Origin of the sequence: Enterobacter sp. BIDMC109 (assembly GCF_001037885.1) — a bacterium.
GTDB lineage: Bacteria > Pseudomonadota > Gammaproteobacteria > Enterobacterales > Enterobacteriaceae > Enterobacter > Enterobacter hormaechei_C.
On sequence record NZ_KQ090002.1, the window covers coordinates 3,082,778 to 3,140,448 of the forward strand.

The following is a 57,671-nucleotide window of genomic DNA, read 5'->3' on the forward strand; positions in this document are numbered from 1 at the left end:
TTTGCGCAGATGTTTACGCCGGAGGTAGGGAAAGTGATCATGGGACTGATGGTGATGTCCTGCTGCGGCTCGCTGCTGGGCTGGCAGTTCACCATCGCCCAGGTATTCAAATCTTCCGCTGACGAAGGTTATTTCCCGAAAATCTTCTCCCGCGTCACCAAAGCGGATGCGCCGGTGCAGGGTATGCTGGCGATTGTGATTTTCCAGAGCGGTTTGTCGCTGATGACCATCAGCCCGTCACTGAACAGCCAGTTTAACGTGCTGGTCAACCTGGCGGTGGTGACGAACATCATTCCGTACATTCTGTCGATGGCGGCGCTGGTGATTATTCAGAAGGTGGCGAAGGTGGATCCGCGCAAAGCCCGGGCGGCCAATATCGTGGCGCTGATTGGGGCGATTTACAGCTTCTATGCGCTCTACTCGTCCGGTCAGGAGGCGATGCTGTATGGGGCGATGGTGACCTTTATGGGCTGGACGCTGTACGGTCTGGTGTCGCCGAGATTTGAATTGAAGAACAAACATAGCTAAAAAAAGCCCGGTGGCGCTAACGCTTACCGGGCCTACGATCGCTGTTGTAGGCCGGGCAAACGCAGTGCCGCCCGGCACACAAACCGCACTTACGCGTTTTTCAGCACTTCGCTGACAATCTCTACCGCTTCTTTCTCAATCTGCTGACGGTGCTCAGCGCCGAGGAAACTTTCGCAATAGATTTTGTACGCATCTTCCGTACCGGATGGACGCGCGGCGAACCAGCCGTTTTCGGTCATCACTTTCAGGCCGCCGATGGATGCGCCGTTACCCGGCGCCGCCGTCAGACGCGCGGTGATCGGGTCACCTGCCAGGGTACTGGCACTGACCATCTCCGGAGAGAGTTTTGACAGAGCTGCTTTTTGCGCAGACGTGGCGCCAGCCTGAATACGGTTATAGCTTGGCGCACCAAAACGTTCCGCCAGCTCGTTGTAATGTTCCTGCGGGTTCTTACCGGTGACCGCGGTGATTTCCGCCGCCAGCAGGCACATGATGATGCCGTCTTTATCGGTTGACCATGGGGTGCCGTCGAAGCGCAGGAAGGATGCCCCCGCGCTCTCTTCACCGCCAAAGCCGAAGCTGCCGTCGTGCAGACCATCAACAAACCACTTAAAGCCCACCGGCACTTCCACCAGCTTGCGACCCAGCGCGTCGACCACACGGTCAATCATAGCGGAAGAGACCAGCGTTTTACCCACCGCGACCTCTTTGCCCCACTGCGGACGGTGCTGGAAGAGATAATTGATTGCAACAGCCAGGTAGTGGTTCGGGTTCATCAGCCCTGCCGGGGTGACGATACCGTGGCGGTCGTAGTCCGGGTCGTTGGCAAACGCCAGATCGAACTTGTCGCGCAGCGCCAGCAGGCCAGCCATTGCGCATCCGGAGGAGCAGTCCATACGGATCGCGCCGTCTTTGTCCAGGTGCATAAAGCGGAAGGTCTGATCGACGTGATCGTTCACGATGGTCAGATCCAGCTTGTAGTGCTCGGCAATGCGTTTCCAGTATTCAATACCGGAGCCGCCCAGTGGATCCACGCCCAGCTTCAGACCGGCTTTCTGGATAGCGGCCATATCGACGATATCCGCCAGCCCTTCCACGAACGGCTGCACCAGATCCTGCTCTTTCACGTGGCCGGAGGCCATGGCTTCATCCAGCGAGATGCGTTTTACACCGTTCAGACCGTTAGCAAGTAATGCGTTGGCACGATCTTCCACCACTTTCGTGACGTTGGTATCCGCCGGGCCACCGTTAGGTGGGTTGTACTTGATGCCGCCATCTTCCGGTGGGTTGTGGGACGGGGTGATCACAATGCCGTCAGCCTGCGCGCCACCTTTTTTGTTGTGTACCAGAATAGCGTTAGAAACCGCTGGCGTTGGCGTGAAACCGTTGTTCTCCTGAACAATCACGTCTACGCCGTTCGCCGCCAGCACTTCCAGCACGGAGATAAAAGCAGGTTCAGACAGGGCGTGGGTATCTTTCCCTACATAGCACGGACCGGTGACGCCATTTTTGGCGCGCTCTTCCGCGATGGCCTGAGCAATGGCCAGAATGTGCGGTTCGTTAAAGCTGTGGCGCGCCGCACTACCGCGGTGGCCAGATGTACCAAACTTCACTGCGTGTTCTGCGTTGCCCACCACCGGCTTCAGCACGTAGTACTGCGCGGTCAGTTGAGCGACGTTAATCAAATCGCTTTGTTGTGCAGGTAGTCCTGCACGGCTGTGATTTGCCATTGCCTGGTCCTTCTGATGCAAGGGTTAAATTGTACCGCAAACCTTTTCGATCAATTCCGCCGGGAACTGCATGGACTGCATGATATGTTCGATCATGCTGCACTTACGGCCCGTATTGGTGTTGGTGATCACCCAGTATGGTGTACCGGGAACGTGTTTGGGCTTGGTTTGGTTGCCATTTTGCAGCAGGGTCTGCTCGTCGCCTGCGAAGTAAACGCGCGTGCGACCGTGCAGCGACTCTGTCGCTTCTGCAAATGCGTTGTTATCCAGTGAGTAAAGTGTAGACAGCACCAGCATAAAGCGGTTAACCGCCTTTTTCTGCTCGGCATATTCATCGGACAGCAGCAGCTCGCGCATCGCGCGCACTTTGTCTTTTGCCGGCATGACAGCAGGTTTTACTTGTGCAACAACGCTCGGCTGAGACACGACATCTTTAGTGACAGGAGTGGGCTGTGAGGCGGCGGAAATTTTAAGCATGCGCCGTAAAATGTCGGACGCGCTCTCCCCAATATGCCGCGTCTGGCTGGCAATATACTGATAGAGTTCGTCATCAACTTCGATTGTTTTCATCTTAATCCAGTGCGATATCTTATCTGAATACAAGTCGTTGAGATTATAAGGTCAAATCCCAACAGCGGATAGCGTCAAACCAGGTTGGCGGCAAAAGTCAGATTAAACTGGATCCTTGCCCCCGGGCGGCAGAATGGTCAACATGATACCCTAACCTGACAAACCTAAAAAAAGAACTTTGCCATGAAATTGAATACCCGAGCGCAAACTGCACAATCGCCGAACAATAATTCTCCCATCGTACTGGTTCACGGCCTGTTTGGTAGCCTGGATAATCTGGGTGTGCTGGCGCGCGATTTAGTGACCGATCACGCGATCCTCCAGGTTGATATGCGCAATCACGGTCTTTCTGGGCGCTCGGAGGAGATGACCTACGCAGCCATGGCGCAGGATCTGCGGGACACCCTCGATGCGAATAATATCCAGAAAGCGACGCTTATCGGGCATTCAATGGGCGGCAAAGCGGTGATGGCGCTCACTGCGCTGGCCCCTGAGCGAATTTCCGGGCTGGTGGTCATCGACGTTGCGCCCGTCAATTACGACGTTCGCCGTCACGATGAGATTTTTGCCGCCATCAATGCGGTCACCGAAGCGGGTGTCGCAACCCGCCAACAGGCGGCTGCCGTTATGCGTGAGCATCTTGATGAGGAAGGCGTAGTTCAGTTCCTGCTGAAATCGTTTGTTGACGGACAATGGCGCTTTAACGTCCCGGTATTGTGGGATCAGTATTCGCATATTGTGGGCTGGGAAACCGTCCCCGCCTGGCCGCACCCTACCCTTTTTATTCGCGGCGGCAACTCCCCTTACGTCACTGATGCGTATCGTGACACGCTGCTGGCGCAATTCCCGCAGGCTCGCGCTCACGTTATTGCGGGTGCCGGGCACTGGGTACACGCGGAAAAACCGGATGCCGTCCTGCGCGCCATTCGCCGCTATCTTACTGATACAGCGAATTGATTAAAAAGCCAGCGTCCGGAAGACGACGGGCTTCCAGTCGTTGGCGTGTGGATTTGGGTGATGTATGATGGCGCGCTTATCGCCCGGGCATTAGCAGGGCGGCGTGTTTCCCCCGAAGTCTCAGAATCATGGCCAAAGAACAAACGGACCGTACGACACTAGATCTGTTCGCGAATGAGCGTCGACCGGGACGACCGAAAACGAATCCGCTTTCGCGCGATGAACAGCTGCGTATCAATAAACGCAACCAGCTTAAACGCGATAAAAATCGTGGGCTTAAGCGTGTCGAACTGAAGCTTAATGCCGATGCCGTCGATGCGCTTAACGAGTTAGCTGACGCGCGCAACATCAGCCGCAGCGAACTGATCGAAGAGATGCTGATCGCCCAGCTTGAGACGTTACGCGGCAAGGCGTGAGTCAGAAAATCCCCAATATTACCTTTTTCATGTAGCACAGAGTGCAGTCCTGCGTGATAGCTGTTTCCGCAGGGTTGCCTGTTCTGCTATTATTGCCCTTATCCGTGGACAATTTGCGCCACCATACCATTAAGTTTCAAGAGGTTATTTTACTCATGGCAATCATCGGCATTTTCTTTGGCAGTGATACCGGCAATACTGAAAATATCGCAAAAAACATTCAAAAACAGCTCGGTAAAGACGTTGCTGATGTGCATGACATCGCCAAGAGCAGCAAAGAAGATCTCGAGGGCTATGACATCCTGCTGCTGGGCATCCCGACCTGGTACTACGGTGAAGCACAGTGTGACTGGGACGATTTCTTCCCGACGCTGGAAGAAGTAGACTTCAACGGCAAGCTGGTTGCCCTGTTTGGCTGTGGCGATCAGGAAGACTATGCTGAGTATTTCTGTGATGCGCTGGGCACTATTCGCGACATCATTGAGCCACGCGGTGCGGCGATCGTCGGTCACTGGCCAACGGCGGGTTACCATTTCGAAGCGTCCAAAGGTCTGGCAGATGACGATCACTTCGTTGGCCTGGCCATTGATGAAGACCGTCAGCCAGAGCTGACCGCTGAGCGTGTAGAAAAATGGGTTAAGCAGGTTCGTGAAGAGCTGAACCTGGACGATATCCTTAACGCCTGATATCTCTGCGGCGCAACTCCGGTTGCGCCCGTTTTCCAGGTAAAACCGATTAAATTAATTGCTACAAACTTTTAACTTTTTCGCCCAGACCTGTACAATATCCCCCTGGTAAAAAGTGGGTGCCATCGAACAAGTTTGTTGGTGATACCACGTTTTTATAAGCATACTTTGCTTGAGACTTGCAGTTTTCATTTAGCCATGGCAGTTCTATAATGAGACGCATTATCCCAAGTGCATTTTCTGTCACTTCTTCTTTTGAAGTGAATCGTTTAGCAACAGGACAGATTCCGCATGACTGACAACAATACCGCATTAAAGAAAGCTGGCCTGAAAGTAACGCTTCCTCGGTTAAAAATCCTTGAAGTGCTTCAGGGGCCAGACAATCACCATGTCAGTGCGGAAGACCTTTATAAGCGTCTTATCGATATGGGTGAAGAAATTGGGCTGGCAACCGTCTATCGTGTGCTGAACCAGTTTGATGACGCGGGCATTGTTACTCGTCATAATTTCGAAGGCGGTAAATCCGTGTTCGAGCTGACTCAGCAGCATCACCATGATCACCTGATCTGCCTCGACTGTGGCAAGGTCATTGAATTTAGCGATGATTCCATTGAATCACGCCAGCGTGAAATCGCCGCCCGTCATGGCATCCGCCTGACCAACCACAGCCTGTACCTGTACGGTCACTGCGCTGAAGGCGATTGCCGCGAAGACGACCACGCGCACGACGCGAAATAATATCGTGTTCATACTCTGAGCCAGCCGTAAGGTTGGCTTTTTTTTGCCTGAAAAAAGTCCGGTGGCGCTGCGCTTACCGGGCCTACGGGCTGTGACACCGTTGTAGGCCCGGTAAGCGCAGCGCCACCGGGCGTAAAGCAACTTATTTATTGTTATTGCGAATCTCGTCCCAGATCTTATCGCAACGCTTCGCCACTTCCTGATCGTTACCGCTTTTCCGCGCCTGGATACAGGCCTGGTAATCCATCACGCGAACATTTTCCTGCGTCGCAAACTGCTCATGCGCTTTCTCTTTTTTCAGCACATTCAGCACGCTCTGGCAGGCTTCAATCTTCTCTGGCGATCCTTGTGCTGTATTGATGCAGGCGCTATACGCCTCCTTCAGACGGGAGTCTTCTTTCTGCGCCTGATCCTGCGCACACGCCACCAGCCCCGATGCCAGCAGCGCAACGATTACCATTTTTTTCATCATATGCAGTCTCCATGCAGGCGGGATTTCGCCCGCCAGCGTGTTCATCAGAAGATTGTGAATGGCGCAATGACCATGAATTTCACGTCACGTTCATCCTGGAAGATGTTGCCGTAACCGCCCGCGTAGCTCGGGATATCGGAGTGGTTGTCATACTGGGTGAAGTGCAGTTTGAACATCGTGCCTTTCGCACGGCCCTCCTGAAGGGTGTAAATCGCATCCAGGCTGTATGAAGACTCTTTCAGACGGTAGTTCGGATCGTAGTAGGCGTCTGGCGTAGCCATATCTGCTGGCTTCGCGTCCCAGGCGTACGCGTAGGACGCACCCACCGCCCAGCCAGGCAGGTTCCAGTTCTTCAGGTCATACATTGCGCCGAAGAAGACCGCCTTTTCGCCGTCGGCGTTAAAGTCAGAGCGGTTATCCCACCAGATATCCAGACGACCATTGGAAGAGGCGTAGGTTGGCGTCATACGTTGCAGGAAGTAGCCCTGCTGCCCTTCTGCCTTGACCCATGTTCCCTCCAGACGTAAATCAACCTGACCTACCTTGTAGCCGAAGGTCAGCGCCTGTAACCACGCGGTGCCGTCATAGATATCATTTACGCTGCCATCACTGACTTTGTCGCGCGTACCGTAGAACTGATAGCTGGTGCTCAGCGGGCTACCCGCGATATCAAATTTGTAGCTGGCTTTAGCAAAGTACTGATCGATATAGCCTTCAGCCTGACCAAAAGCAGCTTCCAGCACCAGATCGTTTTTGAAGTCGTACTTCGCCCCCAGCGAGTGGAGATAATCAACTTTGGTTTTTTTATCATTCTGATAGAACTTGTCCATCTCAATGTGCCACGGCGCTTTGTACTCGTTGGTCCACATATAGGAGAAGCTCAACGCCCCCGCATCGCCGTAGTCAAAATTAGCACCGGCTTCCGCACCCTGATAGGTACCTGGCATAAAGCTCCAGTGCGGTGCTAACAGCGTCTGACCGGTTGGCTGGATATAACCTCCACGCGCCCAGACCGGACCATATTTGAATTTTGCAGCCGCTTTATACAGGCTGATTCCGCTTTTATCGCCGGACCAGTCTTCGTCGTAGGCTTTATTGCTGGAGGAGAACGCAATTTCGTTCGGATGGCCGCTGTCGCCATTTTCGGCCATTTCAATTGCGGTGAACGCTGCAATATCGATCCCGAACATATCGGCGGCATATCCCGACTGAAAATCCAGGTTGGCGTTCCAGGTCGAGTGAGAAAGGTTGGTTTTGTATTTATCTTCAGTGACGTCTTTACGGTCACGCTCACGCTGCCAGTAATAAATACCGCCCGTGAGGGTGGAATCTTCAATGAAACCTGCTGCTTTTGCCTCTGGCGCAACCACCAGGCCCGACATTGCTGTCACACCGGCGATAGCCAGCGCCAGCGCACTACGTTTGCCACTGAACGTACGCATAGATTATTCCTCTTTGACTAATTAAAACGCCTTAAACGGCGAAAAACAGAAAAGACCAAGTGGTCAGGGGTAGTCAGAAATACCCTCGAATTAACTACCGTCTTTAGGTTATTTTTCGCGACGCGAATTATCAATGCTTTTAATCAGGCAAAAGTCAGGATTATGACGAAGAGCACATATTTCGTAGTGCTTTGTAACATTTACCGGGAAGCAAGTACTGGCGGGGGAATGCGCTAATTTTCAGTAAGTAACATTGATATTGTGAATATATTTTTCAGCGTTTCTCTTTTTGGAAAACAACAAACTTTTTTAAATAAAATAAGTAGCACCACATTGACCTGGAATGTTGGCTTTAATTCATCATCCCGATGCTTAACGACATGATCGTTAAATAAAAAAACGCCGCATTACGCGGCGTTTGTTTCTCATTGACCATGCCAGCGTTATTATTCGCCGATCTTAGTCCAGGTATCACGCAGACCGACGGTACGGTTAAATACCGGTTTTTCTGCCGTGCTGTAACGGCTGTCCAGGCAGAAGTAACCCTCACGTTCAAACTGGAACGCTTTACCGGCTTCAGCGGCTTTCAGAGACGGCTCGGCATAACCCTGCTTGATAATCAGCGACTCAGGGTTGATAACCGCCAGGAAGTCCTCCGCAGCGCCTGGGTTAGGTACGCTGAACAGACGATCGTAGAGACGGATCTCAACCGGCAGCGCATGCTGCGCACTCACCCAGTGGATCACACCTTTCACTTTACGGCCATCCGCCGGATCTTTACTCAGCGTCTCTGCGTCGTACGTACAGAAGATGGTCGTGATGTTACCTTCCGCATCTTTCTCTACGCGCTCGGCTTTGATCACATAGGCGTTACGAAGACGCACTTCTTTGCCCAGCACCAGACGCTTGTACTGCTTGTTCGCTTCTTCGCGGAAGTCGGCGCGATCGATCCAGATTTCACCGCTGAACGGCACGTCGCGGGTGCCCATTTCCGGTTTGTTCGGATGGTTAGGCATCGAGACCAGTTCGCTTCCGCCCTGCGGATAGTTTTCGATGACCAGTTTCACTGGATCGATCACTGCCATCGCGCGCGGCGCGTTTTCGTTCAGGTCTTCGCGAATGCAGGATTCCAGAGACGCCATTTCGATGGTGTTGTCCTGCTTGGTAACGCCAATACGTTTGCAGAACTCACGAATAGACGCCGAGGTATAGCCACGACGACGCAGGCCAGAGATGGTCGGCATACGCGGGTCGTCCCAGCCTTCAACGTGCTTGTCGGTGACCAGCAGGTTCAGCTTACGCTTGGACATCACGGTGTATTCCAGGTTCAGACGAGAGAACTCGTACTGACGCGGATGCACAGGAATGGTGATGTTATCCAGCACCCAGTCGTACAGACGACGGTTGTCCTGGAATTCTAGCGTGCACAGAGAGTGCGTAATGCCTTCCAGCGCATCGCTGATGCAGTGGGTGAAGTCGTACATCGGGTAGATGCACCACTTGTTACCGGTCTGGTGGTGTTCAGCGAACTTAATGCGGTACAGCACCGGATCGCGCATCACGATGAACGGAGACGCCATATCGATTTTGGCACGCAGACACGCTTTACCTTCTTCGAAGCCACCGGCACGCATTTTTTCAAACAGCGCCAGGTTCTCTTCCACGCTACGATCGCGGAACGGGCTGTTTTTACCAGGCTGAGTCAGCGTACCGCGGTATTCACGGATTTCGTCAGCAGACAATTCGTCGACGTATGCCAGACCTTTGTTAATCAGTTCAACCGCATAGGCATACAGCTGATCGAAGTAGTCTGAGGAGTAGCAGATATCGCCAGACCAGTTGAAGCCCAGCCATTGCACGTCGTTTTTAATCGACTCAACGTATTCGATGTCTTCTTTTACTGGGTTGGTGTCATCGAAACGCAGGTTGCACTGCCCCTGGTAATCTTGCGCAATACCAAAGTTCAGGCAGATCGATTTGGCGTGACCAATGTGCAGGTAGCCATTTGGCTCCGGCGGGAAACGCGTGTGGACTGTGGTGTGCTTACCACTGGCCAGATCTTCATCGATGATCTGACGAATAAAGTTACTCGGGCGGGCTTCTGCCTCACTCATCGTGGATTCCTCAAAGCGTAAACAACGTATAACGGCATATGATCTTATAAGCCGGACGTAGTGACAACCCTTAAAACGTCCCGGAAGAAAATAATGGGGGCAATTGCCGCAAAAAAAAGCGGCGGAGGATATCCCCGCCGCTAAAGGCATAACTCTACTCAGGAGCGATTACTTGCCTTTAATCTCATACAGTGGCGTCTGGCCTGCAACCACCTGACCCTGCGCCTGGATCACCAGACCGCTGAAGTCGTCGATGTTGCTGCACACGACCGGGCTTATCATGGAGCGCGCGTTGGCATTCAGGAAGTCCAGATCCATTTCCAGAATCGGCTGACCTGCCGCCACTTCAGCACCCTCTTCCACCAGACGAGTAAAGCCCTGACCGTTCAGCGCAACGGTATCGATACCCATATGGACAACGATCTCCGCGCCTTTTTCCGTTTCCAGGCAGAACGCGTGGTTGGTGTTGAAGATTTTCACGATAGTACCGGCAGCCGGAGAGACCACGGTTTTGTCCGTTGGTTTCACCGCCACGCCGTCACCGACCGCTTTGCTGGCGAACGCTTCGTCAGGCACCTGCTCAAGCGCAACAACGTCACCTGTCACCGGAGAAACCAGCGCAGCGATGGTCACCGCGTTTGGCACAGCCTGCGGTTTTGCAACCGGCGCGTCAGCCACTGGCGCGTTATCCGTTGAGGCGGCAGCGACCGGCCCACGGGCAACCACTTTTTTCATTTCATCGCCGATAGATTCGGCTTTCGCACCCACGATAACCTGGATGGTTTGTTTGTTCAGTTTCACCACACCAGACGCACCCAGGCGTTTGCACATTGCATCGCTCACGCGCGCGGAGTCACCTACGGTCAGACGCAGACGGGTAATACAGGCATCGATCGCTTTCAGGTTGTCGGTGCCACCCACAGCGGCAATGTAGTTGGTTGCCAGCTGGGTTAAACCCTCTTCGGTATTGCTGTTGGCTTCACTGGTCACAACATCATCTTTCGTATCTTCGCGGCCCGGCGTCTTCAGGTTAAACATACGAATAACCGCGCTGAACAGAACGAAGTAGATAACGAAGAAGATCAGGCCCATCACCATCAGGATCCAGACGTTGCTGCTTGCCGCCGGCAGGTTGTACATCAACACATAGTCGATGGCGCCTGCGGAGAAGGAGAAGCCAGCATGGATACCCAGAAGAGTGGCGACGAACAGGCTGATACCGGTCAGGATCGCGTGCATCAGATACAGCAGCGGAGCCAGGAACATGAACAGGAATTCCAGTGGCTCGGTCACGCCGGTCAGGAAGGCGGTGATCGCAACGGACAGCAGCATCCCGCCAACCATTGGGCGACGCGCTTTCGGCGCAGCCAGGTACATTGCCAGCGCCGCGCCAGGCAGACCAAACATCATGATTGGGAAGAAGCCAGACATGAACATGCCCGCGGTGCCGTCGCCTGCGTAGAAGCGGTTGATATCACCGTGGAATACCGCGCCGGCCGCGTTGGTGAACTCACCAATCTGGAACCAGGCGATGGTGTTCAGTACCTGATGCAGACCGGTTGGGATCAGCAGACGGTTAATGAAACCGAAGATGCCCGCGCCCATTGCGCCCGCAGACACGATCCACTCGCCACCCGCATGGATAGCATGCTGCACCGGTGGCCAAACGTAGCCAAAGATGGCGGCGAGGATCAGACAGAAAAAGCCCGTCGCAATCGGCACAAAACGTTTACCGCCGAAGAAGCTCAGGAAGTCAGGAAGTTTGATACCTGCCCAACGGTTGTACACGGCGCCACCCACCAGGCCGGTAATGATACCTGCCAGCACACCCATATTGATTTCAGGGTTGATGGTTACCATCGCTTTCGTGAGGATGAAGTAACCGACAGCCCCTGCCAGTGCCGCGGCACCAGCGCTGTCTTTTGACCAGCTTGACGCCACACCGATGGCGAAAATCAGCGCCAGGTTGTCAAAAATTGCACCGCCTGCCTGGGCAATAAACGGCACGTTAAGAAGATCGGGTTGCCCGAATCGCAGCAGCAACGCTGCAACCGGTAGCACGGCGATAGGGAGCTGCAAAGCCCTACCGAGGCGCTGGAAAAAACCTAAAATATTCATCCTATTCCCCCTACGAGACCCTTTGTTAAGACTCGCGCATAAACTATGTTTTTATTGTGTCACGAACGATAGATACAGTTGATGATTCACTGGCAGTGTGAGTGTGTGAAAAATTAATTCGTATCGCAAATTAAACACCTATTTTTTGTGATTATTGTCACCAAATATCGTATTAAACCCTCCCTTTCACTGGCTAACGACGAAAACTTATTTTATCATTAAAAAAATCAAGACGGATTGATCCGGCCTGAAAGGTTCCAGGTTACGCTTAGTTCAGGTTGCACTAATCATCCGCCCACTTTTACTTAAACTTTAGAGGTGAATAATGAGACTGATTCCCCTGGCAACAGCTGAACAAGTCGGAAAATGGGCTGCTCGTCATATCGTTAACCGCATCAACGCGTTCAAACCAACAGCCGATCGTCCTTTCGTTCTCGGTCTTCCAACCGGTGGCACGCCCCTGACCGCGTATAAAGCTCTGGTTGAAATGCACAAAGCGGGCCAGGTTAGCTTTAAACACGTTGTGACCTTCAACATGGACGAATATGTCGGCCTGCCGAAGGAACATCCGGAAAGTTACCACAGCTTTATGCACCGTAATTTCTTCGATCACGTTGATATTCCGGCTGAAAACATTAACCTGCTGAATGGAAACGCGCCTGATATTGACGCAGAATGCCGTCAGTATGAAGAAAAAATCCGTTCCTACGGTAAAATCCACCTGTTTATGGGCGGCGTAGGCAACGATGGTCATATCGCGTTCAACGAACCGGCATCTTCACTGGCTTCCCGTACCCGTATTAAAACGCTGACCCATGATACGCGCGTGGCTAACTCCCGCTTCTTTGACGGCGACGTCAATCAGGTGCCTAAATACGCGCTGACCGTGGGCGTGGGCACGCTGCTGGATGCCGAAGAAGTGATGATTCTGGTGCTGGGCGCGGTGAAAGCGCAAGCGCTTCAGGCTGCCGTTGAAGGTAACGTGAACCATATGTGGACGATCAGCTGCTTACAGCTGCATCCAAAAGCGGTTGTCGTGTGTGACGAACCGTCCACCATGGAGCTGAAAGTGAAAACGCTGAAATACTTCAACGAGCTGGAAGCTGAGAACATCAAAGGTCTGTAATTGAATAACCGCCTCTTTATATCCGGGGCGGTCGCTTTTTTTAACCGGGGGTCGATATGTACGCTTTAACCCACGGTCGGATTTATACCGGCCATGAAATTCTGGATGACCATGCGATTGTAATCGCCAATGGCCTGATTGAACGTGTTTGCCCGCTGGCGGAACTGCCGCCGGAGATCGAACAGCGTTCCCTCAATGGAGCAGTAATCTCCCCCGGTTTCATCGACGTACAGCTCAACGGCTGCGGCGGTGTCCAGTTTAACGATACCGCAGAGGCGGTATCGGTTGAAACGCTGGAAATCATGCAAAAAGCCAACGAGAAATCGGGCTGCACCAGCTATCTGCCAACGCTGATCACCAGCAGCGATGACCTGATGAAACAGGGTATCCGCGTCATGCGCGAATACCTGGCAAAACATCCGAATCAGGCGCTGGGCCTGCACCTGGAAGGACCATGGCTGAATATGGTCAAGAAAGGCACCCATAACCCAAACTACGTGCGCAAACCGGATGCCGAGCTGGTGGATTACATGTGCGCCAATGCCGATGTGATCACCAAAGTAACGCTGGCCCCGGAAATGACCGGCACGGACGTTATCAGCAAACTGGCCGCCGCCGGGATTGTGGTGTCTGCGGGCCATTCGAACGCGACGCTGAAAGAGGCGAAGGCCGGTTTCCGCGCAGGCATTACGTTTGCCACACACCTTTATAACGCGATGCCCTATATTACTGGCCGCGAACCGGGACTGGTTGGCGCCATTCTGGATGAACCAGACGTCTACTGCGGCATTATCGCCGACGGCTTGCATGTCGATTACACCAACATCCGCAACGCCAAACGCCTGAAAGGCGACAAGCTCTGCCTGGTAACGGATGCTACCGCTCCGGCAGGAGCGAATATTGAGCAGTTCATTTTTGCTGGTAAAACAATATACTACCGGAATGGACTGTGTGTGGATGAGAACGGCACGCTGAGCGGTTCTTCTCTGACGATGATCGAAGGGGTACGTAACCTCGTTGAACATTGCGGCATCGCGCTTGAGGAAGTGCTGCGCATGGCCACGCTTTATCCGGCGCGCGCCATTGGCGTCGATAAACAGCTCGGCGGTATTGCGCCAGGTATGGTTGCAAACCTGACGGCGTTCACACACGATTATAAAATTATTAAGACCATCGTTAATGGTAACGAGGTCGTCACTGAGTAAGTAAAAGTATGACACCAGGCGGACAAGCTCAAATCGGTAATGTCGATCTCGTTAAACAACTTAACAGCGCGGCGGTTTATCGCCTGATTGACCAGCACGGGCCAATCTCGCGCATTCAGATAGCCGAACAAAGCCAGCTTGCTCCCGCCAGCGTGACAAAAATTACACGCCAGCTTATTGAGCGCGGCCTGATCAAAGAAGTCGATCAGCAGGCCTCCACCGGGGGCCGCCGCGCGATTTCCATCGTCACGGAAACCCGCAATTTTCAGGCCATTGGCGTTCGCTTAGGACGTCATGACACCACGCTTACGCTCTACGATCTGAGCAGCAAGGCCATTGCCGAAGAACACTACCCCCTTCCTGAGCGCACGCAGGAGACGCTTGAACATGCGTTGCTGAATACCATTGCGCAGTTTATCGAAAGCTGTCAGCGCAAGATCCGTGAACTCATCGCCATCTCGGTGATTTTGCCCGGCCTGGTTGACCCGGAAAGCGGCGTTATTCGCTACATGCCGCATATTAAGGTAGAGAACTGGGGGCTGGTTGAGGCGCTGGAAAAGCGCTTCAAGCTGACCTGCTTTGTTGGTCACGATATTCGCTCGCTGGCGCTGGCGGAGCACTACTTTGGTGCGAGCCAGGACTGCGAAGACTCTATTCTGGTGCGCGTTCACCGTGGTACAGGTGCGGGCATCATCTCGAATGGCCGCATTTTTATTGGCCGTAACGGTAACGTAGGCGAGATTGGTCATATCCAGGTGGAACCGCTTGGCGAGCGCTGCCACTGCGGTAACTTTGGCTGTCTTGAAACCGTTGCCGCCAATGCCGCCATTGAACATCGCGTTCGCCATCTGCTGGAGCAGGGTTACCAGAGCCGCGTCACGCTGGACGATTGTAAGATCGGCGCCATCTGTAAAGCGGCAAACAAAGGCGATGCGCTGGCCTGCGAAGTGATCGAACAGGTAGGACGCCACCTGGGTAAGACCATCGCCATTGCCATCAACCTGTTTAATCCGCAGAAAGTGGTGATTGCCGGCGAGATCGTTGAAGCCGAAAAAGTGTTACTGCCCGCCATTGAAGGCTGCATCAATACCCAGGCGCTGAAGGCATTTCGCCAGAATTTGCCGGTGGTGCGATCTACGCTCGATCACCGCTCGGCAATTGGCGCATTCGCCCTGGTAAAACGTGCCATGCTCAACGGGATCCTGCTGCAACATTTGCTGGAATCCTGATCGGACCTTATAGTAACGCCTTCTTTTTTTGATGTCGGATTGTCCATGACCATTAAGAATGTAATTTGTGATATCGACGGCGTGCTGATGCACGACAACGTTGCCGTGCCGGGTGCTGCGGAGTTTCTTCACCGCATCATCGACAAAGGAATGCCACTGGTTCTTCTCACGAACTACCCTTCACAGACTGGTCAGGATCTGGCAAACCGCTTTGCTACCGCAGGCGTCAACGTCCCGGACAGCGTGTTCTATACTTCTGCGATGGCGACCGCGGATTTCCTGAAGCGTCAGGAAGGCAAAAAAGCCTATGTGGTTGGTGAAGGTGCGCTGATCCACGAGCTGTATAAAGCGGGCTTCACCATCACCGACGTGAACCCGGACTTTGTCATCGTGGGCGAAACGCGCTCCTTTAACTGGGAGATGATGCATAAGGCAGCCTACTTTGTCGCCAACGGTGCGCGTTTTATCGCCACCAACCCGGACACGCACGGTCGTGGTTTTTATCCCGCCTGCGGTGCGCTGTGCGCCGGTATCGAAAAAATCTCGGGTCGTAAGCCGTTTGTTGTCGGTAAACCGAGCCCGTGGATCATCCGCGCCGCACTGAATACGATGCAGGCACACTCAGAAGAAACCGTCATCGTGGGCGACAACCTGCGTACCGATATTCTGGCTGGCTTCCAGGCGGGGCTTGAAACCATCCTGGTGCTTTCTGGCGTTTCACAGCTTGATGACATTGATACGATGCCGTTCCGGCCAAGCTGGATTTACCCCTCTGTCGACGAAATCGACGTTATTTGATTCAGAACCACGCCTCAGGGCGTGGTTTTTCATTTCTGCTGCCTGAAAACATCACTTCATCTAACGAAATCAGCCCTTCATTGAGAAATCATCAATAATATCGCTTAACACATACTCTTTTTTTAAGATTCGGCAATTGCCATTGCACTTTTTACGTTTTCATCGGTAAAACGCTTGCGCCCCCTCCCCCTTTTGCGGCATTTTCATAAGCAAGCAACATCACAACGCAACAGGGTTAACGGAGAAGGTTATGTGTTCTATTTTTGGCGTACTGGATATTAAAACTGACGCGGGCGAACTGCGTAAAAAAGCACTCGAATTGTCCCGCCTGATGCGCCATCGCGGTCCGGACTGGTCAGGCGTATACGCCAGCGATAAAGCGATTCTGGCTCACGAACGTCTCTCCATTGTTGATGTCAACGCTGGCGCACAGCCGCTGTATAACGAGAAAAAAACGCACGCGCTGGCTGTTAACGGTGAAATTTACAACCATCAGGCGCTGCGCGCCGAGTACGGCGATCGCTACGCGTTTCAGACCGGCTCAGACTGCGAAGTGATCCTGGCGCTGTATCAGGAGAAAGGCCCGGAGTTCCTCGACGATCTGCAAGGTATGTTCGCCTTCGCGCTGTACGACAGCGAAAAAGACGCTTACCTGATTGGCCGCGACCATATCGGTATTATCCCGCTGTACATGGGACACGATGAGCACGGCAACTTCTACGTTGCCTCAGAGATGAAAGCCCTGGTGCCGGTGTGCCGCACCATCAAAGAGTTCCCGGCAGGTAGCTACCTGTGGAGTAAAGACGGCGAGATCCGCCCGTACTACCAGCGCGACTGGTTTGATTATGAGGCGGTGAAAGACAACGTGACGGACAAAGCCGAACTGCGTCAGGCCCTGGAAGAGTCAGTGAAAAGCCACCTGATGTCAGACGTACCTTACGGCGTACTGCTCTCCGGCGGTCTGGACTCCTCCGTGATCTCCGCGATCACCAAGAAATTCGCCGCACGTCGCGTGGAAGATCAGGAGCGCTCTGAAGCCTGGTGGCCGCAGCTGCACTCCTTTGCCGTAGGTCTGGAAGGGGCACCTGACCTGAAAGCCGCCCAGGAAGTGGCGAACCATCTTGGCACGGTGCACCATGAAATTCACTTCACCGTACAGGAAGGTCTGGATGCGATCCGCGATGTGATCTATCACATTGAAACCTATGATGTGACCACCATTCGCGCCTCCACGCCGATGTATTTGATGTCGCGGAAGATCAAAGCGATGGGCATCAAGATGGTGCTCTCCGGCGAGGGTTCTGACGAAGTGTTTGGCGGTTACCTCTATTTCCACAAAGCGCCAAACGCCAAAGAGCTGCATGAAGAAACGGTGCGTAAGCTACAGGCGCTGCACATGTTTGACTGCGCGCGCGCCAACAAAGCGATGTCCGCCTGGGGTGTGGAAGCCCGCGTGCCGTTCCTCGATAAGAAATTCCTTGATGTGGCGATGCGCATCAACCCGCAGGACAAAATGTGCGGCAACGGCAAAATGGAGAAACATATCCTGCGTGAATGTTTTGAATCCTACCTGCCGGCGAGCGTGGCGTGGCGTCAGAAAGAGCAGTTCTCGGATGGCGTGGGTTACAGCTGGATCGACACCCTGAAAGAGGTGGCGGCGAAACAGGTTTCTGATCAACAACTGGAAACTGCGAGCTTCCGTTTCCCGTACAACACGCCAGCCTCGAAAGAAGCGTATTTGTACCGTGAGATCTTTGAGGAGCTGTTCCCGGTTCCAAGCGCAGCAGAGTGCGTACCGGGTGGCCCATCGGTCGCCTGCTCTTCTGCTAAAGCCATTGAATGGGATGAATCATTCAAAGCGATGAACGATCCGTCAGGACGCGCGGTGGGCGTTCACCAGTCTGCCTATAAATAATGTTCAGAGTATCATCAGGCCCTCCGGGGCCTGATTTTTTTGCCTCTCTTTTCTCCGCATAAAATCGATTAATAACCAATAATTGTCGAATATTCGGCCTCGCTGTTCGCAACCTAACCAAACAGTCACATTCCGGCTATTTTCATTGAAAAAGGTGTTGACGCTGCAAGGGTCTATACGCATAATGCGCCCCGCAACGCCGATAAGGTAACGCGAAAAAAAGATGGCTACGTAGCTCAGTTGGTTAGAGCACATCACTCATAATGATGGGGTCACAGGTTCGAATCCCGTCGTAGCCACCATCTTTTTTGCGGGAGTGGCGAAATTGGTAGACGCACCAGATTTAGGTTCTGGCGCCGCAAGGTGTGCGAGTTCAAGTCTCGCCTCCCGCACCATTCCCAGGTAAGCGTTGCACGGATGGGGTATCGCCAAGCGGTAAGGCACCGGTTTTTGATACCGGCATTCCCTGGTTCGAATCCAGGTACCCCAGCCATCGAAGATTGCAGTACTGGCTACGTAGCTCAGTTGGTTAGAGCACATCACTCATAATGATGGGGTCACAGGTTCGAATCCCGTCGTAGCCACCATATTTATGTTATCGAATACGATTCGGTAAACTGAACATTGTTGGGGTATCGCCAAGCGGTAAGGCACCGGATTCTGATTCCGGCATTCCGAGGTTCGAATCCTCGTACCCCAGCCACTTTAAAGTCGTTAAGCAGTTTGTTTAACGCAATTGGGGTGTCGCCAAGCGGTAAGGCTCTGGTTTCTGATACCAGCATTCCGGGGTTCGAATCCCTGCACCCCAGCCACTTAAAACAAACAAGCCCGCTCTGCGGGCTTTTTTGTTTTTGTTGCTCAGAATAGTGCGGCCTGATGCCCTCTCCCACGGGGAGAGGGAATAAAGATCAGAGTCCGAGGGCATATTTCAGGGCCTGACGCTTCAGACCACCGGCGCGTTCCGCTGCCATCAATCCAATATTGCGCACTATACGCACCGGACCAACATCGTTGCTGAACCCGGCATAGAACAGATCCATCCCCGACTGCATAATGAAGTTATCCGCCATACGGCGCGTCTGGTAGCGCTTCAGTACCTGATGGCTGGCCCAGGCTTCCGCGTGGGCGCGAGCGTTACCCAGCACATCCAGTAACGCATCGACGTCACGGTATCCCAGATTCACCCCCTGCCCCGCCAGCGGATGAATGGTGTGCGCCGCGTCCCCCACCAGCACCAGTCCTTCACGGGCATACTGTAACGCATGGCGTCGCATCAGCGGGAATGCGCCGGCGGCAACCGGGGTCACGTTACCCAGACGACTCGGGAAGTGCTGGCGAATTTCGCGCTGCAACTGATCCATGGACAGCCCCTGCAACTGTCGAATGCGCGCCGGTTTGTCGTACCACACCAGCGAGGCCCAGTTATCAAACAGCGGTAAGAATGCATGCGGGCCGTTCGGCGTAAAATGCTGCCAGGTGCTTTCGCCCGGCGCGTTTTCTGACTGCACGGTGATCAGCATGCAGGACTGCTGGTACTGCCAGGCATGGATCCCAATGCCTGCCATCTGCCTGACCTGCGAGTTCGCGCCATCCGCCCCCACCACCAGCTTCACGGCCAGCTCATCGTCGTTGTCCAGCGTCAGGAGATACCCGCCCTCATGACGATGCAGGGCTTTCAGCGAGTCCGGAACGCGCAGCGTCACCTTCGGGTGCGCCTCCAGCGCCTGCCAGAGTGCCTGCTGGAGCACGTTGTTTTCCACCATATAGCCCAGGCGCGGCAGTTTCAGCTCGGCGGCATCAAACGACACGTGAGCATTTTCCCACTCCCAGGTTTCAAGACGGCTGTATGGGTGCGCGCGCATCGCCAGCACCGCCTCCCAGACGCCCAGCCCGCGAAGCAGATCAACAGAGGCCGCGCTGATGGCGGAAATACGCACGTCCGGTTGGCTGGCAGGATCGAATGCCGGCGGAGCCGCCTGTTCAATAACGGTTACGTCAAATCCCTGCTGCGCCAGCCCCAGCGCCAGCGCGCCGCCGACCATACCGCCGCCAACAACGGCAACTTCGGTTTTCAGGAGTGTCATGGTCACTATTCCTTATTGGAGAATACCTTAAGTTTACCGGATTTTTGCGGCCCTGAGGTTGACAACCTTCATACTGGTCACAACCGCACCAAAGCATTACAATACGCGGCTTGCAATCCTGAGCTGAGCAAGTCGATGACTAAAAAACTCCATATAAAAACCTGGGGCTGTCAGATGAACGAATACGATTCATCGAAGATGGCCGATCTGCTGGATACCACCCACGGATACCAGCTGACTGAAAATGCGAAAGAAGCCGATGTGCTGCTGCTGAACACCTGTTCAATTCGTGAAAAAGCACAGGAAAAAGTCTTTCATGTGTTAGGCCGCTGGAAGCTTCTCAAACGGAAAAATCCGGACCTGATTATTGGCGTGGGTGGCTGCGTCGCATCGCAGGAAGGAAAGCTGATCCGCCAGAGAGCCCCCTATGTGGATATCGTTTTTGGCCCTCAGACCCTGCACCGCCTGCCAGAGATGATTAATCAGGTTCGCGGCAGCCGTAGCCCGGTGGTTGACGTGAGCTTCCCGGAGATCGAGAAATTTGACCGTCTGCCTGAGCCGCGCGCTGATGGCCCGACCGCCTTCGTCTCCATCATGGAAGGCTGCAACAAATACTGTACTTACTGCGTGGTGCCTTACACCCGCGGTGAAGAAGTGAGCCGCCCGGCAGACGATATCCTGTTTGAAATCGCGCAGCTTGCCGCGCAGGGCGTTCGTGAAGTGAACCTGCTGGGTCAGAACGTGAACGCCTGGCGCGGGGAAAACTACGACGGCACCACCGGCAGCTTTGCTGAACTGCTGCGTCTGGTGGCGGCGATTGACGGCATCGACCGCATTCGCTTTACCACCAGCCATCCGATGGAATTTACCGACGACATTATTGACGTCTATCGCGATACGCCAGAGCTGGTGAGCTTCCTGCACCTGCCGATCCAGTGCGGTTCTGATCGCGTGCTGAACCTGATGGGTCGTCCACATACGGTGCTCGAGTATAAGTCCACCATCCGCAAGCTGCGTGAAGCGCGCCCGGATATCCAAATTAGCTCCGACTTTATCGTCGGCTTCCCTGGCGAAACCGCTGATGACTTTGAGCGCACCATGAAGCTCATCGGCGAGGTGAATTTCGACGTCAGCTACAGCTTTATCTTCTCTGCGCGCCCGGGCACCCCTGCGGCCGATATGGTTGACGATGTGCCGGAAGAAGAGAAAAAGCAGCGTCTGTATATTCTACAGGAGCGTATCAACCAGCAGGCCAACGCCTGGAGTCGTCGTATGCTCGGCACTGTCCAGCGTATTCTGGTGGAAGGCACCTCCCGTAAGAGCGTCATGGAACTGTCTGGTCGAACCGAAAATAACCGCGTGGTGAATTTTGAAGGCACCCCGGACATGATCGGTAAGTTTGTGGACGTCGAGATTGTCGAAGTACTCACGAACTCGCTGCGCGGGAAGGTGGTACGCACTGAGGACGAAATGGGTCTGCGTATTGCCGAGACGCCGGAATCCGTTATCTCTCGCACCCGCAAAGTCAACGACTCTGGCGTGGGTATTTACCAGCCTTGATCCTTCTGGCCTGCCTGTCCGGCAGGCCTTGTATTTCCTCTCATCGCCCCCAATATCTACCGCAACGCTTGCGCCTTTATTCTGTGGCGTGAATAATTTCGGTAATGACCGTTTTATTACGCCGTGTGGCCACAGGTCAGTTAACCAATTAAAGAGGAACAGTTTGAACATAGATACGCGTGAAATTAGCCTTGAGCCCGCAGACAACGCTCGCCTGCTGAGCCTGTGCGGGCCGTTTGATGACAACATCAAACAACTGGAGCGACGTCTGGGTATCGAAATCAATCGTCGCGATAACCATTTCAAACTCACCGGACGCCCAATCTGCGTCAACGCCGCGGCGGATATTCTCCGCAGCCTGTATGTTGATACCGCCCCGATGCGCGGTGAGATCCAGGATATTGAACCTGAACAGATCCACCTGGCCATTAAAGAGGCGCGCGTGCTTGAGCAGAGCGCGGAGAGCGTGCCGGACTATGGCAAAGCCATCAACATCAAAACTAAACGCGGCGTGATTAAGCCTCGTACCCCGAACCAGGCGCAGTACATCGCCAACATTCTCGACCACGACATCACCTTCGGCGTAGGCCCGGCGGGTACGGGTAAAACCTATCTGGCGGTTGCCGCTGCGGTTGATGCGCTCGAGCGTCAGGAGATCCGCCGTATCCTGCTGACCCGCCCTGCTGTTGAAGCCGGTGAAAAACTGGGCTTCCTGCCGGGCGATTTGAGTCAGAAAGTAGATCCCTACCTGCGCCCGCTGTATGACGCGCTGTTCGAAATGCTCGGCTTCGAGAAAGTTGAAAAGCTCATCGAGCGTAACGTGATTGAAGTTGCTCCGCTGGCCTACATGCGTGGCCGTACGCTTAACGACGCGTTCATCATTCTGGATGAGAGCCAGAACACCACCATCGAACAGATGAAGATGTTCCTGACGCGTATTGGCTTTAACTCGAAAGCGGTTATCACCGGTGACGTCACCCAGATTGACCTGCCGCGTAACACCAAATCGGGTCTGCGTCACGCCATCGAAGTCCTGGCCGAGGTAGAGGAAATCAGCTTTAACTTCTTCCACAGTGAAGACGTGGTACGCCATCCCGTGGTCGCGCGTATCGTTAACGCTTATGAGGCCTGGGAAGAGGCAGATCAGAAGCGCAGGGCCGAGCTGGCCGCAGAACGTAAGCGCGAAGCGCAGGAGCATGAACAGAAATGAGTCAGGTGATCCTCGATTTACAGCTGGCCTGTGATGATAATTCCGGCATGCCAGAAGAGGCACAGTTTCAGAAATGGCTGGATGCCGTTATCCCCCAGTTTCAGGAAGAATCAGAGGTCACGATTCGCCTGGTGGATGAAGCAGAAAGCCATGAGCTCAACCTGACCTACCGCGGGAAAGATAAGCCGACCAACGTGCTCTCTTTCCCGTTCGAAGCCCCTCCGGGCATTGAGATGCCGCTGCTGGGCGATCTGATCATCTGCCGTCAGGTGGTTGAGCAGGAAGCCAAAGAGCAGCAAAAGCCGCTGGAAGCGCACTGGGCACACATGGTGGTGCACGGTAGCCTGCATCTTCTGGGTTACGACCATATTGAAGATGACGAAGCGGAAGAGATGGAATCCCTCGAGACAGAGATAATGCTTGCTCTGGGCTATGAGGATCCGTACATTGCCGAGAAAGAATAGTCAGTCACTGACTACCATGCCGCCGCGCAGGGACATAGCGCGGCGGTTAATATTGAACTAACAAGAGAACCCTTAACAAACGCCATGAGCGACGACAATTCACACAGTAGCGACACGACAACCACTAAAAAGGGATTTTTCTCCCTCATCCTGAACCAGCTTTTCCACGGCGAACCGAAAAACCGTGATGAACTGCTGGAGCTGATTCGTGATTCCGGGCAGAACGACCTTATCGACGAAGATACGCGCGAAATGCTCGAAGGGGTGATGGACATCGCCGACCAGCGCGTCCGCGACATCATGATCCCCCGCTCGCAGATGATTACCCTGAAACGCAACCAGACGCTGGACGAGTGCCTCGATGTGATTATCGAATCGGCTCACTCACGTTTCCCGGTCATCAGCGAAGACAAAGATCACATTGAAGGGATTTTGATGGCGAAAGATCTGCTGCCGTTTATGCGCAGCGATGCCGAAGCCTTCAGTATGGAAAAGGTGTTACGCCCGGCCGTGGTTGTGCCGGAAAGTAAACGTGTGGATCGGATGCTGAAGGAGTTTCGCTCCCAGCGCTATCACATGGCGATTGTTATTGATGAATTTGGTGGCGTTTCCGGTCTGGTCACAATCGAAGACATCCTTGAGCTGATCGTGGGCGAAATCGAAGATGAGTATGACGAAGAAGAGGATATCGACTTCCGTCAGCTGAGCCGCCACACTTGGACCGTGCGCGCGCTGGCCTCCATTGAAGACTTCAACGATACCTTTGGCACCAGCTTCAGCGATGAAGAAGTGGACACCATTGGTGGTCTGGTGATGCAGGCCTTCGGCCATCTTCCGGCCCGCGGTGAAACCGTTGACATCGACGGTTACCAGTTCAAGGTCGCAATGGCTGACAGCCGACGTATTATTCAGGTTCACGTCAGAATGCCGGACGACTCACCGGTGCCAAAACTGGAAGATTAATGTAAATGGCATTTGCCCCAATCTTTGAACGCCAGCGCGTCCGTTTGCTGCTGGCGCTGTTACTCGGAGCCAGCGGTACGCTGGCTTTTTCTCCTTACGATATCTGGCCAGCCGCTATTCTCTCCCTGATGGGGCTACAGGGTCTTACCCTGAACCGTCGTCCGGTACAGGCCGCGGCCATTGGCTACTTCTGGGGGCTGGGGCTGTTCGGCTCTGGTATCAACTGGGTCTACGTCAGTATCGCGCAATTTGGCGGAATGCCGGGGCCGGTTAACGTCTTCCTGGTTGTGCTGCTCGCCGCCTATCTCTCGCTCTACACCGGCCTGTTCGCGGGCATCCTGTCTCGCCTGTGGCCAAAAACGACCTGGCTGCGCGTGGCGATAGCGGCACCCGTTGTCTGGCAAATCACCGAATTTCTGCGCGGCTGGGTACTGACCGGCTTCCCGTGGTTGCAGTTCGGCTATAGCCAGGTAGACGGCCCGCTGAAAGGCCTGGCCCCGGTCATGGGCGTGGAGGCGATCAACTTCCTGCTCATGGCGGTCAGCGGCCTGCTGGTGCTGGCTCTGGTGACACGTAACTGGAAGCCGCTGGTTGCCGCGTTGATCCTGTTTGCCCTGCCCTTCCCGCTGCGTTATATCCAGTGGTTTACGCTGGAGCCCGCGCGCGCCACGCAGGTTTCTCTGGTCCAGGGCGATATCCCACAGTCCCTGAAATGGGATGAGAATCAGCTGCTGAACACGCTGAAAATCTACGCCAACGCCACTGAAAAGGTGATGGGCAAATCGCAGCTCATCATCTGGCCTGAGTCTGCGATCCCGGACCTGGAGATCAATCAGCAGCCCTTCCTGAAGATGATGGACGATCTGCTGCGCGCGCGCGGCAGTACGCTGATCACCGGAATTGTGGATGCGCGTCTCAATCAGCAGAACCGCTATGACACGTACAACACGATCATTACGCTCGGTAAGGACAGCGAATACAGCTATACCTCCACCAATCGCTACAACAAAAACCACCTTGTACCGTTTGGCGAATTTGTTCCGCTGGAGTCTATTCTGCGCCCACTGGCACCGTTCTTTGATTTGCCGATGTCCTCATTCAGCCGGGGCCCTTACGTTCAGCCGCAGCTGCATGCGCACGGTTTTGCCCTGACGGCCGCCATTTGCTACGAGATTATCCTCGGCGAGCAGGTGCGCGATAATTTCCGCCCGGACACTGACTATCTGCTGACCATCTCAAACGATGCGTGGTTCGGTAAATCGATTGGCCCGTGGCAGCACTTCCAGATGGCGCGAATGCGCTCTCTGGAGCTGGCGCGTCCGTTGCTGCGCAGCACCAATAACGGCATTACCGCCGTGATTGGTCCGCAAGGTGAAATCCAGGCCATGATCCCGCAGTTTACCCGTGAGGTGCTGACTACTAACGTCACGCCAACTACCGGGCTTACGCCTTACGCGCGCACCGGGCACTGGCCGCTGTGGATCCTGACTACGCTATTCGGCTTTGGCGCCGTACTGATGAGCCTGCGTCAGCGTCGTAAATAACCTTACCTTCTGTTGCCGGGTGGCGGCTACGCCTTACCCGGCCTACTCTCCAGCGCCGCCACCCGACAATTTCCTCCCAAACTTCAATTCTGGCACGCCTGTTGCTTTGTTTATTCACATCAACGCTGTCTGGCTTAACGTGCAACTTTGTCGCACCAGCGTAGATCATCGGTAGCACCGAAACGGTGCAACGAGGGATTATTGCCTCTGAATGGTGCGGCGCGCTTCGCAAAAATAAACAATAACGCAGCAAAATCTTTACATTAAGCCAGACTAAATGTTAACAAGCTTGCATAACACTGCACTCGCATTGCGCGAGATATAACAACATCACAATGGGTATCTATGCGTCACTGGCGCTGATAAGAAAGGAGTTGGGTATGCAATTACGTAAACTGGCCACAGCAATGCTGGTTATGGGAATGTCTGCGGGGGTTGTCCACGCTGAAGACGCTCCGGCAGCAGGAAGCACTCTCGACAAGATTGCCAAAAACGGCGTGATCGTGGTCGGCCACCGTGAATCTTCTGTCCCGTTCTCTTACTACGACAACACGCAAAAAGTCGTGGGCTATTCACAGGATTACTCCAACGCCATCGTTGAAGCCGTGAAGAAAAAGCTGAACAAACCTGACCTGCAAGTGAAGCTGATCCCCATCACTTCACAGAACCGTATTCCTCTGCTGCAAAACGGCACATTTGATTTTGAATGTGGCTCAACCACCAACAACCTTGAGCGTCAGAAACAGGCCGCTTTCTCGGACACTATCTTCGTTGTGGGCACCCGCCTGCTGACGAAGAAAGGCGGCGACATCAAAGATTTTGCTGACCTGAAAGGCAAAGCGGTTGTCGTGACCTCCGGTACCACGTCCGAAGTGCTGCTGCACAAGCTGAACGACGAGAAGAAAATGGACATGCGCATCATCAGCGCGAAAGACCATGGCGACTCCTTCCGTACCCTGGAAAGCGGCCGTGCTGTCGCGTTTATGATGGATGACGCCCTGCTGGCGGGCGAACGCGCGAAAGCGAAGAAACCAGACAACTGGGAAATCGTCGGTACCGCCCAGTCGAAAGAAGCCTACGGCTGTATGCTGCGTAAAGGTGACGAGGACTTCAAGAAACTGATCGATGACACCATCGCTCAGGCGCAAACCTCCGGCGAAGCGGCAAAATGGTTCGACAAATGGTTCAAGAACCCAATTCCACCAAAAAACCTGAACATGAACTTTGAACTGTCTGACGACATGAAAGCGCTGTTCAAATCACCAAACGACAAAGCTCTTAACTAATTAGAACGACAGGGGCGGGATCTCCTGCCCTCTCGATTGTCGGGAAGCATGGACAGACTATACGTTGAGTGGTCGTTCCCCACTCAGCGCAAAAATTGAGCTTCTCACCAATCTTCGAGGGTAGCGCTGCTACCCTTTTTTTTCTGGAGTTTACTATGTCAATTGACTGGAACTGGGGAATCTTTCTGCAACAAGCCCCGTTCGGCAACACCACCTATCTCGGCTGGCTGTGGAGCGGCTTTCAGGTTACCGTTGCGTTATCGATAACGGCGTGGATCATCGCGTTTCTTGTCGGTTCGCTGTTCGGTATTCTGCGTACCGTCCCTAACCGTTTTCTCTCTTCGATTGGCACGCTCTATGTGGAACTGTTCCGTAACGTTCCGCTGATCGTGCAGTTCTTTACCTGGTATCTGGTGATCCCGGAACTGCTGCCGGAAGATCTCGGCATGTGGTTTAAGGCCGAGCTGGATCCTAACGTACAATTTTTTGTCTCCTCTATGCTGTGTCTGGGGCTGTTCACCGCTGCGCGCGTCTGCGAGCAGGTACGTGCCGCCATACAGTCACTGCCGCGCGGGCAAAAGAATGCGGCACTGGCAATGGGCCTGACTCTGCCCCAGGCCTACCGTTACGTACTGCTGCCTAACGCTTACCGCGTCATCGTTCCGCCGATGACGTCCGAGATGATGAACCTGGTAAAAAACTCGGCTATCGCCTCAACCATCGGTCTGGTGGATATGGCGGCACAGGCGGGCAAACTGCTGGATTACTCCGCTCACGCCTGGGAATCCTTCACGGCGATCACGCTCGCCTATGTTCTGATTAACGCTTTCATCATGCTGGTGATGAACCTGGTTGAACGCAAAGTACGCCTGCCGGGCAATCTGGGGGGCAAATAAATGTACGATTTTGACTGGAGTTCCATTGTTCCCTCCATGCCCTATCTGCTGGATGGACTGGCAATCACCTTAAAGATCACCGTTATCGCCATTATCGTCGGTATCGTCTGGGGCACCCTGCTGGCAGTGATGCGCCTGTCGAGCTTTAAGCCGCTCGCCTGGTTTGCCACGGCTTACGTTAACGTATTCCGCTCCATTCCACTGGTCATGGTGCTGCTGTGGTTTTATCTGATTGTTCCCGGCTTTTTACAGAACGTACTGGGACTGTCGCCAAAGACCGATATCCGCCTGATCTCTGCCATGGTGGCGTTTTCCATGTTTGAAGCCGCCTACTACTCAGAGATCATCCGCGCAGGTATTCAGAGTATCTCTCGCGGGCAGTCCAGCGCTGCGCTGGCGCTCGGTATGACGCACTGGCAGTCCATGAAGCTCATTATTTTGCCGCAGGCGTTTCGCGCCATGGTTCCGCTGCTGCTGACGCAGGGCATCGTCCTGTTCCAGGATACCTCCCTGGTCTACGTGCTGAGTCTGGCAGACTTCTTCCGTACCGCCTCCACCATTGGCGAACGTGACGGAACGCAGGTTGAGATGATCCTCTTCGCGGGCGGGGTCTATTTTGTGATTAGTTTAAGCGCATCGCTGTTGGTCAGCTGGCTGAAGAAAAGGACGGTATAATGATTTCCCTGAAAAATGTTTCTAAATGGTATGGGCACTTTCAGGTGCTGACCGACTGCTCAACAGAAGTAAAAAAAGGCGATGTGGTAGTGGTATGCGGCCCGTCCGGTTCCGGTAAGTCCACGCTTATCAAAACCGTTAATGGGCTGGAACCTGTCCAGCAGGGCGAGATTGTCGTTAACGGCACCAAAGTAAATGACCGCAAAACCAACCTTGCCCAGCTTCGCTCCCACGTAGGGATGGTGTTCCAGCATTTTGAGCTGTTCCCTCACCTGTCCATCATTGAGAACCTGACGCTGGCGCAGGTCAAAGTGCTGAAGCGCGACAAAAAAGCGGCGCGCGAAAAGGGGCTGAAGCTGCTGGAACGCGTCGGGCTGTCTGCGCATGCGAATAAGTTCCCGGCCCAGCTTTCGGGCGGCCAACAGCAGCGTGTGGCAATCGCGCGTGCGCTGTGCATGGATCCGGTGGCAATGCTGTTTGATGAGCCGACGTCCGCGCTCGACCCTGAGATGATCAACGAAGTGCTGGACGTCATGGTGGAGCTGGCGCACGAAGGGATGACCATGATGGTGGTGACGCACGAAATGGGCTTCGCCCGTAAAGTGGCCAACCGCGTGATCTTCATGGATGAAGGGAAAATTGTTGAAGACTCACCAAAAGAAGAGTTCTTCGCAAATCCTAAATCTGAACGTGCAAAAGACTTCCTCGCCAAAATCCTGCATTAATCCTTTTAGTGCGCAATCTGCGGATTGCGCACTGCTTCACGCTTTAGATCTCTTTTTCTATTCGGCGTCACATCGCAGCGTTAACCTTGTCACAAATAATGCTGAGAATGGAGAACGCTATGGCACAGCCAATTATTCTCGACTGCGATCCGGGTCATGATGACGCGATCGCACTCGTCCTTGCTCTTGCTTCCCCTGAACTGGACGTAAAAGCTGTCACCTCCTCCGCCGGGAACCAGACGCCGGATAAAACCTTACGAAACGTGTTGCGGATGTTGACGCTGCTGAAACGCACCGATATTCCGGTCGCAGGTGGCGCCGTTAAGCCACTAATGCGCGAGCTGATCATTGCGGATAATGTTCACGGTGAAAGTGGGCTGGATGGCCCGGCGCTACCGGAGCCGAATTTCGCCCCGCAAAACTGCACTGCCGTCGAGCTCATGGCGAAGGTGCTGCGTGAGAGCGCAGAGCCCGTGACGCTGGTGGCGACCGGCCCGCAGACCAACGTAGCGCTGCTGCTGAACAGCCATCCTGAACTGCACAGCAACATCGCCCGTATCGTCATCATGGGCGGGGCAATGGGGCTGGGGAACTGGACGCCAGCAGCAGAGTTCAACATCTTCGTTGACCCGGAAGCCGCGGAAATCGTCTTCCAGTCGGGCCTGCCGATTGTGATGGCGGGGCTGGACGTTACCCACCGCGCACAAATTATGGCGCAGGACATCGAACGATTCCGTTCTGTGGGCAACCCGGTTGCAACGACCGTGGCCGAGCTGCTCGACTTCTTTATGGAGTATCACAAAGCCGAGAAGTGGGGCTTCCACGGCGCCCCGCTGCATGACCCATGCACCATCGCCTGGCTGCTGAAGCCGGAAATGTTTACCACGGTCGAGCGTTGGGTTGGTGTGGAAACACAGGGGAAATATACCCAGGGAATGACGGTGGTGGACTATTACTCGCTGACGGGAAACAAGCCGAATACCACGGTAATGGTGGATATCGATCGGGAAGCGTTTGTGGATTTGCTGGCGGAGCGGCTGGCTTATTATTCTGCGGCCTGATGCCCTCACCCCGCCCCTCTCCCACAGGGAGAGGGTGCAAACAGTTTTACTTTTACCTACGGCTCAAATGGCCGACGCTGGAACTGGTCGTGCCCGCACTTCGGACACAGCGACAACACCTCCGGCGTATAAACGGCGATATGATGGTGGCACTTCTCACACACCAGGTTCCCCAAACCCACTACTTCGCCGCTGTGATAGACACCGTGGTGGTTTAAATCCTGAAACACCTCACGCCATTCCAGCTGAGTTTTATCGGTAATATCCGCCAGCTCCTGCCACAGGCTCTCTTTGATGACCCGCATAAAAACGCTGTCGGCGATCTCGTCCTGGCTCTCTTCATAGCTTCGCGCGAACTCCTCCAGGTCACGGCGCACGGCGCGCGTCACCTCTTCCACTTCGGTTCGCGTTAACTCACCCGTTTGCGTCACGCGTGCGCGTGCCTGTTCGACCAGCGCGTCGATATCACGCTCGCCGTTACGCAGCCGTTCCGTCAGAGTCGCTACCAGTTCACGGTAAAATTGAGCAACCTTGTTCATCATTTTGCCTCCCGGGTAAGTAACTGTCTCTAATAATAGACCTTATTTCGCCGCCGCTTTGTCAGGTGAAGCACAGACCCGGTAAATTCCTGCAAAGTGCATTTGCGTGAAAGGCTGTTTTGACGCGGGCGTTTGGGCTATGCTATGCGGATCTGAATTACCACATCCATTGGCTACATTTGTAGCTGTATTGAACACAGGACCACTGGCTGCCATGCAAGAGCAATACCGCCCGGAAGAGATAGAATCAAAAGTCCAGCAACACTGGGACGAGAAGCGCACCTTTGAAGTAACCGAAGACGAGAGCAAAGAGAAGTATTACTGCCTGTCGATGCTTCCCTATCCTTCTGGTCGACTACACATGGGCCACGTGCGTAACTACACCATCGGTGACGTGATTGCGCGCTACCAGCGTATGCTGGGCAAAAACGTTCTTCAGCCTATCGGCTGGGATGCGTTCGGCCTGCCTGCTGAAGGCGCGGCGGTGAAAAACAACACGGCACCGGCTCCGTGGACGTACGACAACATCGCGTACATGAAAAACCAGCTGAAAATGCTGGGCTTCGGCTATGACTGGAGCCGCGAGCTGGCAACCTGTACCCCGGAATACTACCGCTGGGAGCAGAAATTCTTCACCGAGCTGTATAAAAAAGGCCTGGTGTACAAGAAGACCTCTGCCGTTAACTGGTGCCCGAATGACCAGACCGTTCTCGCGAACGAACAGGTTATCGACGGCTGCTGCTGGCGCTGCGACACCAAAGTAGAGCGTAAAGAGATCCCGCAGTGGTTTATCAAAATCACCGCCTACGCTGACGAACTGCTGAACGATCTGGATAATCTGGACCACTGGCCAGATACCGTTAAGACCATGCAGCGCAACTGGATCGGCCGTTCCGAAGGTGTGGAAATTACCTTCAACGTTGAGAACTACGACCAGACCCTGACCGTCTATACCACCCGTCCGGACACCTTCATGGGCGCGACCTACCTGGCCGTGGCCGCAGGTCACCCGCTGGCGCAGAAAGCGGCAGAAAACAATCCGGAACTGGCGACCTTCATCGACGAATGCCGCAATACTAAAGTGGCCGAAGCCGACATGGCGACGATGGAGAAAAAAGGCGTTGATACCGGCTTTAAAGCCATTCACCCGCTGACGGGCGAAGCGATCCCTGTCTGGGCAGCCAACTTCGTACTGATGGAATACGGCACAGGCGCAGTGATGGCCGTGCCGGGTCACGACCAGCGCGACTACGAATTTGCCACCAAATACGGCCTGACCATCAAGCCTGTTATTCTTGCTGCTGACGGCTCTGAGCCCGATCTCTCTGAGCAAGCGCTGACTGAAAAAGGCACCCTGTTTAACTCCGGTGAGTTCAGCGGCCTGAGCTTCGAAGAAGGCTTCAACGCCATCGCCGACAAGCTGGCCTCCCTGGGCGTGGGCGAGCGTAAAGTGAACTACCGTCTGCGCGACTGGGGCGTTTCCCGTCAGCGTTACTGGGGTGCGCCAATCCCAATGGTGACTCTGGAAGATGGCACCGTGATGCCAACGCCGGAAGATCAGCTGCCGATGATCCTGCCGGAAGACGTGGTCATGGACGGCATCACCAGCCCGATCAAAGCCGATCCTGAGTGGGCGAAAACCACCGTCAACGGTCAGCCAGCGCTGCGTGAAACCGACACCTTCGACACCTTTATGGAATCCTCCTGGTACTATGCGCGCTACACCTGCCCGCAGTACAAAGAAGGCATGCTGGATTCCGATGCAGCAAACTACTGGCTGCCGGTAGACATCTACATCGGTGGCATTGAACACGCCATCATGCACCTGCTCTACTTCCGCTTCTTCCACAAACTGATGCGTGACGCAGGCCTCGTCAACTCCGACGAGCCGGCAAAACAGCTGCTGTGTCAGGGTATGGTGCTGGCAGATGCGTTCTACTACGTTGGCGCGAACGGCGAGCGTAACTGGGTTTCTCCGGTTGATGCGATTGTGGAGCGCGACGAGAAAGGCCGTATCGTGAAGGCGAAAGACGCCGAAGGTCATGAACTGGTGTATACCGGCATGAGCAAGATGTCCAAGTCGAAAAATAACGGTATCGACCCGCAGGTAATGGTTGAGCGTTACGGCGCTGACACCGTGCGTCTGTTCATGATGTTCGCCTCCCCGGCAGATATGACGCTGGAATGGCAGGAATCCGGCGTTGAAGGGGCAAACCGCTTCCTGAAACGCGTCTGGAAACTGGTGTACGAGCACACCTCTCAGGGTGATGCGCCAGCGCTGAACGTGGCTGCACTGAGCGAAGATCAGCAGGCGCTGCGTCGTGATGTTCATAAAACCATTGCGAAAGTCACCGATGATATTGGTCGTCGTCAGACCTTCAATACCGCAATTGCGGCTATTATGGAACTGATGAACAAGCTGGCGAAAGCCCCGCAGGACGGCGAGCAGGATCGCGCCTTAATGCGTGAAGCGCTGCTGGCGGTCGTTCGCATGCTTAACCCGTTCACGCCGCACGTTAGCTTCACCCTGTGGCAGGAGCTGAAAGGCGAAGGCGATATCGACAACGCGCCGTGGCCAGTGGCGGATGAATCCGCTATGGTGGAAAACACCACGCTGGTGGTGGTGCAGGTTAACGGTAAAGTGCGCGGTAAAATTACCGTCGCGGTCGACGCAACCGAAGAACAGGTTCGCGAGCGCGCAGGCCAGGAGCATCTGGTCGCGAAATACCTTGAGGGCGTTACCGTACGTAAAGTGATCTACGTACCTGGTAAACTGCTGAATCTGGTCGTTGGCTAAGCGCGGGAGGAAACGTGCGACAACTGGCAACAATACTCTTATCTCTGGCGGTGCTGGTCACCGCTGGCTGCGGCTGGCACCTGCGCAACACCACGGCAGTGCCTGCTCAGATGAAAACAATGATCTTCGACTCATCCGATCCGAACGGACCGCTGAGCCGGGCCATTCGTAACCAGCTGCGTTTGAACGATGTTGAGCTGATCGAGAAGGGAACCCTGCGTCAGGATGTTCCTTCGCTTCGCGTCCTGAAATCAACGCTGGCAAAAGACACTGCGTCAATTTTCCAGGATGGGCGGACGGCGGAATATCAGATGGTGCTGACCGTTAGCGCGGCTGTTCTGATACCGGGTAAAGATATTTACCCTATCAGTACCAAAGTCTACCGTTCGTTCTTCGATAACCCGCAGACGGCGCTGGCGAAAGACGCCGAAGAGCAGATTATCATCAAAGAGATGTACGATAAGGCTGCGGAGCAGCTGATCCGTAAGCTGCCTACCATTGCCGCGTCGACGAAAAAAGGCGCTGACGTCATCGAAACACCGGATGCCCGCACGCCGGATATGCCAACGTCTCTGGGTAACTGATGATCAGGTTGTATCCTGAACAACTCCGCGCGCAGCTCAACGAAGGGCTGCGCGCGGCCTATCTGCTACTCGGCAATGACCCCCTGTTACTTCAGGAAAGCCTTGATGCGGTTCGCCATGCGGCAGCCGCACAGGGTTTCGATGAGCATCATACGTTCCAGATCGATAACAGTACCGACTGGAACGCTATCTTCTCGCTTTGTCAGGCCATGAGCCTGTTTGCCTCTCGTCAGACAATCCAGATCCTGCTGCCGGAGAATGGTCCTAACGCTGCCATCAATGAACAGCTGGCTATGCTGGTGAGTTTGTTACACGGCGATCTTCTGCTTATCGTACGCGGCAACAAACTCACAAAAGCGCAGGAAAACGCGGCCTGGTTTACCCGGCTAGCCCCCAGTGCGGTGCTGGTCACCTGCCAGACGCCAGAGCAGGCGCATCTGCCAAAATGGGTTGCCGCGCGAGCAAAGCAGCACAATTTGCAGCTGGATGAGGCCGCCAGTCAGCTCCTGTGCTACTGCTACGAAGGCAACCTTCTGGCACTGGCGCAGGCGCTGGACAGGCTCGCCCTGCTGTGGCCCGATGGTAAGCTGACGCTGCCGCGCGTGGAACAGGCGGTGAATGATGCCGCGCACTTTACCCCCTTCCACTGGGTTGATGCGCTGCTGTCGGCGAAAAGTAAGCGTGCTCTGCACATCCTGCAACAGCTGCGCCTGGAAGGGAGTGAGCCGGTCATTCTGCTCCGTACGCTCCAGCGCGAATTACTGCTGCTGAACAACCTTAAACGCCAGTCAGCACACACGCCCCTGCGCGCCTTATTCGACAAACATCGCGTCTGGCAAAACCGTCGGGCGATGACCACGGAGGCGATAAACCGCCTGAGCCAGGAGCAGTTGCGTCAGGCAGTACAACTTCTGATGCGCGCCGAACTGACGTTAAAACAGGATTACGGCCAGTCTGTCTGGGCGGAGCTGGAGAGCCTCTCTTTGCTGCTCTGCCATAAGGCGCTGGCAGACGTATTTATCGATGGGTGATATGCATTCTTTACAGGCAATGTATGGCGGGACCTTCGACCCGGTACACTATGGGCATCTTAAGCCGGTAGAAATCCTCGCGAATTTGATTGGGTTGCAGCGGGTAATCATCATGCCCAACAATGTTCCGCCGCACCGTCCTCAGCCAGAAGCAACCAGCGAGCAGCGTAAAGCGATGCTCGCACTGGCTATCGCCGATAAGCCTCTCTTCACGCTGGATGAGCGTGAACTGCGCAGAGATACCCCTTCCTGGACATCGCAAACGCTGCGGGAGTGGCGCGCTGAGCAAGGGCCCATGAAACCGCTGGCGTTTATCATCGGCCAGGATTCCTTGCTCAACTTTCCCAGCTGGTACCAGTACGAAACCATTCTGGAAAACAGTCATCTGCTGGTCTGCCGCCGTCCGGGCTACCCGCTGACCATGCGCGACGCACAGCAACAGCAGTGGCTTGACGCGCATCTGACGGACAATATAGAAGACCTGCACAGTCTCCCCGCCGGGAAAATTTATCTCGCTGAAACGCCGTGGTTTGATATTTCCGCAACCCTCATCCGCGAGCGTCTCCAGCAGGGTTTAGACTGTGACGATCTCCTCCCCTCGCCCGTGCTGGCCTATATCCACGCACACGGTCTGTATCAGAAAAGTACAGATGTCTGAGCATCGCCGGCGAAATTGTCCGTTAATGATTATCCTGCCTTGACAGGCTAAGCCATACTGATATCCTCCGCTGCCAGACTTTCCCGCCGATCGCTGCTTTACAGAAATTGTTTTACATAAATGGCGATGCAATATCAGGCGGAGGGTGGGATGATACCCGCCTTCAAAAGCCGGGCGGTGACATTTGTCCCGCGACTGGCGTCAGTTCAGGTATACTGACTGACCACGAATTCATAGTTGTACAATCTCATTCACCCAGGGGGAAAACTTGCAGGGTAAAGCACTCCAGGATTTTGTTATCGACAAAATTGATGACCTGAAAGGTCAGGACATCATCGCTATCGACGTTAAGGGTAAATCCAGCATCACCGACTGCATGATCATCTGCACCGGGACCTCAACTCGTCACGTTGTTTCGATTGCTGACCATGTTGTTCAGGAATCGCGCGCGGCAGGGCTGCTTCCGCTGGGCGTTGAAGGTGAAGCGACCGCTGACTGGGTGGTTGTCGATCTCGGCGATGTGATTGTCCACGTCATGCAGGAAGAGAGCCGTCGCCTGTATGAGCTGGAAAAACTCTGGGGTTAATGCGTGAAGTTGCAACTGGTCGCCGTCGGCACCAAAATGCCGGACTGGGTACAAACCGGTTTTACTGAGTATCTGCGTCGTTTCCCAAAAGATATGCCGTTCGAACTGGTGGAGATCCCAGCAGGAAAGCGCGGCAAGAACGCAGATATCAAACGTATTCTCGATAAAGAGGGAGAACTGATGCTGGCTGCCGCAGGCAAAAACCGCATCGTGACCCTCGATATCCCGGGCAAACCCTGGGATACGCCGCAGCTGGCGCACGAACTGGAGCGCTGGAAGCAGGATGGTCGGGACGTCAGTCTGTTGATTGGCGGACCAGAGGGGTTATCTCCCGCCTGCAAAGCGGCAGCAGAACAAAGTTGGTCACTCTCGGCGCTGACGCTGCCCCACCCGCTTGTACGGGTTCTCGTGGCAGAAAGTTTGTATCGCGCATGGAGCATCACTACCAACCACCCTTATCACCGCGAGTAATGACTGACCAGGGTAATTTAAGCAGCGGATGAAACTACAGAATTCTTTTCGCGACTATACGGCTGAGTCCGCGCTGTTTGTGCGCCGGGCGCTGGTCGCCTTTACGGGGATTTTGCTGCTTACCGGCGTGCTGATCGCCAACCTCTATAATCTGCAAATTGTCCGCTATACCGATTACCAGACCCGCTCAAACGAAAACCGTATCAAGCTGGTGCCCATCGCGCCCAGCCGCGGCATTATCTACGATCGTAACGGCACGCCGCTGGCGCTTAATCGCACCATCTACCAGATAGAGATGATGCCCGAGAAAGTGGATAACGTGCAGGATACCCTGAACGCGCTGAGAAGCGTTGTCGACCTGACTGATGACGATATCGCTGCGTTCAAAAAAGAGCGCGCACGTTCTCACCGCTTCACCTCCATTCCGGTAAAAACCAACCTGACGGAAGTGCAGGTCGCCCGTTTTGCCGTTAACCAGTACCGTTTCCCCGGTGTGGAAGTCAAAGGCTATAAACGCCGCTACTATCCTTACGGCTCCGCGCTGACGCACGTCATTGGTTACGTCTCCAAAATCAACGATAAAGACGTCGAACGCCTTGATAAAGACGGCAAGCTGGCTAACTACGCCGCAACCCATGATATTGGCAAGCTGGGGATCGAACGTTATTACGAAGATGTGCTGCACGGTCAGACCGGGTATGAAGAGGTTGAAGTTAACAACCGTGGCCGCGTGATCCGTCAGCTGAAAGAGGTTCCCCCGCAGGCGGGACATGACGTCTATCTGACGCTCGACCTGAAGCTCCAGCAGTATATCGAAACGCTGCTGGCGGGTAGCCGTGCTGCGGTTATTGTGACCGACCCGCGTACCGGCGGCATTCTGGCGATGGTTTCGATGCCAAGCTACGATCCGAACCTGTTCGTGGATGGCATCTCCAGCAAGGATTACTCCGGCCTGCTCAACGATCCAAACACGCCGCTGGTGAACCGCGCGACGCAGGGGGTTTATCCTCCAGCTTCAACGGTTAAACCGTATGTTGCCGTGTCTGCGCTGAGCGCGGGCGTCATCACCCGTAATACCAGTCTGTTTGACCCCGGCTGGTGGCAGTTGCCTGGCTCTGAGAAACGCTACCGCGACTGGAAAAAATGGGGCCACGGCCATCTGAACGTGACCAAATCACTGGAGGAGTCGGCGGATACCTTCTTCTATCAGGTCGCCTACGACATGGGTATTGACCGTCTGTCTGAATGGATGAGCAAATTCGGCTACGGGCATTACACCGGCATAGATTTGGCGGAAGAGCGTTCCGGCAACATGCCAACCCGCGAATGGAAGCTGAAGCGCTTTAAAAAACCCTGGTATCAGGGTGACACCATTCCGGTAGGGATCGGCCAGGGCTACTGGACGGCAACGCCGCTGCAAATGAACAAGGCGATGATGATCCTCATTAACGATGGCGTTGTGAAAGTGCCGCACCTGCTTCAAAGCACCGTTGAAGACGGCAAAAAAGTGCCGTGGATACAGCCGCACGAACCGCCGGTGGGTGACATTCATTCCGGGTACTGGGAAATCGCGAAAGACGGCATGTACGGTGTAGCCAACCGCCCTAACGGGACGGCGCACAAATATTTCGCTGGCGCACCGTATAAGGTAGCCGCGAAATCAGGTACGGCTCAGGTCTTCGGTCTGAAAGCGAATGAAACTTATAACGCACATAAAATTGCCGAACGTCTGCGTGACCACAAGCTCATGACGGCGTTTGCCCCTTATGATAACCCGCAGGTTGCGGTGGCGATGATTCTTGAGAACGGCGGCGCAGGCCCGGCGGTGGGTACCATCATGCGTCAAATCCTCGACCACATCATGCTGGGTGACAACAACACCGAACTGCCAGCTGAAAACCCGGCAGCCGCTGCGGCGGAGGACCAATAATCATGACGGATAATCCGAATAAAAAATCGCTGTGGGACAAGATCCACATCGACCCTGCCATGCTGCTGATCCTGCTGGCTCTGCTGGTCTATAGCGCCCTCGTTATCTGGAGCGCCAGCGGCCAGGATATCGGCATGATGGAGCGTAAAATCGGCCAGATCGCCATGGGTCTGGTCATTATGGTGGTGATGGCGCAAATACCGCCGCGCGTGTACGAGGGCTGGGCGCCCTATCTCTATATTTTCTGTATTATTTTGTTGGTGGCAGTAGATGCTTTCGGCGCCATCTCGAAAGGGGCGCAACGCTGGCTGGATCTGGGGATTGTCCGCTTCCAGCCGTCGGAAATCGCCAAAATCGCCGTCCCGCTGATGGTGGCGCGCTTTATTAACCGCGACGTCTGCCCGCCGTCGTTGAAAAATACCGCCATTGCGCTGGTGCTGATTTTCCTGCCGACGCTGCTCGTGGCCGCACAGCCGGACCTCGGTACTTCAATTCTTATCGCGCTCTCCGGCCTGTTCGTCCTGTTCCTGTCCGGCCTGAGCTGGCGTCTGATTGGTATCGCCGTGGTGCTGGTTGCCGCGTTTATCCCTATCCTCTGGTTCTTCCTGATGCATGATTACCAGCGTCAGCGCGTTATGATGCTGCTCGATCCCGAGACCGATCCGCTGGGCGCAGGCTATCATATTATTCAGTCGAAGATTGCGATTGGCTCCGGAGGCCTGCGTGGTAAAGGCTGGCTGCACGGTACGCAGTCGCAGCTCGAATTTTTACCGGAACGCCACACCGACTTTATCTTTGCCGTTCTGGCTGAGGAGTTAGGGCTGGTTGGCATCCTGGTGCTGCTTGCACTCTACGTGCTGCTGATCATGCGAGGTTTGTGGATTGCCGCGCGCGCGCAAACCACCTTTGGTCGCGTGATGGCAGGCGGATTAATGTTGATTTTGTTCGTTTATGTCTTCGTAAATATTGGTATGGTGAGTGGTATTCTGCCGGTTGTTGGCGTACCGCTGCCGCTGGTGAGTTACGGGGGCTCGGCACTGATCGTGTTGATGGCCGGGTTTGGTATCGTCATGTCGATCCATACCCACAGGAAAATGTTGTCCAAAAGCGTATAAAAATAAGGGGATCGCAATGCGTAAGCAGTGGCTGGGGATCTGTATCGCAGCAAGTTTACTTGCCGCCTGTACAAGTGATGATGGTCAGCAACAGGCAACCGTCGCGCCGCCGCAGCCTGCGGTCTGTAATGGCCCGATTGTTGAGATTAGCGGTGCCGATCCCGTTTATGAACCGCTGAACGCCAGCGTGAATCAGGATTATCAGCGCGACGGTAAAAGCTATAAAATCGTTCAGGATCCTTCCCGTTTCAGCCAGGCTGGCTTTGCTGCCATCTATGACGCTGAGCCCGGCAGCAATCTGACCGCGTCGGGTGAAACCTTCGATCCGATGCAGATCACGGCGGCACACCCGACGTTGCCTGTCCCGAGCTATGCACGCATCACTAACCTGGCGAATGGCCGAATGATCGTGGTGCGTATCAACGATCGCGGTCCTTACGGCACCGATCGCGTGATCTCCCTGTCCCGCGCGGCTGCCGACCGTCTGAACACCTCAAACAATACTAAAGTGCGTATCGACCCGATTATCGTGGCGCAGGATGGTTCACTGTCTGGCCCGGGCACGGCCTGTACCACGGTCGCGAAACAGACCTATGCCCTGCCCGCTCGCCCGGATCTGAGCGGTGGTATGGGGGGGGCTTCAACGCCGGCAGAGCCCGCACAGCCGCAGGGTGAAGTGCGTGCTATCAGCAACGATACGCTGCAAAGTGAAGACGCGACCGGCGCCCCGGTGAAAAGCAGTGGTTTCCTTGGCGCACCCACCACGTTAGCGCCGGGCGTGATTGAATCAAATGAACCTGCCCCAGCGCCTGCGCCCGTCGCTGCTGCACCCGCTACACAAGCCGCCCCGGTGACCGCGCCTGCTGCTACGCAGACTGCGGCGCCTGCGACGGCGAGCGGCAGCTACGTGGTTCAGGTTGGCGCCGTCAGCGATCGGACCCGTGCAGAGCAATATCAGCAGCGTTTAAGCAAGCAGTTTGGCGTGCCAGGCCGCGTTGAGCAAAACGGTGCGGTATGGCGTATCCAGATGGGTCCGTTTGCCAGCAAATCGCAGGCAGCGTCCCTGCAACAGCGTTTGCAGAGCGAGGCGCAGCTCCAGTCGTTTATCGCTGTTGCAAAATAATTATTCGGTGGTATCCGAAATGTCAGTTTGTGTAAAGCACGTTAACACTCTCATGATGAAAGTCGGATGCCTGCCCGTATAGCATTTGCTATAGTAAGGCACTTTTTTTAATTCCATCACGGATGTCGTAGTTCTGACCATGAAGACCACTTTTTCTGCTCGTTTTGTGCAGCGCATGGCGCTGACCACGGCCCTTTGCGCTGCTGCGTTCTCCGCAGCTCACGCGGACGACCTGAACATCAAGACCATGATCCCTGGCGTTCCGCAGATCGACGCGGAATCCTACATCCTGATTGATTACAACTCCGGCAAAGTTCTGGCAGAACAGAACGCCGATGCCCGCCGCGATCCGGCCAGCCTGACCAAAATGATGACCAGCTATGTTATCGGCCAGGCCATGAAAGCAGGCAAATTCAAAGAAACCGACCTGGTGACCATCGGTAATGATGCGTGGGCAACCGGCAACCCGGTGTTCAAAGGTTCATCGCTGATGTTCCTGAAGCCAGGCATGCAGGTTCCGGTCTCTCAGCTTATCCGTGGCATCAACTTGCAGTCCGGTAACGACGCCTGCGTGGCCATGGCCGATTTTGCAGCGGGCAGCCAGGACGCGTTTGTGGGCCTGATGAACAGCTACGTCTCCGCCCTGGGCCTGAAAAACAGCCACTTCCAGACCGTTCACGGCCTGGACGCCGAAGGTCAGTACAGTTCCGCGCGTGACATGGCGCTGATCGGTCAGGCGCTGATCCGCGATGTGCCAAACGAGTACTCTATCTACAAAGAGAAAGAGTTCACCTTCAACGGCATTCGTCAGACCAACCGTAACGGCCTGCTGTGGGACAACAGCCTGAACGTCGACGGCATCAAAACTGGCCACACCGATAAAGCCGGCTATAACCTGGTGGCCTCCGCCACTGAAGGCCAGATGCGTCTGATCTCTGCCGTGATGGGGGGACGTACGTTTAAAGGCCGCGAAACGGAAAGCAAAAAGCTGCTGACCTGGGGCTTCCGCTTCTTCGAAACCGTGAACCCGCTGAAAGCCGGTAAAGAATTTGCCTCTGAACCTGTCTGGTTTGGCGATAACGATCGCGCTTCCCTGGGCGTGGACAAAGATCTCTATCTGACGATCCCACGCGGTCGTATGAAAGATCTGAAAGCCAGCTACGTGCTGAATACCACCGAGCTGCACGCCCCGCTGCAAAAGAATCAGGTCGTGGGTACGATTAACTTCCAGCTGGATGGCAAAACCATCGATCAGCGCCCGCTGGTGGTGCTGGAGGAAATTCCTGAAGGCAATTTCTTCGGCAAAATCATTGATTACATTAAGCTGATGTTCCATCACTGGTTTGGTTAAAAATTGAACACTTGAAAGTGTGATTTTGATCCCCATATACTACGTATCAGTAAAACTCCCGCCCCGTGGCGGGAGTTATTATTTTTTACACACACGCCGGAGCTGACATGAAAACCAAACTTAACGAACTGCTTGAATTCCCTACCCCTTTTACTTACAAAGTAATGGGTCTGGCGAAACCTGAGCTGGTTGATCAGGTGGTTGAAGTGGTACAGCGCCATGCGCCGGGCGACTACTCTCCATCAGTCAAACCGAGCAGCAAAGGTAACTACCACTCGGTCTCAATCACCATCACTGCGACACACATTGAGCAGGTTGAGACGCTGTACGAAGAGCTCGGCAATATCGAAATTGTTCGTATGGTGCTGTAGTCCCTCAGCGGTTACCCGGTTTGCCGGGTAACCCACTTCCCCGCTGTGATATACTCCCCGTTACCTATTCTCCCTTGTCTTCGGAGACGTCCTTTTGTACCAGGATAAAATTCTTGTCCGCCATCTTGGGCTACAGCCTTACGAGCCAGTCTCTCAGGCTATGCATGAGTTTACCGATATGCGCGATGACACCACCCCTGATGAAATCTGGCTGGTTGAACACTTGCCGGTGTTTACTCAAGGCCAGGCAGGAAAAGCCGAACATTTATTGATGACGGGTGATATCCCGGTGATCCAGAGCGATCGCGGTGGACAGGTAACCTACCACGGCCCGGGCCAGCAGGTCATGTATGTCCTGCTTAACCTGAAACGCAGAAAGCTGGGCGTGCGTGAGCTCGTGACCTTACTGGAACAAACCGTGGTGAACACGCTCGCTGAGTACGGTATCGATGCTCACCCTCGCGCCGATGCCCCGGGCGTCTACGTGGGAGAGATGAAGATCTGTTCGCTGGGGCTGCGTATCCGTAAAGGCTGCTCGTTCCACGGGCTGGCGCTGAATATCAATATGGATCTGACCCCTTTCCAGCGCATCAACCCATGCGGGTATGCCGGTATGGAAATGACGCAAATGCGCCAGTGGGTCGATACCGCCACCCCTGAGAATATCCGCCCCGTGCTTCTGAAGAAGTTTTTAGCGCTGCTTAACAATCCTGACTACGAATATATTGCTGCTTAACACACTTCCGGCAGTGGTTCGGTTATTTGACCAGCCACTGCTTAATTGCCGCATTTACGCTTTACAATAAACCGCATATTCTATATTTTCGAGTCGCCCATATATTAGCGTCCCATATTAATTAGAACCTTAATAGTACCATCACCGGGTATCGTGTAACGTGCGTGATAATCACCCAACTGCTTGTTTTCGATAAACAAGGGAAACTTACGAAACACTTTACGAATCTCTGCAAGCATAATAAATAAATTCAACTATCATTCATATTGTGAATGGATACGGAGTAAGAGCGTGGAGCCTACTAATTTACCAGCCAAACGCCTGAATGAAACCAGCGGCGAAGATAAGCCGCAAATTTTCCGGACTTTACGTAATATTGATCTCAATTTATTGACTATTTTTGAGGCGGTATATGTCCACAAAGGTATCGTTAATGCTGCGAAAATTCTTAATCTCACGCCCTCCGCTATTAGCCAGTCAATTCAAAAATTGCGCGCGATATTTCCCGATCCCTTATTTATTCGTAAAGGCCAGGGCGTAACCCCCACCGCGTACGCCACCCATCTGCATGAGTACATCAGCCAGGGTCTGGAATCGATTCTGGGCGCGCTGGATCTCACCGGCAGTTACGATAAGCAACGAACCATCACCATAGGCACCTCTCCCTCTGTGGGCGTTCTGGTCATGCCCGCTATTTACCAGGCTGTTAAACAGCATGCGCCACAGCTGCTGATCCGCAACGTGCCCGTTAACGATCCGGAAACTCAGCTGGCACAATTCCAGACGGACCTGATCATCGACAGCAACAGCTTCGCGGCCAGGGCATTAGGGCATAACGTTCTCTATACCGACTCTCTGGCGCTCGTGTGTCGTCAGAATCATCCTGCATTGGGCGCAGCTTTGACGCCTGAAAATTTGCGTCATTACGAACATGCAACCTTTATGTCCGAGGGACAGGGTCCGGATCCGCTGCGCCAGCGTATTGACGAACTGTTCCCGGACCGTCTGATCAGCTTCAGCAGTTACAATATGTTTACCCTCGCGGCCCTGATTGGCAGCAGCGATTTGCTCTGTATTATGCCTGTGCGTCTCTTCACTCTGCTTCAAAAGTGCTGGCCGCTGGAGAGCATTCCATTGAGTCAACTTACGACGGAATCTGTTGAAATCTCACTGCATTACAACAAGCTAAGCCTGCGCGATCCGGTGCTGGAAAACGTCATTAACGTGATCCGCCAGGCGTTCTGATCCCGCCTTTCAGCACAAGCCCCTGCCGCAAGCGGGGCAAAAGGCACAAAACAACAACTATTTTACAAATTGGCGACCTGGCAGGCTGCTTTATCGCCCCTTTAAATGATATACTGCCTGTCGTTCGTTCAAAAATAGTTGATAATTACAACATTCCCTTGAATTGAAACGCTTTCCTTCGATATTCGCAACTGGAACACGCACGCTATGAGTAAACCCATTGTGATGGAACGCGGTGTTAAATACCGCGATGCCGATAAAATGGCCCTTATCCCGGTTAAAAACGTGGCTACAGAGCGCGAGGCGCTGTTAAGAAAACCGGAATGGATGAAAATCAAACTTCCGGCCGACTCTTCGCGTATCCAGGGGATCAAAGCGGCGATGCGCAAAAATGGCCTTCACTCTGTCTGTGAAGAGGCCTCCTGCCCTAACCTTGCTGAATGTTTCAATCACGGTACCGCGACATTTATGATTCTGGGTGCCATCTGCACCCGCCGCTGTCCGTTCTGTGACGTTGCCCATGGCCGTCCTGTTGCGCCTGACGCAAACGAACCGCAAAAACTGGCGCAGACGATTGCCGATATGGCGCTGCGTTATGTTGTTATCACCTCCGTTGACCGTGACGATCTGCGCGATGGCGGTGCTCAGCATTTTGCTGACTGTATTACCGCCATCCGCGAAAAAAGCCCGAACATTAAGATTGAGACGCTGGTGCCAGACTTCCGTGGCCGTATGGATCGCGCGCTCGATATCCTGACCGCGACGCCACCAGATGTGTTCAACCACAACCTGGAGAATGTACCGCGTATCTACCGTCAGGTACGTCCCGGTGCAGACTACAACTGGTCGCTGAAGCTGCTGGAGCGCTTTAAAGAAGCCCATCCGCATATTCCAACCAAGTCCGGCCTGATGGTCGGCCTGGGTGAAACCAACGCTGAGATCATTGAAGTGATGCGCGATCTGCGCCGCCACGGCGTCACCATGCTGACGCTGGGCCAGTACCTCCAGCCAAGCCGTCACCACCTGCCTGTACAGCGTTACGTGAGCCCGGATGAGTTCGATGAAATGAAAGCCGAAGCGATGGCGATGGGCTTTACCCATGCCGCGTGCGGTCCGTTTGTTCGCTCCTCTTATCACGCCGATATGCAGGCGAAGGGCGAAGAAGTGAAATAAAGCTGTAAAATTTATTTACAGTAAAACAAAAAACCGGCCTCGTGAGCCGGTTTTTTTATGCAAGCCTTGCAGCATTGCCATTACTCTTTGTGTGAAAGCTTCTGTGCAGTGATGTCATCTTCGGCGCTTTTCTTTGCTGCCGCGTCGTCATCGTTCATTGCTTTCTTAAAGCCCTTAATGGCAGCACCCAGGTCTCCACCCAGCGTGCGTAACTTCTTGGTACCGAACAGCAGGACGACCAGTGCGGCAACCACCAGCAGTTTGGTAATACTAATCTCACCCATAAATACCTTCTTTACATGAAACAGGCTGCATTCCGCCAAAAAACCTGAACGTATTAACGGTCATTTGGCGCGTGCACACAATAGCAATCTGTAACAAGGTGAATCAAGCATTGTTGAAAAAAACATCACATTAATTGCGGTGGCGCAAACCTGCGGTTGCGCAGAACAGGTAATTGCTGACGCGCAAGCGCTATTCGGGCGGAAATTATCTCCGTCAGCAATAACGCAGGCGTCTCCGCTGCTGCCGCAACCGTCACCCCCAGCGGATCGACAACCCTGCTCTGCCCGATATTTTTGTTACCACATTCACCCGCGGCTACCACGTAACAGGTGGTATCCAGCGCACGTGCTGCCAGCAGCGTCGCCCAGTGATGCTCCTTAAGCGGTCCTTTGACCCACGCGGCAGGCAGAACCAGCACCTCGGCCCCCTGCAATGCCAGGTTCAGCGCCAGCTCGGGAAAACGGATATCGTAGCAGGTCATCAGGCCAATCTTAAAACCCTCGACCTCAATCAGCGGCGGAATTACACTCCCCGGATCGACCAGGCGCGACTCCTGAACGCTGAACGCATCATACAGATGAAGTTTGGCGTAGCTCGCGACGATGGCACCCTCACGTATCGCCACCAGCGTGTTTACCGCGCGCCCCGGCGAGGACGGAATATGGACCGTCAAGATGGTGGTGAGCGTGTTGCCAACGCTTTCGGCCAGCAGTCGTTTCAGAAACGCCCCTTCCAGCGTTTGCGCAGACTTTACCGACAGGTCTGGATCGCCATCATCACGGGCCAGTAACGCCTCGGGAAGTACCAGCAACGACGCCCCCTTTTGCTTCGCCTGATGCATCAGGGAGACGCATTTTTCCGCGTTTTCATTCCAGTCCGGCGTCACCGCGAACTGCCCTACTGCAACATACATAATTGTCTCCCGGTTAAAAACAGCGTTACACTCGACGCACTTACACAGCAAATAGCAGGTATTGACAGTGTTACAACTACTTATAGCCGTTTTTATTGGTGGAGGCACGGGTAGCGTTGCGCGGTGGCTCTTAAGCATGCGGTTTAACCCTCTGCATCAGGCTATTCCGATGGGGACACTGGCGGCAAATCTGATCGGGGCGTTTATTATTGGGATGGGGCTGGCCTGGTTTAATCGCATGACCAACATCGACCCTATGTGGAAGGTTCTGATTACAACTGGTTTCTGCGGCGGCTTAACAACGTTTTCTACCTTCTCTGCGGAGGTGGTGTTTCTGTTTCAGGAAGGCCGGATGGGCTGGGCGCTGACGAACATTGCCGTTAACATGCTTGGCTCGTTTGCGATGACTGCGATCGCATTCTGGTTATTTTCCTCCGCCAGCGGACAGTAAGCACGGCAACCTTAATGTTGGCTTAATTTTTCTCTGTCACTCTTGGCTCAATATTGAACGAGGGTGATAGCATGAAAGAAACTCTGTCAGGCGTGGGTATGGTATTGCTAAGCGTCGCGATCATCGCCAGCTTCCTGAAGATCTATCTTATTGGTTGATTCAGAACGAAAAAAACCCGCTCATTGAGCGGGTTTTGAAATTCTTGCTGACGCGTCTGAATTACAGAGCGATTACGTTAGCAGCAGAAGGGCCTTTGGCACCGTTAGTGATTTCGAACTCTACGCGCTGACCTTCAGCCAGAGTTTTGAAACCATTAGACTGGATTGCAGAGAAGTGTACGAACACGTCTTTGCTGCCATCTTCAGGAGTAATGAAACCGAATCCTTTGGACTCATTAAACCACTTAACGTTACCTTTAATCTTAGACATCAAAATTACCTTTACATTAAAAAACGACACAAATGCTGTGTCGGGTATCAGTACAACAATTGTGAGGCGTTTTGTCCAGCGGATCTTTGATAAAAAGTGACAAAAGTCGCGTTAATTTTCGCTGTTCGATTTTTATCCTTTACATTTCAATGCCTGTGCGTTTTTTGGCCGATTTAGCAGAAAAATTCAGTTAAAACTGAAACCGCATCCAGGCAAAGTAAACGTTACCGTTGTTATAGGTACCCGGTATGTAGGTCATCTGAAACGTTGCCGGACCATAGCCGATGGAGGCAAGCGGCAGCAGTACCGGAACAGGAATGTATTTCCAGTTATCACGCGCCGTGAACCCTGCCGTATAGCCCAGCCCCAGACGGAAGTTGTCGTCTGATAACGGACGCCAGGTTTTTTCCCAGCCGTAGCCACCAATAGGCTCCCATTTATTGTAGGAGTCCTTAAACGCCATCAGGTACAGGCCATGCCAGTTACCTTTTTCATCCCAGCGAGACTGACCGAAGCCGGCCCCCCCACGGACGCTCGTTATAACGGTCAGTTTTTTCTTTATCGTAGGCAAAACGTGCATGCCACGTAATGGCCGGAATATAGAGATCGTAATGCTCAGGCTCATTCCATGTTTGCGCGACGTTATCCGTGAAGGTGGTGAACCAGCCTTTATCCGCTGTATTGCTGTCTGCATTAACCGCAGACGCAAACGATAACTGCCCAATAATAAACAATAAAATCAGGGGAAATTTAATTCGTACAATCACAATGCCATTACCATATTTAGTATTCGGTGCAGACCTTAACACAGAATACTTGAATGAACGCTTAACAGCATGGGTGTTATTCCTAATTACCATCCCGTTCCTGGGAATAATCTGAGGATACATAAACTGCATGCCTCAATAAGCACATGCAGTTGACATATTTAACGTTGATGTAACAATTTGTAGAGTGCGGGAATAACTAACATCGACAATAACGGTGCCGTTACCATGCCACCAATCATCGGCGCGGCAATACGTTGCATCACCTCCGAGCCACTCCCACTCCCCCACATGATGGGCAGCAGTCCTGCCATAATAGTGGCGACCGTCATCACCTTCGGACGCACGCGCAGCACGGCACCTTCGTGGATCGCCCGCATCAGCACCGTATTTCCCCCTTCTGGCTCCAGCCTGTGATATTTATCGAGCGCATGATTCAAATAAAGAACCATAATTACGCCGAATTCTGCCGCCACTCCGGAAAGGGCGATAAAGCCAACGGCCCCCGCCACTGACAAATTATATTCAAGCAGCCACAGTAACCACACGCCCCCAATAAGCGCGAACGGCAATGTCCCCATTATTATCAAGACATTTGATATCCGCCTGAAGGTTAACCATAAAAGGACGAATATAATCATCAGCGTGACAGGTAAAACTATTTTGAGCGTCGCGATCGCCCGTTCCAGATATTCAAACTGCCCGGACCAGGAGAGAGACACGCCCTGCGGCAATACCACCTTCTCCTCCACCCGTTTTTGCATTTCATCCACGGCGGACTTCAGATCGCGCCCGCGCAAGTCCACGTAGATCCAGCTGGAAAGGCGCGCGTTTTCACTTTTGAGCATCGGTGGGCCTTCCGTCACGACGATATCGGCCAATTCCCCCAGCGCCACCTGGTTACCGCTGGCGGTCACTACCGGCAACACCCGCAACGTGTCGACGTTATCACGCAAATCGCGGGGATAACGCAGGTTGATGGGATACCGCTCGCGTCCCTGGATCACCTCGCCAATGTTTTCACCCCCGACCAGCGTGGAGACCAGGCTTTGCAGTTCATCGACGGAAACGCCGTAGCGCGCGGCTTTTTGCCGGTCGATACGTATATCCACATAGCGCCCGCCTTCCAGACGCTCCGCCAGCGCAGAGGAGACGCCAGGAACGTCCTTCACCACCTGCTCAATCTGCCGGGCCACGCGCTCAATGTCGGCAATATTATTGCCGTTCACCTTAATGCCGACAGGGCTTTTGATCCCGGTTGCCAGCATGTCCAGGCGGTTACGGACAGGCGGCACCCACACATTGGCAATACCCGGCAGCGACACGGTTTTATCAAGCTCCTCCACCAGCTTTTGCGGCGTCATTCCTGGCCGCCACTGCTCGCGGGGCTTAAAGTGAATGGTTGTTTCCAGCATGGTTAATGGCGCGGGATCGGTTGCCGACTCCGCGCGACCGGCTTTGCCAAACACGCTCGCGACCTCCGGTACGCTTTTGATCAAGCGGTCCGTCTGCTGAAGCAGCCGCGATGCCTCGCGAGCAGAGATCCCCGGCAGCGTGGAGGGCATATAGAGTAAATCCCCTTCATCCAGCGGCGGCATAAATTCGCTGCCCAGGCGGCTCAGCGGCCACAGTGTGGCGATCAGCAGCAGACATGCCAGTGCCAACGTCATTTTCGGGAAGGTCAGCACCTTGTCCAGCAGTGGCTCATACAGGCGGATCAGGAGGCGGTTGATCGGGTTTGCCTTCTCATCCGGGATTTTCCCGCGAATGAAGAAGCCCATTAGCACCGGCACCAGGGTGATCCCAAGCCCGGCGGCCACGGCCATCGACCAGGTTTTGGTGAACGCCAGCGGCGAGAACATTCGCCCCTCCTGCGCTTCCAGCGAAAAAACCGGTATAAATGACAGCGTGATGATTAACAGGCTGCAAAACAGCGCCGGTCCCACTTCAACCGCCGCCTTTTCCGCCAGACGCCAGTACTCTCCCGACGCGGGCTCCTTGCCCGGATTATCATGCCGCCACTGCTCCAGCACCTTGTGCATGTTTTCAATCATCACAATTGCCGCATCCACCATCGCCCCGATGGCAATGGCGATCCCGCCGAGCGACATCATATTCGCGTTAATGCCCTGATAGTGCATCACCACAAAAGCACCGAGGATCCCCAGCGGCAGAGAGACCATCGCCACCAGCGCGGAGCGCAGGTGGAAAAGGAACAGCGCGCACACCAGTACCACCACGGCAAACTCTTCGAGCAGCTTGTGCGTCAGCGTTTTGACCGAGTCCTCAATCAGCGTGGAACGATCGTAGACCGGAACAATCTCGACGCCCTGCGGCAGCGTTTTTTGCAGCTCGCTCAGTTTCGCTTTTACCGCACGAAGCGTTTCCAGCGCATTCTGCCCGTAGCGCATCACGATCACGCCGCCAGCGACCTCCCCTTCACCGTTAAGCTCCGCCACGCCCCGGCGGATCTCCGGGCCAATGCCAATGGTGGCGACATCTTTCAGCAGGACAGGTACGCCATCGCGGTTGGCGATCACCACATTGCGAAAATCCTCCAGCGAGCGCAAATAGCCCGTTGTCCGCACCATATACTCCGCTTCGCCCATCTCCAGCAGGGCGCCGCCGCTCTCTTTATTGGCGGCCTGCACCGCGCCGGATAGCTGGCTGTGGGTAATATTCAGCGCGCGCATCTTCGCCGGGTCCGCCACGATCTGATACTGACGCACCATTCCGCCAATGCTTGCCACTTCAGATACATTCGGTACCGTCTTAAGCTCGAACTTAAGCGTCCAGTCCTGAAGGGCCCGCAGATCTGCCAGGCTGTGTTTTCCACTACGGTCGATCAGCGCATATTCGTAGATCCAGCCCACGCCCGTCGCATCTGGCCCCAGCGACACCTTCACGCCTGGCGGAAACTGCGCCTGTACCTGGCTTAAATATTCCAGCACCCGGGATCGCGCCCAGTAGAGATCGGTGCCATCCTCAAACAGCACGTACACATAAGCGTCACCAAACATTGAAAAACCACGCACGGTTTTAGCTCCCGGCACAGACAACATGGAGGTTGTCAGGGGCCAGGTCACCTGATCTTCAATCACCTGCGGCGCTTTTCCGGGGTAACTCGCTTTGATAATGACCTGCACATCAGACAGATCGGGCAACGCGTCCAGCGGCGCGCGCTGCACCGCCCACCAGCCCCAGCCGGCCATGATCAGCGCGGCCAGGATCACCAGCAGGCGGTTACGCAACGAGGCGCGAATCACAGCGGCAATCATGGCGTCACCTCCGGCATCACGCTACGCAGGCTGGCTTCGGAATCAATGAGGAATTGCCCGGACGTCACCACCTTATCGCCCTCTTTGACCCCGGACAGGATCGCCGTCCAGCCCTGCGCCGTCAGGCCGGTTGTCACCGTCACAGGCTGGAAATAACCGTCCCCGGTGGCCAGCAGCAGACGCGCAGACTCTCCGCTGTTAATCACCGCCTCTTCCGGCACCGCCAGAACCGGCGGGCCTTTCATCTCTTCCGCACGCCTGACGGAGAGGTACATGCCTGGCTTCAGCTTATGTGCGGTATTTTCCAGCACGATACGGGCTTTCAGGGTTCGCGTGGTCGCCTCCATCTGCGGCAGCAATTCGCTGACCGTGCCGTGGAATTGCTCCCCCGGCCAGCTTTCTGACGTTGCTACCACGTTGCTGCCCACTGCCAGAGACTGCGCCTGCGTTTGCGGGTAGTCGACCACCAGCCAGACAGGATCGAGGCTGGCGATCTCAAACAGCGGCGCCGTTGCGGTGATTTGCGCCCCTTCCCGCACGTCCAGCTTCACCACATAGCCCGCCCGGTCAGCGCGCAGGGTGAGCGTGGTCTGCGGCTTACCGCTACGCTCCAGCAAACGAATGACCTCTTCCGGCATAAACTGCAACGCCAGCCGCTCGCGTGCGGCGCGGGTCAATGCGGCATCGCCAAGCTGACGAACCGCGAGATACTCCTGCTGGGCGGTGGTCCATTGCGGGATCCACAGTTGCGCCAGCGCCTCTCCGGCTTTCACCTGCTGCTGTGGCGCATTAACAAACAATTTTGACACCACGCCATTGGCCGGGGCTGACACCACCGAGACGTTACGTTCATCCGTTGCAACCGTGGCAAAGGCCGAGAACGGCGAAACCAGCTGGCGCATCTCAACGTTGGCGGTTTTCATCCCCAGGTTTTGCTGCTGTTGAGTGCTGATGACCACGCCTGACGCCGCCTGTGCTTCATCGGCGTAGCGCGGGACCAGATCCATATCCATAAAGGGGGATTTACCCGGCTTATCGAAGCGCTGACCGGGCACCATAGGGTCGTACCAGTAAAGCACCTTACGTTCAGAGGGTTGTGCAGCCGCAGCCGGCTGATGCGTCTGCTTCTTTCCGACAAAATAGCCGCCAGCGGCAGCTATCGCGATGGCAATCGCCATTAACGTTGTTTTTTTCATTGCGCCAGCTCCTGCGGGATCAGCCAGTTCACGGCAGCCCAGGTTCGCGCCATTTCGCGCTCCGCCTGGTTCACCGCCAGTTCCGTATCCAGTACGCCACGACGCGCCTCCAGCAGGGCCGGAAGCGCCGACTGTCCAGAGCGATATTGCGCCGTCAGCACCGCCAGCCGCTGACGCTGCAACGGTAGTACCTCGTCCCGCTGTCGCTGCCACACCGTTTGCGCAGCCTGATACTGCGCCACCAGCGTTTGCACCTGGGCAATGTGTTCACGTTTGAGCAGCGTCAGTTGATCCACCGCCTGCATTGAGCGGGAAACATCGGCGGCGTAATCCTTGTCCTGACGTTTTGACTGGAACAAAGGCAGATCCACGCTGAACATCACGCCAGCCATATCGTCATAGCCTTCGGCGCGGTGGGCGTAATAGACCTCCACATCCACATCGGGTATCGCCGCCACGGCAGATTGCGCTGAACGCGCTTTCGCGGTCTCGGCTTCACGTCGTGCGGCCTCCACTTCCGGGTGCCTGACGATCCCCTCCTGCAACGTTTTTTCATCGGCAGGAAGACGCTGATAGCGCGGCAGCGGACCGCGAACCGCCGTAATCGCGTGCCCCGTAAGCTCCAGCAGACGGCTTTGCGCCAGCTGCACATCCCGCTGCGCCAGCGTCTCTTTGTCGCGCATGGCGCTGAGGATCATTTGCAGGGCCAGTACGCTGTCCGGCGTGGCGCTTCCCGCCCCGACGCTCGCCTTCTGCACGCCCCGCTGGCGTTCCGTTTCGCGGACCAGCGTTCTGGCCGTGTTCAGCGCCTGCTGGGCCAGCGCCAGATCCAGCCAGGCCTGGGCGGTATCACGCTGAAGCGCGGCGCGGACGGCCTCGGATTTTGCCAGCACGCTTCGCGCCTGCGCCTGAAAGGTCTGCGCTTTACGTTCCCGCTTCTCTGAGCTGACGTAGCTTTGCATGATGCCAACCTTCTGCATGGTCATCCCTTCGCGCGTCAGCCGCCGATCGTTGCTGCCCTGTACCGGCACGTTTTCGATACCGAATTTCAGTTTTGGGTCAGGTAATTGCGTGGCGGAATCCGCCATCGCATCCAGCGCCTGCGCTTCGTTACGGCTGGCGGAGAGTTCTGCTGAGTAGCGCTGGGCTTCGGTGAGGGTGTGTTCGAGCGTCCACGGCTCCGCCTGCGCGGCGGAGGTTAACAGGCCGAACAACACCCCACCGAGCCACAGGCTCAGTGTGTGTTGTTTCATGGTGACCTCGCTTAGCGTGCTGGCGTCAGCGAGATAATCTGGAAACCGTCACCCGCACGCTCAAGCGTGAAGGTCACTTCATCCCCCGGTTTGGCGCCATTCAGCGTGGCGTCGGCAGATAAAGTAAACGGCATGGTCATTGCTGGCCATTTTAGTTCCGGTATGGCCTCGTGCCGGAGCATGACGGCGCCGTCAGAGATCGACTGAACCACGCCGCGGCCCTGCCAGGTCTGGTTTGCCTGAACGGTATAAGAAGCGAAAGAGACGGACGCGCCAACCAGCGCGGAAAGGAATACGGTACGCATGATAAAACTCCTGTTAAACGTTAAGTAAATAAAATCAACGAATTAACAGGTTTTTACTCCCGAAACCGGCAGTAGCGGATCGTTGCCGGCGGCCCCACAGCAGGGGGGGTAACGGACCACGCAGAATGGCTTGCAGACGAGCACTCTGGGGTCGTTAAGGTCAGGGTCATGGCGGCAGGCAGCGCCACCAGATGCGGCTGGGCAGGATCTTTTTGTACCTGATCCGGCACACAATGCTTTTCACACAGCGGTGAAGCACCGGCAGCATAATGCGGCCCCGGTTGCGCCATCATCTCCATGTGCTGGATAGTGGCCACCTCACCCCGCAAATCCATTGAACATTGATGGGAGGCGACGGCCACCTGACTCTGGATCAACAGCCAGCCAAACGCCAGCAAAAACATCAGCAGATGTTTTTTGATAAAGCGCAGGCGATATGTCCAGCTGGCGTGCATATTCAGATCGTCGGATAGGGTAAAAGTGAACCGAGTATAAGCAGGCAAAAGAATGAAAGAGAAGTGGTTTTAAAGAGATTTACGTTTTAAATCGATTCTCGGCAAGTAATACTCAAAACCTTAACACTTCACCATCAATTTAATGACATATAATATCTATTCATCAGGTCAATAACGTCTTAATATAAATGACGCAGGGTTAGCAAAAATATCGTCATCAGTGCCTTTAGTAGTCTCTTTCTTGATTTTAATCAGCAAGGACTGGACATTTATTCGGCACATTTCAGCTTCTTTTTTATTGATTATTTGTCTCTCGGGCAGCAAGGATACAGGGGAAATCATGCTTACTTTTCTCGAACTCCTCATTGGAGTCGTGGTCATTGTCGGTGTAGCACGCTACATCATTAAAGGTTACTCAGCCACCGGCGTGCTATTTGTCGGCGGCCTGACGCTGCTGATCATTAGCGCGCTAATGGGTCATCAGGTTTTACCCGCCAGCGAAGCCAGCACCGGATATACCGCTACCGATATTGTGGAATATATAAAAATTCTGCTGATGAGCCGCGGCGGCGACCTGGGCATGATGATCATGATGCTCTGCGGTTTTGCTGCCTATATGACCCATATCGGCGCGAATGATATGGTGGTAAAGCTGGCTTCTAAGCCGCTGCAATATATTAATTCCCCCTATCTGCTGATGGTCGCGGCCTATTTCCTGGCCTGTCTGATGTCATTAGCCGTTTCCTCAGCAACGGGCCTTGGCGTGCTGTTAATGGCAACGTTGTTCCCGGTAATGGTTAACGTCGGGATCAGCCGTGGCGCAGCGGCGGCTATTTGCGCCTCTCCGGCGGCGATTATTCTCTCCCCTACTTCCGGTGACGTAGTGCTGGCCGCAAAAGCCGCGGAAATGTCGTTGATTGACTTCGCCTTCAAAACCACACTGCCGATCTCCATCACCGCTATTCTCGGCATGGGCGTGGCGCATTTCTTCTGGCAGCGCTATCTCGATAAGAAAGAGAACGTCAGCCATGAAATGATGGACGTCAGCGAAATCACCACTACCGCCCCGGCGTTTTATTCCATCCTGCCCTTCACGCCGATTATTGGCGTGCTTATTTTCGACGGCAAATGGGGCCCGCAGCTGCACATCATCACTATCCTGGTGATCTGTATGCTGCTGGCGGCCATCCTGGAATTCGTTCATGGTTTTAACACCCAGAAAGTGTTCACGGGTCTGGAAGTTGCCTTCCGCGGTATGGCGGATGCCTTCGCGGGCGTGGTGATGCTGCTGGTTGCCGCGGGGGTGTTTGCCCAGGGGCTGAGCACCATCGGCTTTATTCAGAGCCTGATCTCTATCGCCACCTCGTTCGGCTCGGCTAGCATTATCCTGATGCTGGTGCTGGTGGTGCTGACCATGCTGGCGGCGATGACCACCGGCTCCGGTAACGCGCCGTTCTACGCCTTTGTTGAGATGATCCCTAAGCTGGCGCACTCCTCCGGCATCAACCCGGCTTACCTGTCCATTCCAATGCTTCAGGCTTCCAACCTGGGTCGTACCATTTCTCCGGTATCGGGCGTGGTGGTTGCGGTTGCGGGGATGGCGAAAATCTCTCCGTTTGAAGTGGTAAAACGCACGTCAGTGCCGGTGCTGGTTGGCCTGATTATCGTTATTATCGCCACCGAAGTGCTGCTTCCCGGCGCTGCCTAAGCGAAATTCCTGATTTCCAAAAAGCGCCTGCGGGCGCTTTTTGTGCTTTAATAACCCCCAGAAATTAATCGCGCCCAACCAATCAGGAAAGCAAATGTTCAGGAAGGATATCGTTATCCCGTCTGGCGCAGTAGCGCTTGCACTCTGTGTCTTCTCAATTCAGGCAGATCCGCTTAAGCCAACCCAGTACGGCGATTTCGATCGCTACGTTCTGGCCCTTTCCTGGCAAACCGGATTTTGCCAGAGCATGGTCGAACGTAACCGTGACGAACCGGAAGAGTGTCGCCTGCAAAAAGAGAGCAGCAACAAAACCGATTTTCTGACCGTCCACGGCTTATGGCCCGCGCTGCCGAAATCTATTGCCGCTCGCGGAGTGGATGAACGCCGCTGGATGCGCTTCGGCTGTGCC

The 57,671-nt window shown here is 54.6% G+C and carries 53 protein-coding genes, 6 tRNA genes and 2 pseudogenes (2 of these 61 running past the window's edge); 44 read left to right on the forward strand and 17 right to left on the reverse strand.

The window, feature by feature from the left end; translation table 11 throughout:
* Positions 1-528, forward strand: the 3' end of a protein-coding gene (potE, locus tag SK62_RS14570; protein WP_003858648.1) for a putrescine-ornithine antiporter. Its footprint begins 786 nt before the window's first position; 528 of the gene's 1,314 nt are visible here — the last part of the coding sequence; the start codon falls outside the window, past its left edge; it ends in the stop codon at positions 526-528.
* An 89-nt stretch (positions 529-617) separates the two neighbouring features.
* Here potE and pgm read toward each other — a convergent pair whose 3' ends face one another.
* Both pgm and seqA read right to left on the reverse strand, forming a co-directional pair.
* Positions 618-2,258, reverse strand: a complete 1,641-nt coding sequence (gene pgm / locus SK62_RS14575; RefSeq protein ID WP_047718624.1) for a phosphoglucomutase (alpha-D-glucose-1,6-bisphosphate-dependent) — start codon at positions 2,256-2,258, stop codon at positions 618-620.
* Positions 2,259-2,282: 24 nt separating this feature from the next.
* Positions 2,283-2,828: a replication initiation negative regulator SeqA gene (gene seqA, locus SK62_RS22945; protein ID WP_003858650.1), complete on the reverse strand. Its 546-nt coding sequence runs from the start codon at positions 2,826-2,828 to the stop codon at positions 2,283-2,285.
* 183 nt (positions 2,829-3,011) lie between these two features.
* Between seqA and ybfF the strand changes: the two genes are divergently transcribed.
* From ybfF to fur, 4 genes are all read left to right on the forward strand, one after another.
* Positions 3,012-3,785, forward strand: a complete 774-nt coding sequence (gene ybfF, locus SK62_RS14585) for an esterase (protein ID WP_023296122.1) — start codon at positions 3,012-3,014, stop codon at positions 3,783-3,785.
* A 128-nt stretch (positions 3,786-3,913) separates the two neighbouring features.
* Positions 3,914-4,201, forward strand: coding sequence for a LexA regulated protein (gene ybfE, locus SK62_RS14590; protein WP_003858652.1), 288 nt, complete (start codon positions 3,914-3,916; stop codon positions 4,199-4,201).
* A 155-nt stretch (positions 4,202-4,356) separates the two neighbouring features.
* Positions 4,357-4,887, forward strand: a complete 531-nt coding sequence (gene fldA / locus SK62_RS14595; RefSeq protein WP_003858653.1) for a flavodoxin FldA — start codon at positions 4,357-4,359, stop codon at positions 4,885-4,887.
* 291 nt (positions 4,888-5,178) lie between these two features.
* Entirely contained in the window at positions 5,179-5,625 is a 447-nt protein-coding gene (gene fur, locus SK62_RS14600) for a ferric iron uptake transcriptional regulator (protein WP_010428651.1), read from the forward strand.
* A 142-nt stretch (positions 5,626-5,767) separates the two neighbouring features.
* Here the strand turns inward: fur and chiQ are convergent, their stop codons facing one another.
* Both chiQ and chiP read right to left on the reverse strand, forming a co-directional pair.
* The gene (gene chiQ / locus SK62_RS14605) at positions 5,768-6,094 is read right to left on the reverse strand and encodes a ChiQ/YbfN family lipoprotein (RefSeq protein WP_032102682.1); all 327 of its coding nucleotides are present in this window, start codon (positions 6,092-6,094) and stop codon (positions 5,768-5,770) included.
* Positions 6,095-6,141: 47 nt separating this feature from the next.
* On the reverse strand, positions 6,142-7,539 hold the full coding sequence (chiP, locus tag SK62_RS14610; RefSeq protein ID WP_017694280.1) for a chitoporin ChiP: 1,398 nt from the start codon (positions 7,537-7,539) through the stop codon (positions 6,142-6,144).
* Between the two features lie 126 nt (positions 7,540-7,665).
* Here chiP and SK62_RS23260 point away from each other — a divergent pair.
* A pseudogene (locus tag SK62_RS23260) lies at positions 7,666-7,734 on the forward strand (hypothetical protein); the annotation flags it as partial.
* A gap of 251 nt (positions 7,735-7,985) precedes the next feature.
* On the opposite strand, the gene glnS reads toward SK62_RS23260, so the two are convergent.
* Positions 7,986-9,653 (reverse strand): glutamine--tRNA ligase, encoded by a 1,668-nt coding sequence (gene glnS / locus SK62_RS14615; protein WP_015571127.1) that lies wholly within the window; start codon positions 9,651-9,653, stop codon positions 7,986-7,988.
* A 168-nt stretch (positions 9,654-9,821) separates the two neighbouring features.
* Positions 9,822-11,771 (reverse strand): PTS N-acetyl glucosamine transporter subunit IIABC, encoded by a 1,950-nt coding sequence (gene nagE, locus SK62_RS14620; RefSeq protein WP_017382457.1) that lies wholly within the window; start codon positions 11,769-11,771, stop codon positions 9,822-9,824.
* A 325-nt stretch (positions 11,772-12,096) separates the two neighbouring features.
* Here nagE and nagB point away from each other — a divergent pair, with 325 nt between their 5' ends.
* The 11 genes from nagB to SK62_RS14680 all read left to right on the forward strand — a co-directional run bounded on the left by nagB (position 12,097) and on the right by SK62_RS14680 (position 18,856).
* Positions 12,097-12,897, forward strand: a complete 801-nt coding sequence (gene nagB, locus SK62_RS14625) for a glucosamine-6-phosphate deaminase (RefSeq protein WP_003858663.1) — start codon at positions 12,097-12,099, stop codon at positions 12,895-12,897.
* 56 nt (positions 12,898-12,953) lie between these two features.
* The gene (nagA, locus tag SK62_RS14630) at positions 12,954-14,102 is read left to right on the forward strand and encodes an N-acetylglucosamine-6-phosphate deacetylase (RefSeq protein WP_032670349.1); all 1,149 of its coding nucleotides are present in this window, start codon (positions 12,954-12,956) and stop codon (positions 14,100-14,102) included.
* 8 nt (positions 14,103-14,110) lie between these two features.
* On the forward strand, positions 14,111-15,331 hold the full coding sequence (locus SK62_RS14635) for a DNA-binding transcriptional regulator NagC (protein WP_017694286.1): 1,221 nt from the start codon (positions 14,111-14,113) through the stop codon (positions 15,329-15,331).
* A gap of 45 nt (positions 15,332-15,376) precedes the next feature.
* Positions 15,377-16,129, forward strand: coding sequence for a ribonucleotide monophosphatase NagD (gene nagD / locus SK62_RS14640; protein ID WP_003858667.1), 753 nt, complete (start codon positions 15,377-15,379; stop codon positions 16,127-16,129).
* Positions 16,130-16,379: 250 nt separating this feature from the next.
* Complete coding sequence (gene asnB, locus SK62_RS14645; protein WP_015571128.1) at positions 16,380-18,044, forward strand: asparagine synthase B; 1,665 nt, start codon at positions 16,380-16,382, stop codon at positions 18,042-18,044.
* A gap of 225 nt (positions 18,045-18,269) precedes the next feature.
* Positions 18,270-18,346, forward strand: a tRNA-Met gene (locus tag SK62_RS14655).
* Between the two features lie 8 nt (positions 18,347-18,354).
* A tRNA-Leu gene (locus SK62_RS14660) sits at positions 18,355-18,439 on the forward strand.
* A 23-nt stretch (positions 18,440-18,462) separates the two neighbouring features.
* Positions 18,463-18,537: transfer RNA gene (locus SK62_RS14665), tRNA-Gln, on the forward strand.
* Positions 18,538-18,554: 17 nt separating this feature from the next.
* Positions 18,555-18,631 (forward strand) — tRNA-Met (locus SK62_RS14670).
* A gap of 41 nt (positions 18,632-18,672) precedes the next feature.
* Positions 18,673-18,747 (forward strand) — tRNA-Gln (locus tag SK62_RS14675).
* A gap of 34 nt (positions 18,748-18,781) precedes the next feature.
* A tRNA-Gln gene (locus tag SK62_RS14680) sits at positions 18,782-18,856 on the forward strand.
* Positions 18,857-18,952: 96 nt separating this feature from the next.
* Here the strand turns inward: SK62_RS14680 and ubiF are convergent.
* Positions 18,953-20,128, reverse strand: a complete 1,176-nt coding sequence (gene ubiF, locus SK62_RS14685; protein ID WP_047718626.1) for a 3-demethoxyubiquinol 3-hydroxylase — start codon at positions 20,126-20,128, stop codon at positions 18,953-18,955.
* A 135-nt stretch (positions 20,129-20,263) separates the two neighbouring features.
* On the opposite strand from ubiF, the gene miaB reads away from it, so the two are divergent.
* From miaB to rihA, 10 genes are all read left to right on the forward strand, one after another.
* On the forward strand, positions 20,264-21,688 hold the full coding sequence (miaB, locus tag SK62_RS14690; RefSeq protein WP_017382461.1) for a tRNA (N6-isopentenyl adenosine(37)-C2)-methylthiotransferase MiaB: 1,425 nt from the start codon (positions 20,264-20,266) through the stop codon (positions 21,686-21,688).
* A 163-nt stretch (positions 21,689-21,851) separates the two neighbouring features.
* Complete coding sequence (locus tag SK62_RS14695; RefSeq protein WP_003858674.1) at positions 21,852-22,898, forward strand: PhoH family protein; 1,047 nt, start codon at positions 21,852-21,854, stop codon at positions 22,896-22,898.
* The gene (ybeY, locus tag SK62_RS14700) at positions 22,895-23,362 is read left to right on the forward strand and encodes an rRNA maturation RNase YbeY (RefSeq protein ID WP_017694310.1); all 468 of its coding nucleotides are present in this window, start codon (positions 22,895-22,897) and stop codon (positions 23,360-23,362) included. The genes SK62_RS14695 and ybeY overlap by 4 nt, the downstream gene beginning before the upstream one ends.
* Positions 23,363-23,446: 84 nt before the next feature.
* Complete coding sequence (corC, locus tag SK62_RS14705; protein ID WP_003858679.1) at positions 23,447-24,325, forward strand: CNNM family magnesium/cobalt transport protein CorC; 879 nt, start codon at positions 23,447-23,449, stop codon at positions 24,323-24,325.
* A 5-nt stretch (positions 24,326-24,330) separates the two neighbouring features.
* On the forward strand, positions 24,331-25,869 hold the full coding sequence (lnt, locus tag SK62_RS14710) for an apolipoprotein N-acyltransferase (RefSeq protein ID WP_047718628.1): 1,539 nt from the start codon (positions 24,331-24,333) through the stop codon (positions 25,867-25,869).
* A 380-nt stretch (positions 25,870-26,249) separates the two neighbouring features.
* Entirely contained in the window at positions 26,250-27,155 is a 906-nt protein-coding gene (locus SK62_RS14715; protein ID WP_003858681.1) for an amino acid ABC transporter substrate-binding protein, read from the forward strand.
* Positions 27,156-27,310: 155 nt separating this feature from the next.
* Positions 27,311-28,051 carry a glutamate/aspartate ABC transporter permease GltJ gene (gene gltJ, locus SK62_RS14720; protein ID WP_015571133.1) on the forward strand — a complete coding sequence of 247 codons (741 nt, stop codon included), beginning with the start codon at positions 27,311-27,313 and terminating at the stop codon, positions 28,049-28,051.
* Positions 28,052-28,726: a glutamate/aspartate ABC transporter permease GltK gene (gene gltK / locus SK62_RS14725; protein WP_003858686.1), complete on the forward strand. Its 675-nt coding sequence runs from the start codon at positions 28,052-28,054 to the stop codon at positions 28,724-28,726.
* Positions 28,726-29,451: an amino acid ABC transporter ATP-binding protein gene (locus SK62_RS14730; protein ID WP_017382465.1), complete on the forward strand. Its 726-nt coding sequence runs from the start codon at positions 28,726-28,728 to the stop codon at positions 29,449-29,451. The genes gltK and SK62_RS14730 overlap by 1 nt, the downstream gene beginning before the upstream one ends.
* 119 nt (positions 29,452-29,570) lie before the next feature.
* Positions 29,571-30,512, forward strand: coding sequence for a pyrimidine-specific ribonucleoside hydrolase RihA (gene rihA, locus SK62_RS14735; RefSeq protein ID WP_047718629.1), 942 nt, complete (start codon positions 29,571-29,573; stop codon positions 30,510-30,512).
* Between the two features lie 56 nt (positions 30,513-30,568).
* On the opposite strand, the gene SK62_RS14740 is transcribed toward rihA, so the two are convergent.
* A complete protein-coding gene (locus tag SK62_RS14740) occupies positions 30,569-31,051 on the reverse strand; it encodes a zinc ribbon-containing protein (RefSeq protein WP_003858689.1) in 483 nt (160 codons plus the stop codon).
* 214 nt (positions 31,052-31,265) lie between these two features.
* Between SK62_RS14740 and leuS the strand changes: the two genes are divergently transcribed.
* The 14 genes from leuS (at position 31,266) to lipA (ending at position 46,222) form a co-directional block, all read left to right on the forward strand.
* Positions 31,266-33,848, forward strand: coding sequence for a leucine--tRNA ligase (gene leuS, locus SK62_RS14745; RefSeq protein WP_048249657.1), 2,583 nt, complete (start codon positions 31,266-31,268; stop codon positions 33,846-33,848).
* A gap of 14 nt (positions 33,849-33,862) precedes the next feature.
* Complete coding sequence (lptE, locus tag SK62_RS14750; RefSeq protein ID WP_045615085.1) at positions 33,863-34,432, forward strand: LPS assembly lipoprotein LptE; 570 nt, start codon at positions 33,863-33,865, stop codon at positions 34,430-34,432.
* Positions 34,432-35,463, forward strand: a complete 1,032-nt coding sequence (gene holA / locus SK62_RS14755) for a DNA polymerase III subunit delta (protein WP_032671314.1) — start codon at positions 34,432-34,434, stop codon at positions 35,461-35,463. The genes lptE and holA overlap by 1 nt, the downstream gene beginning before the upstream one ends.
* On the forward strand, positions 35,456-36,121 hold the full coding sequence (gene nadD, locus SK62_RS14760) for a nicotinate-nucleotide adenylyltransferase (protein WP_047718630.1): 666 nt from the start codon (positions 35,456-35,458) through the stop codon (positions 36,119-36,121). The genes holA and nadD overlap by 8 nt, the downstream gene beginning before the upstream one ends.
* 268 nt (positions 36,122-36,389) lie before the next feature.
* Positions 36,390-36,707: a ribosome silencing factor gene (gene rsfS / locus SK62_RS14765; RefSeq protein WP_003858696.1), complete on the forward strand. Its 318-nt coding sequence runs from the start codon at positions 36,390-36,392 to the stop codon at positions 36,705-36,707.
* 3 nt (positions 36,708-36,710) lie between these two features.
* On the forward strand, positions 36,711-37,178 hold the full coding sequence (gene rlmH / locus SK62_RS14770) for a 23S rRNA (pseudouridine(1915)-N(3))-methyltransferase RlmH (protein WP_003858701.1): 468 nt from the start codon (positions 36,711-36,713) through the stop codon (positions 37,176-37,178).
* A 28-nt stretch (positions 37,179-37,206) separates the two neighbouring features.
* Entirely contained in the window at positions 37,207-39,108 is a 1,902-nt protein-coding gene (gene mrdA / locus SK62_RS14775; protein WP_015571138.1) for a peptidoglycan DD-transpeptidase MrdA, read from the forward strand.
* Positions 39,109-39,110: 2 nt separating this feature from the next.
* Positions 39,111-40,223, forward strand: a complete 1,113-nt coding sequence (gene mrdB / locus SK62_RS14780) for a peptidoglycan glycosyltransferase MrdB (protein WP_015571139.1) — start codon at positions 39,111-39,113, stop codon at positions 40,221-40,223.
* A 16-nt stretch (positions 40,224-40,239) separates the two neighbouring features.
* Positions 40,240-41,346 (forward strand): endolytic peptidoglycan transglycosylase RlpA, encoded by a 1,107-nt coding sequence (gene rlpA / locus SK62_RS14785; RefSeq protein ID WP_032652961.1) that lies wholly within the window; start codon positions 40,240-40,242, stop codon positions 41,344-41,346.
* A 139-nt stretch (positions 41,347-41,485) separates the two neighbouring features.
* Positions 41,486-42,697: a D-alanyl-D-alanine carboxypeptidase DacA gene (dacA, locus tag SK62_RS14790; RefSeq protein ID WP_003858714.1), complete on the forward strand. Its 1,212-nt coding sequence runs from the start codon at positions 41,486-41,488 to the stop codon at positions 42,695-42,697.
* A gap of 107 nt (positions 42,698-42,804) precedes the next feature.
* Positions 42,805-43,068 (forward strand): DUF493 family protein YbeD, encoded by a 264-nt coding sequence (ybeD, locus tag SK62_RS14795; RefSeq protein ID WP_003858718.1) that lies wholly within the window; start codon positions 42,805-42,807, stop codon positions 43,066-43,068.
* 94 nt (positions 43,069-43,162) lie between these two features.
* Positions 43,163-43,804 carry a lipoyl(octanoyl) transferase LipB gene (gene lipB / locus SK62_RS14800; RefSeq protein WP_017694313.1) on the forward strand — a complete coding sequence of 214 codons (642 nt, stop codon included), beginning with the start codon at positions 43,163-43,165 and terminating at the stop codon, positions 43,802-43,804.
* A 291-nt stretch (positions 43,805-44,095) separates the two neighbouring features.
* Positions 44,096-45,049, forward strand: coding sequence for a YbeF family transcriptional regulator (locus SK62_RS14805; RefSeq protein ID WP_017694314.1), 954 nt, complete (start codon positions 44,096-44,098; stop codon positions 45,047-45,049).
* 207 nt (positions 45,050-45,256) lie between these two features.
* Positions 45,257-46,222 carry a lipoyl synthase gene (lipA, locus tag SK62_RS14810; RefSeq protein WP_006809637.1) on the forward strand — a complete coding sequence of 322 codons (966 nt, stop codon included), beginning with the start codon at positions 45,257-45,259 and terminating at the stop codon, positions 46,220-46,222.
* A gap of 80 nt (positions 46,223-46,302) precedes the next feature.
* Here the strand turns inward: lipA and tatE are convergent, their stop codons facing one another.
* The gene (tatE, locus tag SK62_RS14815) at positions 46,303-46,506 is read right to left on the reverse strand and encodes a twin-arginine translocase subunit TatE (protein ID WP_003858723.1); all 204 of its coding nucleotides are present in this window, start codon (positions 46,504-46,506) and stop codon (positions 46,303-46,305) included.
* 125 nt (positions 46,507-46,631) lie between these two features.
* Positions 46,632-47,420 carry a deaminated glutathione amidase gene (locus SK62_RS14820; protein WP_032103123.1) on the reverse strand — a complete coding sequence of 263 codons (789 nt, stop codon included), beginning with the start codon at positions 47,418-47,420 and terminating at the stop codon, positions 46,632-46,634.
* A gap of 67 nt (positions 47,421-47,487) precedes the next feature.
* Between SK62_RS14820 and crcB the strand changes: the two genes are divergently transcribed.
* Positions 47,488-47,871, forward strand: a complete 384-nt coding sequence (crcB, locus tag SK62_RS14825; RefSeq protein ID WP_032103121.1) for a fluoride efflux transporter CrcB — start codon at positions 47,488-47,490, stop codon at positions 47,869-47,871.
* A gap of 219 nt (positions 47,872-48,090) precedes the next feature.
* Here crcB and cspE read toward each other — a convergent pair whose 3' ends face one another.
* The 7 genes and pseudogenes from cspE to SK62_RS14860 form a co-directional block, all read right to left on the reverse strand.
* Positions 48,091-48,300, reverse strand: a complete 210-nt coding sequence (gene cspE / locus SK62_RS14830; RefSeq protein ID WP_002439184.1) for a transcription antiterminator/RNA stability regulator CspE — start codon at positions 48,298-48,300, stop codon at positions 48,091-48,093.
* A gap of 190 nt (positions 48,301-48,490) precedes the next feature.
* Positions 48,491-49,040 (reverse strand): annotated as a pseudogene (gene pagP / locus SK62_RS14835) (lipid IV(A) palmitoyltransferase PagP).
* A gap of 188 nt (positions 49,041-49,228) precedes the next feature.
* On the reverse strand, positions 49,229-52,345 hold the full coding sequence (locus tag SK62_RS14840) for an efflux RND transporter permease subunit (protein ID WP_047718631.1): 3,117 nt from the start codon (positions 52,343-52,345) through the stop codon (positions 49,229-49,231).
* Positions 52,342-53,541: an efflux RND transporter periplasmic adaptor subunit gene (locus SK62_RS14845; protein ID WP_032103118.1), complete on the reverse strand. Its 1,200-nt coding sequence runs from the start codon at positions 53,539-53,541 to the stop codon at positions 52,342-52,344. Before SK62_RS14845 ends, SK62_RS14840 begins: the two co-directional genes overlap by 4 nt.
* Entirely contained in the window at positions 53,538-54,794 is a 1,257-nt protein-coding gene (locus SK62_RS14850) for a TolC family protein (protein WP_023303289.1), read from the reverse strand. The genes SK62_RS14845 and SK62_RS14850 overlap by 4 nt, the downstream gene beginning before the upstream one ends.
* Before the next feature lie 11 nt (positions 54,795-54,805).
* Positions 54,806-55,099 carry a copper-binding protein gene (locus tag SK62_RS14855; RefSeq protein WP_045615079.1) on the reverse strand — a complete coding sequence of 98 codons (294 nt, stop codon included), beginning with the start codon at positions 55,097-55,099 and terminating at the stop codon, positions 54,806-54,808.
* Between the two features lie 53 nt (positions 55,100-55,152).
* The gene (locus SK62_RS14860; protein WP_032620077.1) at positions 55,153-55,554 is read right to left on the reverse strand and encodes a hypothetical protein; all 402 of its coding nucleotides are present in this window, start codon (positions 55,552-55,554) and stop codon (positions 55,153-55,155) included.
* Positions 55,555-55,894: 340 nt separating this feature from the next.
* On the opposite strand from SK62_RS14860, the gene dcuC reads away from it, so the two are divergent.
* Together dcuC and rna are read left to right on the forward strand one after the other, a co-directional pair.
* Positions 55,895-57,262 carry an anaerobic C4-dicarboxylate transporter DcuC gene (gene dcuC / locus SK62_RS14865; RefSeq protein ID WP_047718633.1) on the forward strand — a complete coding sequence of 456 codons (1,368 nt, stop codon included), beginning with the start codon at positions 55,895-55,897 and terminating at the stop codon, positions 57,260-57,262.
* A gap of 94 nt (positions 57,263-57,356) precedes the next feature.
* Positions 57,357-57,671: the 5' portion of a ribonuclease I gene (gene rna, locus SK62_RS14870; protein WP_003858741.1), read on the forward strand. It continues 495 nt past the right edge of the window; only the first 315 of its 810 coding nucleotides appear in the window; its start codon is at positions 57,357-57,359; the stop codon falls past the right edge of the window.

Coding starts and splice junctions, on each gene's coding strand:
- pgm (WP_047718624.1), bottom strand. CDS start 2,258: ATGGCAAATCACAGCCGTGCAGGACTACCTGCACAACAAAGCGATTTG.
- seqA (WP_003858650.1), bottom strand. CDS start 2,828: ATGAAAACAATCGAAGTTGATGACGAACTCTATCAGTATATTGCCAGC.
- ybfF (WP_023296122.1), top strand. CDS start 3,012: ATGAAATTGAATACCCGAGCGCAAACTGCACAATCGCCGAACAATAAT.
- ybfE (WP_003858652.1), top strand. CDS start 3,914: ATGGCCAAAGAACAAACGGACCGTACGACACTAGATCTGTTCGCGAAT.
- fldA (WP_003858653.1), top strand. CDS start 4,357: ATGGCAATCATCGGCATTTTCTTTGGCAGTGATACCGGCAATACTGAA.
- fur (WP_010428651.1), top strand. CDS start 5,179: ATGACTGACAACAATACCGCATTAAAGAAAGCTGGCCTGAAAGTAACG.
- chiQ (WP_032102682.1), bottom strand. CDS start 6,094: ATGAAAAAAATGGTAATCGTTGCGCTGCTGGCATCGGGGCTGGTGGCG.
- chiP (WP_017694280.1), bottom strand. CDS start 7,539: ATGCGTACGTTCAGTGGCAAACGTAGTGCGCTGGCGCTGGCTATCGCC.
- glnS (WP_015571127.1), bottom strand. CDS start 9,653: ATGAGTGAGGCAGAAGCCCGCCCGAGTAACTTTATTCGTCAGATCATC.
- nagE (WP_017382457.1), bottom strand. CDS start 11,771: ATGAATATTTTAGGTTTTTTCCAGCGCCTCGGTAGGGCTTTGCAGCTC.
- nagB (WP_003858663.1), top strand. CDS start 12,097: ATGAGACTGATTCCCCTGGCAACAGCTGAACAAGTCGGAAAATGGGCT.
- nagA (WP_032670349.1), top strand. CDS start 12,954: ATGTACGCTTTAACCCACGGTCGGATTTATACCGGCCATGAAATTCTG.
- SK62_RS14635 (WP_017694286.1), top strand. CDS start 14,111: ATGACACCAGGCGGACAAGCTCAAATCGGTAATGTCGATCTCGTTAAA.
- nagD (WP_003858667.1), top strand. CDS start 15,377: ATGACCATTAAGAATGTAATTTGTGATATCGACGGCGTGCTGATGCAC.
- asnB (WP_015571128.1), top strand. CDS start 16,380: ATGTGTTCTATTTTTGGCGTACTGGATATTAAAACTGACGCGGGCGAA.
- ubiF (WP_047718626.1), bottom strand. CDS start 20,128: ATGACACTCCTGAAAACCGAAGTTGCCGTTGTTGGCGGCGGTATGGTC.
- miaB (WP_017382461.1), top strand. CDS start 20,264: ATGACTAAAAAACTCCATATAAAAACCTGGGGCTGTCAGATGAACGAA.
- ybeY (WP_017694310.1), top strand. CDS start 22,895: ATGAGTCAGGTGATCCTCGATTTACAGCTGGCCTGTGATGATAATTCC.
- corC (WP_003858679.1), top strand. CDS start 23,447: ATGAGCGACGACAATTCACACAGTAGCGACACGACAACCACTAAAAAG.
- lnt (WP_047718628.1), top strand. CDS start 24,331: ATGGCATTTGCCCCAATCTTTGAACGCCAGCGCGTCCGTTTGCTGCTG.
- SK62_RS14715 (WP_003858681.1), top strand. CDS start 26,250: ATGCAATTACGTAAACTGGCCACAGCAATGCTGGTTATGGGAATGTCT.
- gltJ (WP_015571133.1), top strand. CDS start 27,311: ATGTCAATTGACTGGAACTGGGGAATCTTTCTGCAACAAGCCCCGTTC.
- gltK (WP_003858686.1), top strand. CDS start 28,052: ATGTACGATTTTGACTGGAGTTCCATTGTTCCCTCCATGCCCTATCTG.
- SK62_RS14730 (WP_017382465.1), top strand. CDS start 28,726: ATGATTTCCCTGAAAAATGTTTCTAAATGGTATGGGCACTTTCAGGTG.
- rihA (WP_047718629.1), top strand. CDS start 29,571: ATGGCACAGCCAATTATTCTCGACTGCGATCCGGGTCATGATGACGCG.
- SK62_RS14740 (WP_003858689.1), bottom strand. CDS start 31,051: ATGAACAAGGTTGCTCAATTTTACCGTGAACTGGTAGCGACTCTGACG.
- leuS (WP_048249657.1), top strand. CDS start 31,266: ATGCAAGAGCAATACCGCCCGGAAGAGATAGAATCAAAAGTCCAGCAA.
- holA (WP_032671314.1), top strand. CDS start 34,432: ATGATCAGGTTGTATCCTGAACAACTCCGCGCGCAGCTCAACGAAGGG.
- nadD (WP_047718630.1), top strand. CDS start 35,456: ATGGGTGATATGCATTCTTTACAGGCAATGTATGGCGGGACCTTCGAC.
- mrdA (WP_015571138.1), top strand. CDS start 37,207: ATGAAACTACAGAATTCTTTTCGCGACTATACGGCTGAGTCCGCGCTG.
- mrdB (WP_015571139.1), top strand. CDS start 39,111: ATGACGGATAATCCGAATAAAAAATCGCTGTGGGACAAGATCCACATC.
- rlpA (WP_032652961.1), top strand. CDS start 40,240: ATGCGTAAGCAGTGGCTGGGGATCTGTATCGCAGCAAGTTTACTTGCC.
- dacA (WP_003858714.1), top strand. CDS start 41,486: ATGAAGACCACTTTTTCTGCTCGTTTTGTGCAGCGCATGGCGCTGACC.
- ybeD (WP_003858718.1), top strand. CDS start 42,805: ATGAAAACCAAACTTAACGAACTGCTTGAATTCCCTACCCCTTTTACT.
- lipA (WP_006809637.1), top strand. CDS start 45,257: ATGAGTAAACCCATTGTGATGGAACGCGGTGTTAAATACCGCGATGCC.
- tatE (WP_003858723.1), bottom strand. CDS start 46,506: ATGGGTGAGATTAGTATTACCAAACTGCTGGTGGTTGCCGCACTGGTC.
- SK62_RS14820 (WP_032103123.1), bottom strand. CDS start 47,420: ATGTATGTTGCAGTAGGGCAGTTCGCGGTGACGCCGGACTGGAATGAA.
- cspE (WP_002439184.1), bottom strand. CDS start 48,300: ATGTCTAAGATTAAAGGTAACGTTAAGTGGTTTAATGAGTCCAAAGGA.
- SK62_RS14840 (WP_047718631.1), bottom strand. CDS start 52,345: ATGATTGCCGCTGTGATTCGCGCCTCGTTGCGTAACCGCCTGCTGGTG.
- SK62_RS14845 (WP_032103118.1), bottom strand. CDS start 53,541: ATGAAAAAAACAACGTTAATGGCGATTGCCATCGCGATAGCTGCCGCT.
- SK62_RS14850 (WP_023303289.1), bottom strand. CDS start 54,794: ATGAAACAACACACACTGAGCCTGTGGCTCGGTGGGGTGTTGTTCGGC.
- SK62_RS14855 (WP_045615079.1), bottom strand. CDS start 55,099: ATGCGTACCGTATTCCTTTCCGCGCTGGTTGGCGCGTCCGTCTCTTTC.
- SK62_RS14860 (WP_032620077.1), bottom strand. CDS start 55,554: ATGCACGCCAGCTGGACATATCGCCTGCGCTTTATCAAAAAACATCTG.
- dcuC (WP_047718633.1), top strand. CDS start 55,895: ATGCTTACTTTTCTCGAACTCCTCATTGGAGTCGTGGTCATTGTCGGT.